Origin of the sequence: Helicobacter cynogastricus, from assembly GCF_900197855.1 — a bacterium.
Lineage (GTDB): Bacteria > Campylobacterota > Campylobacteria > Campylobacterales > Helicobacteraceae > Helicobacter > Helicobacter cynogastricus.
This window is the reverse complement of sequence record NZ_FZMQ01000017.1, coordinates 56,670-114,035: the sequence shown is the minus strand read 5'-3', so window position 1 is coordinate 114,035 and position 57,366 is coordinate 56,670. Positions and strand designations below refer to the sequence as shown.

At 44.0% G+C, this 57,366-nt stretch carries 58 protein-coding genes and 1 pseudogene (2 of these 59 running past the window's edge); 31 read left to right on the top strand and 28 right to left on the bottom strand.

Annotation, left to right across the window (positions count from 1 at the left end; all coding sequences use genetic code 11):
• The 3 genes in view from rfaE1 to gmhA are tightly spaced (at most 37 nt apart) and all read left to right on the top strand, a layout consistent with a single transcriptional unit that may run on beyond the window.
• Nucleotides 1-1,366: the 3' portion of a D-glycero-beta-D-manno-heptose-7-phosphate kinase gene (gene rfaE1, locus C6H00_RS08365; RefSeq protein ID WP_104750525.1), read on the top strand. The gene continues 62 nt to the left of window position 1, outside the view; the window shows 1,366 of its 1,428 coding nt (coding positions 63-1,428); the start codon falls outside the window, past its left edge; it ends in the stop codon at nucleotides 1,364-1,366.
• Nucleotide 1,367: 1 nt separating this feature from the next.
• Nucleotides 1,368-3,014, top strand: a complete 1,647-nt coding sequence (locus tag C6H00_RS08360) for a phosphoethanolamine transferase (RefSeq protein ID WP_233704506.1) — start codon at nucleotides 1,368-1,370, stop codon at nucleotides 3,012-3,014.
• Between the two features lie 37 nt (nucleotides 3,015-3,051).
• On the top strand, nucleotides 3,052-3,618 hold the full coding sequence (gene gmhA, locus C6H00_RS08355) for a D-sedoheptulose 7-phosphate isomerase (protein WP_104750524.1): 567 nt from the start codon (nucleotides 3,052-3,054) through the stop codon (nucleotides 3,616-3,618).
• A 1-nt stretch (nucleotide 3,619) separates the two neighbouring features.
• On the opposite strand, the gene C6H00_RS08350 is transcribed toward gmhA, so the two are convergent.
• From C6H00_RS08350 to C6H00_RS08325, 6 genes are read right to left on the bottom strand one after another with little or no spacing between them, the layout of a single operon-like run.
• Nucleotides 3,620-4,426: a shikimate dehydrogenase gene (locus tag C6H00_RS08350; protein ID WP_104750523.1), complete on the bottom strand. Its 807-nt coding sequence runs from the start codon at nucleotides 4,424-4,426 to the stop codon at nucleotides 3,620-3,622.
• Nucleotides 4,423-4,953, bottom strand: coding sequence for an SH3 domain-containing protein (locus C6H00_RS09030; protein ID WP_104750522.1), 531 nt, complete (start codon nucleotides 4,951-4,953; stop codon nucleotides 4,423-4,425). The genes C6H00_RS08350 and C6H00_RS09030 overlap by 4 nt, the downstream gene beginning before the upstream one ends.
• Nucleotides 4,954-4,961: 8 nt before the next feature.
• A complete protein-coding gene (locus tag C6H00_RS08340) occupies nucleotides 4,962-6,026 on the bottom strand; it encodes a microcin C ABC transporter permease YejB (protein ID WP_104750521.1) in 1,065 nt (354 codons plus the stop codon).
• On the bottom strand, nucleotides 6,027-7,823 hold the full coding sequence (locus C6H00_RS08335; RefSeq protein WP_199769224.1) for an extracellular solute-binding protein: 1,797 nt from the start codon (nucleotides 7,821-7,823) through the stop codon (nucleotides 6,027-6,029). It abuts the gene before it with no gap.
• Entirely contained in the window at nucleotides 7,820-8,800 is a 981-nt protein-coding gene (gene trpS, locus C6H00_RS08330; protein WP_104750520.1) for a tryptophan--tRNA ligase, read from the bottom strand. The genes C6H00_RS08335 and trpS overlap by 4 nt, the downstream gene beginning before the upstream one ends.
• The gene (locus tag C6H00_RS08325; protein WP_104750519.1) at nucleotides 8,797-9,516 is read right to left on the bottom strand and encodes a methyltransferase domain-containing protein; all 720 of its coding nucleotides are present in this window, start codon (nucleotides 9,514-9,516) and stop codon (nucleotides 8,797-8,799) included. Before C6H00_RS08325 ends, trpS begins: the two co-directional genes overlap by 4 nt.
• Nucleotides 9,517-9,571: 55 nt before the next feature.
• Between C6H00_RS08325 and secG the strand changes: the two are divergent.
• The 10 genes and pseudogenes from secG to C6H00_RS08275 all read left to right on the top strand — a co-directional run.
• A pseudogene (gene secG, locus C6H00_RS08320) lies at nucleotides 9,572-9,940 on the top strand (preprotein translocase subunit SecG); the annotation flags it as partial.
• An 11-nt stretch (nucleotides 9,941-9,951) separates the two neighbouring features.
• Nucleotides 9,952-10,509: a ribosome recycling factor gene (gene frr / locus C6H00_RS08315; protein WP_199769223.1), complete on the top strand. Its 558-nt coding sequence runs from the start codon at nucleotides 9,952-9,954 to the stop codon at nucleotides 10,507-10,509.
• A 1-nt stretch (nucleotide 10,510) separates the two neighbouring features.
• Nucleotides 10,511-11,122, top strand: a complete 612-nt coding sequence (gene pyrE, locus C6H00_RS08310) for an orotate phosphoribosyltransferase (protein ID WP_104750516.1) — start codon at nucleotides 10,511-10,513, stop codon at nucleotides 11,120-11,122.
• Nucleotides 11,112-11,531, top strand: a complete 420-nt coding sequence (locus C6H00_RS08305) for an RDD family protein (RefSeq protein ID WP_104750515.1) — start codon at nucleotides 11,112-11,114, stop codon at nucleotides 11,529-11,531. Before pyrE ends, C6H00_RS08305 begins: the two co-directional genes overlap by 11 nt.
• Nucleotides 11,532-11,579: 48 nt before the next feature.
• Entirely contained in the window at nucleotides 11,580-12,917 is a 1,338-nt protein-coding gene (gene fliK / locus C6H00_RS08300) for a flagellar hook-length control protein FliK (protein ID WP_104750514.1), read from the top strand.
• A 46-nt stretch (nucleotides 12,918-12,963) separates the two neighbouring features.
• The gene (gene flgD / locus C6H00_RS08295; RefSeq protein WP_104750513.1) at nucleotides 12,964-14,091 is read left to right on the top strand and encodes a flagellar hook assembly protein FlgD; all 1,128 of its coding nucleotides are present in this window, start codon (nucleotides 12,964-12,966) and stop codon (nucleotides 14,089-14,091) included.
• Nucleotides 14,088-15,893: a flagellar hook-basal body complex protein gene (locus C6H00_RS08290; protein ID WP_104750512.1), complete on the top strand. Its 1,806-nt coding sequence runs from the start codon at nucleotides 14,088-14,090 to the stop codon at nucleotides 15,891-15,893. Before flgD ends, C6H00_RS08290 begins: the two co-directional genes overlap by 4 nt.
• Before the next feature lie 3 nt (nucleotides 15,894-15,896).
• Complete coding sequence (locus tag C6H00_RS08285) at nucleotides 15,897-17,552, top strand: GmrSD restriction endonuclease domain-containing protein (RefSeq protein ID WP_104750511.1); 1,656 nt, start codon at nucleotides 15,897-15,899, stop codon at nucleotides 17,550-17,552.
• A gap of 53 nt (nucleotides 17,553-17,605) precedes the next feature.
• A complete protein-coding gene (locus tag C6H00_RS08280) occupies nucleotides 17,606-18,154 on the top strand; it encodes a hypothetical protein (protein WP_104750510.1) in 549 nt (182 codons plus the stop codon).
• Between the two features lie 26 nt (nucleotides 18,155-18,180).
• Entirely contained in the window at nucleotides 18,181-18,726 is a 546-nt protein-coding gene (locus C6H00_RS08275) for a hypothetical protein (RefSeq protein WP_104750509.1), read from the top strand.
• A gap of 22 nt (nucleotides 18,727-18,748) precedes the next feature.
• On the opposite strand, the gene C6H00_RS08270 is transcribed toward C6H00_RS08275, so the two are convergent.
• On the bottom strand, nucleotides 18,749-20,443 hold the full coding sequence (locus C6H00_RS08270; protein ID WP_104750508.1) for an MBL fold metallo-hydrolase: 1,695 nt from the start codon (nucleotides 20,441-20,443) through the stop codon (nucleotides 18,749-18,751).
• 79 nt (nucleotides 20,444-20,522) lie between these two features.
• On the opposite strand from C6H00_RS08270, the gene thrC reads away from it, so the two are divergent.
• Complete coding sequence (thrC, locus tag C6H00_RS08265; protein WP_104750507.1) at nucleotides 20,523-21,965, top strand: threonine synthase; 1,443 nt, start codon at nucleotides 20,523-20,525, stop codon at nucleotides 21,963-21,965.
• 29 nt (nucleotides 21,966-21,994) lie between these two features.
• Here the strand turns inward: thrC and C6H00_RS08260 are convergent, their stop codons facing one another.
• From C6H00_RS08260 to petA, 3 genes are read right to left on the bottom strand one after another with little or no spacing between them, the layout of a single operon-like run.
• A complete protein-coding gene (locus tag C6H00_RS08260; RefSeq protein WP_104750506.1) occupies nucleotides 21,995-22,852 on the bottom strand; it encodes a c-type cytochrome in 858 nt (285 codons plus the stop codon).
• Entirely contained in the window at nucleotides 22,852-24,081 is a 1,230-nt protein-coding gene (locus C6H00_RS08255; protein ID WP_104750505.1) for a cytochrome b, read from the bottom strand. Before C6H00_RS08255 ends, C6H00_RS08260 begins: the two co-directional genes overlap by 1 nt.
• 10 nt (nucleotides 24,082-24,091) lie before the next feature.
• Complete coding sequence (gene petA, locus C6H00_RS08250) at nucleotides 24,092-24,595, bottom strand: ubiquinol-cytochrome c reductase iron-sulfur subunit (RefSeq protein ID WP_104750504.1); 504 nt, start codon at nucleotides 24,593-24,595, stop codon at nucleotides 24,092-24,094.
• A gap of 104 nt (nucleotides 24,596-24,699) precedes the next feature.
• Between petA and C6H00_RS08245 the strand changes: the two genes are divergently transcribed.
• The 3 genes from C6H00_RS08245 to C6H00_RS08235 are packed head-to-tail and all read left to right on the top strand — an operon-like array spanning nucleotide 24,700 to nucleotide 26,897.
• Nucleotides 24,700-25,227: a hypothetical protein gene (locus tag C6H00_RS08245; RefSeq protein ID WP_104750503.1), complete on the top strand. Its 528-nt coding sequence runs from the start codon at nucleotides 24,700-24,702 to the stop codon at nucleotides 25,225-25,227.
• On the top strand, nucleotides 25,228-25,974 hold the full coding sequence (nadE, locus tag C6H00_RS08240; RefSeq protein WP_104750502.1) for an NAD(+) synthase: 747 nt from the start codon (nucleotides 25,228-25,230) through the stop codon (nucleotides 25,972-25,974). It abuts the gene before it with no gap.
• On the top strand, nucleotides 25,971-26,897 hold the full coding sequence (locus C6H00_RS08235; protein ID WP_104750501.1) for a tetraacyldisaccharide 4'-kinase: 927 nt from the start codon (nucleotides 25,971-25,973) through the stop codon (nucleotides 26,895-26,897). Before nadE ends, C6H00_RS08235 begins: the two co-directional genes overlap by 4 nt.
• On the opposite strand, the gene speA is transcribed toward C6H00_RS08235, so the two are convergent.
• Nucleotides 26,855-28,735: an arginine decarboxylase gene (gene speA / locus C6H00_RS08230; RefSeq protein WP_104750500.1), complete on the bottom strand. Its 1,881-nt coding sequence runs from the start codon at nucleotides 28,733-28,735 to the stop codon at nucleotides 26,855-26,857. The two genes, C6H00_RS08235 and speA, sit on opposite strands and share 43 nt — an antisense overlap.
• A gap of 97 nt (nucleotides 28,736-28,832) precedes the next feature.
• On the opposite strand from speA, the gene C6H00_RS08225 reads away from it, so the two are divergent.
• From C6H00_RS08225 to C6H00_RS08220, 3 genes are read left to right on the top strand one after another with little or no spacing between them, the layout of a single operon-like run.
• A complete protein-coding gene (locus C6H00_RS08225; protein ID WP_233704505.1) occupies nucleotides 28,833-30,377 on the top strand; it encodes a DUF262 domain-containing protein in 1,545 nt (514 codons plus the stop codon).
• On the top strand, nucleotides 30,344-30,538 hold the full coding sequence (locus C6H00_RS08910) for a hypothetical protein (RefSeq protein WP_233704504.1): 195 nt from the start codon (nucleotides 30,344-30,346) through the stop codon (nucleotides 30,536-30,538). Before C6H00_RS08225 ends, C6H00_RS08910 begins: the two co-directional genes overlap by 34 nt.
• Entirely contained in the window at nucleotides 30,538-32,721 is a 2,184-nt protein-coding gene (locus tag C6H00_RS08220; protein WP_104750499.1) for a DUF262 domain-containing protein, read from the top strand. The genes C6H00_RS08910 and C6H00_RS08220 overlap by 1 nt, the downstream gene beginning before the upstream one ends.
• A gap of 57 nt (nucleotides 32,722-32,778) precedes the next feature.
• Here the strand turns inward: C6H00_RS08220 and C6H00_RS08215 are convergent, their stop codons facing one another.
• The 17 genes from C6H00_RS08215 to C6H00_RS08135 form a co-directional block, all read right to left on the bottom strand.
• Nucleotides 32,779-33,339: a restriction endonuclease subunit S gene (locus C6H00_RS08215; RefSeq protein WP_104750498.1), complete on the bottom strand. Its 561-nt coding sequence runs from the start codon at nucleotides 33,337-33,339 to the stop codon at nucleotides 32,779-32,781.
• A 146-nt stretch (nucleotides 33,340-33,485) separates the two neighbouring features.
• Nucleotides 33,486-34,211: a restriction endonuclease subunit S gene (locus C6H00_RS08210; protein ID WP_233704503.1), complete on the bottom strand. Its 726-nt coding sequence runs from the start codon at nucleotides 34,209-34,211 to the stop codon at nucleotides 33,486-33,488.
• The gene (locus tag C6H00_RS08205) at nucleotides 34,178-37,567 is read right to left on the bottom strand and encodes an N-6 DNA methylase (protein ID WP_104750497.1); all 3,390 of its coding nucleotides are present in this window, start codon (nucleotides 37,565-37,567) and stop codon (nucleotides 34,178-34,180) included. Before C6H00_RS08205 ends, C6H00_RS08210 begins: the two co-directional genes overlap by 34 nt.
• Nucleotides 37,568-38,330: 763 nt before the next feature.
• Nucleotides 38,331-39,638, bottom strand: a complete 1,308-nt coding sequence (locus C6H00_RS08200) for an outer membrane protein (RefSeq protein WP_104750496.1) — start codon at nucleotides 39,636-39,638, stop codon at nucleotides 38,331-38,333.
• 327 nt (nucleotides 39,639-39,965) lie between these two features.
• On the bottom strand, nucleotides 39,966-40,148 hold the full coding sequence (locus C6H00_RS08195) for a glycine zipper domain-containing protein (RefSeq protein WP_104750495.1): 183 nt from the start codon (nucleotides 40,146-40,148) through the stop codon (nucleotides 39,966-39,968).
• Nucleotides 40,141-40,362, bottom strand: a complete 222-nt coding sequence (locus C6H00_RS08190) for a hypothetical protein (protein ID WP_104750494.1) — start codon at nucleotides 40,360-40,362, stop codon at nucleotides 40,141-40,143. The genes C6H00_RS08195 and C6H00_RS08190 overlap by 8 nt, the downstream gene beginning before the upstream one ends.
• An 8-nt stretch (nucleotides 40,363-40,370) precedes the next feature.
• Nucleotides 40,371-40,691, bottom strand: a complete 321-nt coding sequence (locus C6H00_RS08185) for a tellurite resistance TerB family protein (RefSeq protein ID WP_233704502.1) — start codon at nucleotides 40,689-40,691, stop codon at nucleotides 40,371-40,373.
• 130 nt (nucleotides 40,692-40,821) lie between these two features.
• On the bottom strand, nucleotides 40,822-41,415 hold the full coding sequence (locus C6H00_RS08180) for a lecithin retinol acyltransferase family protein (RefSeq protein WP_233704501.1): 594 nt from the start codon (nucleotides 41,413-41,415) through the stop codon (nucleotides 40,822-40,824).
• A gap of 12 nt (nucleotides 41,416-41,427) precedes the next feature.
• The gene (locus C6H00_RS08175; RefSeq protein WP_104750492.1) at nucleotides 41,428-42,258 is read right to left on the bottom strand and encodes a hypothetical protein; all 831 of its coding nucleotides are present in this window, start codon (nucleotides 42,256-42,258) and stop codon (nucleotides 41,428-41,430) included.
• On the bottom strand, nucleotides 42,258-42,680 hold the full coding sequence (locus C6H00_RS08170; protein ID WP_104750491.1) for a hypothetical protein: 423 nt from the start codon (nucleotides 42,678-42,680) through the stop codon (nucleotides 42,258-42,260). The genes C6H00_RS08175 and C6H00_RS08170 overlap by 1 nt, the downstream gene beginning before the upstream one ends.
• A complete protein-coding gene (locus C6H00_RS08165) occupies nucleotides 42,677-43,288 on the bottom strand; it encodes a GTPase domain-containing protein (RefSeq protein ID WP_104750490.1) in 612 nt (203 codons plus the stop codon). The genes C6H00_RS08170 and C6H00_RS08165 overlap by 4 nt, the downstream gene beginning before the upstream one ends.
• 216 nt (nucleotides 43,289-43,504) lie before the next feature.
• Nucleotides 43,505-44,065, bottom strand: a complete 561-nt coding sequence (locus C6H00_RS08160) for a hypothetical protein (protein ID WP_233704500.1) — start codon at nucleotides 44,063-44,065, stop codon at nucleotides 43,505-43,507.
• Between the two features lie 10 nt (nucleotides 44,066-44,075).
• A complete protein-coding gene (locus C6H00_RS08155) occupies nucleotides 44,076-44,567 on the bottom strand; it encodes a flavodoxin (protein WP_104750488.1) in 492 nt (163 codons plus the stop codon).
• A gap of 70 nt (nucleotides 44,568-44,637) precedes the next feature.
• Entirely contained in the window at nucleotides 44,638-45,207 is a 570-nt protein-coding gene (locus C6H00_RS08150; RefSeq protein ID WP_104750487.1) for a hypothetical protein, read from the bottom strand.
• Between the two features lie 41 nt (nucleotides 45,208-45,248).
• Nucleotides 45,249-45,773, bottom strand: a complete 525-nt coding sequence (locus C6H00_RS08145; RefSeq protein ID WP_104750486.1) for a DUF2393 family protein — start codon at nucleotides 45,771-45,773, stop codon at nucleotides 45,249-45,251.
• A 6-nt stretch (nucleotides 45,774-45,779) separates the two neighbouring features.
• Complete coding sequence (locus C6H00_RS08140; protein ID WP_104750485.1) at nucleotides 45,780-46,874, bottom strand: prohibitin family protein; 1,095 nt, start codon at nucleotides 46,872-46,874, stop codon at nucleotides 45,780-45,782.
• Nucleotides 46,875-46,879: 5 nt separating this feature from the next.
• Entirely contained in the window at nucleotides 46,880-48,289 is a 1,410-nt protein-coding gene (locus C6H00_RS08135; protein ID WP_104750484.1) for a DEAD/DEAH box helicase, read from the bottom strand.
• Nucleotides 48,290-48,375: 86 nt separating this feature from the next.
• On the opposite strand from C6H00_RS08135, the gene C6H00_RS08130 reads away from it, so the two are divergent.
• The 11 genes in view from C6H00_RS08130 to C6H00_RS08080 are tightly spaced (at most 42 nt apart) and all read left to right on the top strand, a layout consistent with a single transcriptional unit that may run on beyond the window.
• Nucleotides 48,376-49,101, top strand: coding sequence for a cytochrome c biogenesis protein CcdA (locus C6H00_RS08130; RefSeq protein ID WP_104750483.1), 726 nt, complete (start codon nucleotides 48,376-48,378; stop codon nucleotides 49,099-49,101).
• 8 nt (nucleotides 49,102-49,109) lie between these two features.
• Complete coding sequence (locus C6H00_RS08125; protein WP_104750482.1) at nucleotides 49,110-50,369, top strand: amidohydrolase family protein; 1,260 nt, start codon at nucleotides 49,110-49,112, stop codon at nucleotides 50,367-50,369.
• Complete coding sequence (gene mqnF, locus C6H00_RS08120) at nucleotides 50,362-51,603, top strand: aminofutalosine deaminase family hydrolase (protein ID WP_104750481.1); 1,242 nt, start codon at nucleotides 50,362-50,364, stop codon at nucleotides 51,601-51,603. Before C6H00_RS08125 ends, mqnF begins: the two co-directional genes overlap by 8 nt.
• 42 nt (nucleotides 51,604-51,645) lie before the next feature.
• Nucleotides 51,646-51,894, top strand: coding sequence for an HP0268 family nuclease (locus C6H00_RS08115; RefSeq protein WP_104578238.1), 249 nt, complete (start codon nucleotides 51,646-51,648; stop codon nucleotides 51,892-51,894).
• An 8-nt stretch (nucleotides 51,895-51,902) separates the two neighbouring features.
• Nucleotides 51,903-53,207, top strand: coding sequence for a tRNA (N6-isopentenyl adenosine(37)-C2)-methylthiotransferase MiaB (miaB, locus tag C6H00_RS08110; protein WP_104750480.1), 1,305 nt, complete (start codon nucleotides 51,903-51,905; stop codon nucleotides 53,205-53,207).
• A 27-nt stretch (nucleotides 53,208-53,234) separates the two neighbouring features.
• Entirely contained in the window at nucleotides 53,235-53,849 is a 615-nt protein-coding gene (locus tag C6H00_RS08105) for a lysophospholipid acyltransferase family protein (protein WP_199769226.1), read from the top strand.
• Complete coding sequence (locus C6H00_RS08100; protein WP_104750478.1) at nucleotides 53,834-54,838, top strand: hypothetical protein; 1,005 nt, start codon at nucleotides 53,834-53,836, stop codon at nucleotides 54,836-54,838. The genes C6H00_RS08105 and C6H00_RS08100 overlap by 16 nt, the downstream gene beginning before the upstream one ends.
• Nucleotides 54,828-55,352, top strand: a complete 525-nt coding sequence (locus C6H00_RS08095; protein ID WP_104750477.1) for a hypothetical protein — start codon at nucleotides 54,828-54,830, stop codon at nucleotides 55,350-55,352. Before C6H00_RS08100 ends, C6H00_RS08095 begins: the two co-directional genes overlap by 11 nt.
• On the top strand, nucleotides 55,352-55,921 hold the full coding sequence (locus tag C6H00_RS08090) for a hypothetical protein (protein WP_104750476.1): 570 nt from the start codon (nucleotides 55,352-55,354) through the stop codon (nucleotides 55,919-55,921). Before C6H00_RS08095 ends, C6H00_RS08090 begins: the two co-directional genes overlap by 1 nt.
• Entirely contained in the window at nucleotides 55,918-56,268 is a 351-nt protein-coding gene (locus C6H00_RS08085; RefSeq protein WP_104750475.1) for a YkgJ family cysteine cluster protein, read from the top strand. Before C6H00_RS08090 ends, C6H00_RS08085 begins: the two co-directional genes overlap by 4 nt.
• Nucleotide 56,269: 1 nt before the next feature.
• Nucleotides 56,270-57,366, top strand: partial view of a tetratricopeptide repeat protein gene (locus C6H00_RS08080; protein WP_104750474.1) — the 5' portion only. Its footprint extends 193 nt past the window's final position; only the first 1,097 of its 1,290 coding nucleotides appear in the window; its start codon is at nucleotides 56,270-56,272; its stop codon lies beyond the right edge, outside the window.

The window sequence follows — 57,366 nt, the reverse complement described above, 5'->3', positions numbered from 1 at the left end:
CTTAGATCACTACATTTGGGGAATGAGTGATCGCCTCTCCCCTGAAGCCCCTGTGCAGGTGGTGGAAGTACAAAGGGAGAGCTACAAACTGGGGGGGGCGGGGAATGTGGTGGATAATTTAGTAGCCCTAGGGGCGCAAGTGAGCTTATGTGGCGTGGTGGGTGAAGATGAGAGCAAAACGCGCGTTCTTGAAAATCTACAAAGTTTAGGCGTGGATACACAAGGCGTTTTAAGCGACACCCAACGGCCTACATGCCAAAAAAGCCGGGTGATGATTTCAAGACAACAGGTTTTGCGCGTGGATAGAGAAAAGCGCACCTCTATTTGTGAAAACCTGCGCGCGCGCCTGCTAGAAATAGCCCAAAATCTCTTACAGAATGCCGATATTTTAATTCTGTCTGATTATCAAAAAGGGGTTTTAGACAAAGAGTTTTGCCAAAACTTAATCCACAACGCTAAAGCACAAAATAAACTTGTGTTATGCGACCCCAAAGGAAAAGATTATTCTAAATACGCCCACGCGACCCTCATCACGCCCAATAAAAAAGAAGCCCAAATGGCTACGGGCATTGAGATTACAGACGATGCGAGCTTAAAAGAAGCGTTATTATTTTTTAAAGACCATTTGCATATTTCTATCCCTCTGATCACCTTGAGCGAAGCGGGTATGGCTTTTTTGCAGGGGGATCGCTTGCTCAAAATCCCCACTATTGCCAAAGAGGTTTACGATGTGAGCGGGGCGGGGGACACCGTCATTGCGGCTTTGGCCTTTGGACTGAGTGTGGGTGTGTCTATCTTACAAGCCTGCACCTTTGCCAATGCAGCAGCAGCGGTGGTGGTGGGCAAGGTGGGGAGTGCGCGCGCCTCTTATGCAGAAGTGCTGGACTTTTTGCACTCTTATCACCATCAAGGCCAAAAAATCTTAGACAAGCTCAGTGCTAGCCACCTCTTACACGCCATGCGCTCTAAAAAAATTGTCTTCACTAATGGCTGTTTTGATCTCTTGCACCGCGGGCATGTGCAGTATTTACAAGAGGCTAAAAAATTAGGGGATATTCTCATTGTGGGGCTGAATAGCGATGCTTCGGTGCGCCGCTTAAAGGGGGAGAGTCGCCCTATTTGTGATCAAGACGCGCGCGCGGTGGTGCTGGCTGGCTTAGAATGTGTGGATTTTGTGGTGATCTTTGAGGAGGACACCCCCTATGAGCTCATTAAAGCCCTCAAGCCTCATATTTTAGTCAAGGGGGCAGACTATAAAGACAAAGAAGTCATAGGGCGGGATTTGGTCGATCAAGTGGTCTTGATCGATTTTGTCAAAGGTTATTCCACCACGCAAACCATTGCTAAGATCACCGGTAAAAATTAGCGTGGTTGTCTTAGATACGCGCTTTTTTCTTTGCGTGTTTAGCTTCGCGCTGGCGGGCGGGTTTTCTCCAGATATCCATCTAAGCTACTCGCTCAAGGCGATCGCCAAGAATGGCTTTTATAGCGCGGTGTTTTTCTATGTGGCTTACACTCTGCTAAGTTTCTTGCCCATGCGCGCTAGAGAGTGGAGCAAAAATATTTTACTGGTTTTGAGTTTGGCTAGCGCATTTGTGCGCTTTTTTATGGGGTATTATTTCAATATGGACATCAACCAAGCTCTCATGGAGACTTTGCAAGATACCAATGTCCATGAAAGTCTAGCGTTTTTAAAAGCGCATGTATTGCCCCATAGCGCGCTGTTTTTAGCCCTGCTAGCATTCTGTGCGCTGTTTTTGTATTTTGTGCGTTTTAAATGGGAATTGAGTAGGCGCGTGCATTTAATTTTGTTGGTATTCATGAGCTTGGGCGTGGGCGCGCACATGGGACGCACCGCTTATCTATTTGCCCAAAGAGGGATGGCAGGTTGGAGTCCTCCAGAAGTTTGGGAAACTCTACCCCTCATCAAAGAGGCTAGAGCCCTGTATTTTAGTCTGCGTTATAGCACTCAAGTAGCGCGCCAAAGCTTGGATCGCCCCTTTGCTAAAGACTATCTGCGCGTGGACAAAGAGAGTGTGCCTGATGTGGTTTTAATTGTGGGCGAGAGTGTGTCTAGGAATTTCATGGGAGTTTATGGCTACGCTCTGCCCAACACGCCTTTTTTAAGTGGCTTAAAGAGAGAGAGAGAGAGATCGCAAAATTTATTTGTCTTTAAAGATGTGATCTCTGCCTTTGCAAACACCGCCCCTGTGTTGCAGACTTTGCTCAATTACAGCGATGTAGAAAATCGCCACACTCCATGGTATTTTCAAAGAAGTTTGGGGGATATTTTTAAATTAGCGGGCTATCAAACCTTTTGGCTGACAAATCAAAATCCTGCCCAAGCCAATAATGCCTATAAACTTCTACCTAAACGCTTTGAGAGTTTTTATAGAACTTCCTCTTTAGACACCAGCGATCAAGCTTTGTTAGATTTGTTTGAGCAAAAGGTTAAACCCCAGCTTGGGGCTAAAAATGCCATTGTTTTTCACCTCATCGGTAGTCATATCCTCTATCACGAACGCTTCCCTAAAAGTTTTGCTAAATTTAGTCCCGCGCAAATCCCCACTCAAGGCTTGCATATTAAAGACAAGGCGCAGTTACAAACCCTAGCCGATTATGTCAACTCCATTTACTACACCGATAGTGTCTTGCGACAAATCTTTAAGCTGTTTGAAAAAAAAGACGCGCTCATTCTCTACCTCTCCGATCACGCCCAAGATATGTTTGAGAGCGGCAACACTTATGGGCATCGTTGCTCAATTTATGGCGTGCAAATCCCCTTTATCATTTATGTAACCGATCTCTTTAAGCAAAAACGCCCTAGTAAAGTGCAACAACTCGCCCAAGCGGTGCACAAACCCTTCATGAGCGATGATTTGATCCACACTCTTTTGCCCTTAGTGGGTATCCACACTAAAGATCATTTAGAGAATAAAAATTTACTAAGCCCCAAGTTTGATGAAAAGCGCAAGAGAATCTATTGTGATGATAAAGTGTATCCGCACCCCTAGCGTGCTATAATCTGCCCATCTTTTCTAAAGGATTAGAATGCAAGAGTTGATTTATGCCGAATTTAAAGATCACCTAGAAGTTGCCCAACAAACCTTACAAAATTTAGCCATAGAGATAGAAAAAGTCGCCTCAAAGCTAGTTTCTGTGTTGCAAAATAGGCATAAGATTTTAATTTGTGGGAATGGAGGAAGTGCTGCTGATGCACAACATTTTGCTGCCGAGCTGACCGGTCGCTATAAAAGAGAGAGGCGCGGACTTCCAGCAGTAGCTCTGAGCACAGACACCTCGGCATTAACCGCCATTGGTAACGATTATGGCTATGCCCATGTTTTTGCGCGCCAAGTAGAGGCTTTAGGGCAAAAGGGGGATTGTTTGGTAGGGATTTCTACCAGTGGCAACTCTGAGAATGTGCTCTTAGCCCTGCAAAGGGGGCAGGAGCTGGGCTTGGGCTCTCTAGGGCTTAGTGGAAGAGATGGGGGCAAAATGCGCGCTCTATGCGATCATAACCTCATTATCCCTAGCCACGACACCCCGCGCATCCAAGAGATGCATATTTTGGTGATCCATTTGCTTTGTGAGCAAATTGAGCGGGCTTTTGTCTAGGTTAAAAGACCTCTTGCATGCTCTTTAAAATCTCTGCATAGGGGATTTTTTGGGCGCAAAAATAACCAAAACTCAAAGCCGCTTGGGCGATGAGCATCGCGCGCCCATCTAAAACCTCCACACCCATATCTTTAGCTAATTTTAAAAACGGGGTTTGCACGCTGTAAATCAAATCATAAGCCATGTGCGCTTTAGCTAAAAGGGATTTAAGGATGTCCAAATCAAGCGGATAAGTTGCCCCGTCCATCCCCGCGCTCGTGGTGTTTACCAATAAATCATAGCTCTCTAAAGGGAAGTGCGGGGGGTGAAAACATGTTAAGCCCTGTGCGTAAAAAGTTTCAAGCCTCTGAGGGCTACGATTAAAAACATGCACCTTTACCCCCTGCGCACACAACCCGGCCACCACCGCCTGAGCACTCCCCCCAGCTCCTAACACTAAGGCTTTTTTGGGCTTGAAGTTTCTCTCATTAAGCGGGGCATAAAACCCCTCAATATCTGTTGTGCGCCCCACTATGCGCCCTTTTTCATAAACCCAAGTATTAAGGGCTTGGATAGCTTGGGCCTGCCCTTCTTGCACATCGCTTAGATGATAAGCGTCTTCTTTAAAGGGGGCGGTGATGTTCGCCCCGCTTAAATTTAATTTTAAAAATGTCTCTTTAAGACTACTACCCTCTTCTAATAAAATGGCTTGGTAATGCCCCCTAAAGCCTAGTTCTTTTTGAAAGTCTTTGAAGGCTTTATTGTGTAAAAGAGGGGATTTAGAATGAGCGATCGGGTTGCCAAAAACTCCAAAAAATTTCTCTTTCATGGCACTCTTTCCAAGAAATCTAAAAATACCCAACCTCTCTTGGTGCGCCCCCAACCATCTTTGATCTCCAACACTTGCACTTTTTGGGCATGCATTAACTGCTGAGTAACCCGGGCATGAATATTGGGCAGGGCGCGCACATTTAAGACATTCACAACCACAATGTAGGTTTTAAACTTGGGTATTTCCGGTTTTATAGGTTTGATTTGAGGCGTTACAACGGGCTGAGGAGCAGGGGTTGTTGGTGTGGGAGGTGTGGAGGGTGTTGGGGGGGGAGGTGTTTGTGGGGGGACTTTGGGAGGTGCAGATTCTACCGCAGGGGGTTTTTGCTCCAAAGGTTTAGGAGGAGGTGGAGGTGTCTGTGTCTTAGCTTGAGCGGGGGGCGTGGAGGGCTTTATCTCAATGGGGGTGATAGGGGGGTTTGTAGCTAGGCGTGTTTGAAAAAATATACCTACATACACTCCAAGCAAGCCAGCTACCCACAAACCTGCCAAGCCATAAAGTCTCAATACCTTAAGATTATTCACACCAACTCCTATCGTTTATCAAAATCAATCCGTGGATCTACAAAGCTATAGGTCAGATCGCTAATCAAATTCACCACCAAGCCTAGCAAGGTAAAAATATACAAGGAAGCAAACACGACCGGGTAATCGCGATTGACAATGCTCTCAAAACCTAACAAGCCTAGCCCATCTAGGCTAAAAATTACCTCAATTAATAAACTCCCGCTAAAAAACACGCCCAAAAATGCGCTAGGAAACCCGGCAATGACTAAGAGCATCGCGTTTCTAAAAACATGTCCATAAAGAATACGCCCCTCAGAGCACCCCTTAGCGCGCGCACATAAAATATAAAGCTTGCCCATTTCATCTAGAAAAGAGTTTTTAACTAAGAGTGTCAGGCTTGCAAACCCCCCAATGCTCATACAAATCACAGGCAAAGTGATATGCCATAGATAATCTTTGATCTTAGCTAAAGTGCTCAAACTCTCAAAATCCTCGCTCACCAAGCCCTTTAGAGGGAAGATCTGCCAATAAGTCCCCGAGGCAAAGAGCACAATTAAGACAATGGCAAAGAGGAAGGCAGGAATGGCATTGGCAATGACAATCACCACGCTACTGGCCACATCTAGGCTAGAATTATTGCGTCTAGCTTTGTAAATGCCTAGAGGAATGGAAATTAGATAAATAAGCAAGGTGCTAAAAAAGCCTAGAGAAATTGAAACGGGAAGTTTTTCTTTAATGAGATCGATCACACTAATTTGGCGGTAAAAACTCTGTCCAAAATCAAACACGAGGTATTTTTTAAGCATGTCCACATAGCGCGCCCAAATGGGCTTATCAAAACCATAAAGTTTATTGAGTTCAGCATACAGCGCGCTATCCATACCCTCCGCGCCCTTGTAACGGCTTGCTTGAAATTGTCTCTCCTTCATAGAGCTGTTATTAGTCTCTTGATTATTCGCTCCGCTAAGCTTAGCCATCATCTGCTCCACAGGTCCCCCGGGCGCGCTTTGGATAATAAAGAAATTGATGGTAATAATGCCTAGCAAAGTGGGGATGATGAGCCAAAGTCTTTTGAGAACGTAGCGCGCCATTTAATGCTCCTTTTGCAAAGTCTTATCCCACCAGAGCGTGGGCGAAAAACCATAAGGGGGTGAAATCTTTGGCATACCAATTTTATCCCAAAAGGCAATTCTAAAGGTAGAGCCATAAAATTGGGGCACGACATAAAACCCCCAAAGCAAGACTCGATCAAGCGCGCGCACAAAATTAATCTGACTCTCCCTATTTGGGGCACTAATGAGAGATTCGATCAAGGCATCAATGACTGGGTTAGCAATTCCAGCATAATTGCGACTCCCTGCTTGCTTTGCGCTGCTACTGCCCCAATAATAGCGTTGCTCATTGCCCGGAAATAAAGACTGCCCGATGACTCCTACAATCATATCATAGTCAAATTTTTTAAGCCGATTGGTGTATTGGCTCAAATCCACTCTTTGCACATGCATTTTAATCCCTAGAATCTTAAGATTGCGTGCATAAGCTAGAGCTAGGCGCTCTAGCCCTTGACTCTTGAGCAAGAGTGTGAACTCAAAGGGCGCGCGGGTTTTAGCATTGATGAGTTGGTTATGTTCCACAATATAGCCGGCATCGTGCAGAAGTTTTTGGGCGTATTTGAGATTTTCACGCAGATTTTCCCCCACTTTGCGCGCACCATCTGTGCGCGGAATGGTGTAGGCTTGGGTGAAGATTCTAGGGTTATAGGCTTCTAGCTGTGGGCGGTAGCGATCTAAAATTTTAAGCTCTGCGCCTTGTGGAAGGCCCTCAGAGGCAAAAACAGAGTTAGCAAAATAACTATTGGTGCGCTTATACTGAGAAAAAAAGAGGTTTTTATTCGCCCATTCAAAATCAAAGGCGTAAAACAAGGCTTCACGCACCTTGATATTTTTAAAAAGGGGCTTGCGGGTGTTCATAAAAAACCCCTGCATTCCAGCGGGCAAAGAATGCTCAAAACTTTTCATGTGAATCTTGCCCTGTTTAATAGCCTTGCCCACATAGCCCCTTGCCCACACTTTTGCCGTGCTCTCAAAACGCCAATCATAAGCCCCACTTAAAAAGGCTTGCAGGGCCACTGAGTCGTCCTTGTAGTATTCGTAAGTAATGCGATCAAAGTTATATTGCCCCTTGATGGTGGGCAAATCGCGCGCCCAATAATTTTTGTTGCGCGTGTAGGTGATTTGCTTGCCCACTTTAAAAGAACTGACTACATAAGGTCCGCTAGAAACCGGAATAAGCAGGGGATCGTTTTCAAAACTATGTTTTTCAAAAAAATGTTTAGGAATGACTTGTAATTGTCCTAAGATCAAAGGGAGTTCGGCATTAGTCTTGTCTTTAAAAACAAATTTGATATGGTGGGGATCAAGTACAATTGCCTCTTGCACATCGCTATAGTATTGTCTAAAAACCGGACTCCCCTTTTGCATGAGAGTATCAAAACTGAACTTGACATCTGTGGCTAAAATGGGCACGCCATCGCTAAATCTGGCCCGCTTGTCGATCCCAAAGATCACATAGCTATGATCCTTAGCCACTTCAATATCATCAGCAATGAGAGGGTATTCTGCATAGGGCTCATCTAAACTTTGGACCAATAAGGTGTCATAGACCAATTCTAAACCGCTAGCTTTTGTGCCCTTGAGCAAAAAAGGGTTAAGGCTATCAAAGGTCCCTAGCGCATAATTTCTTAAAGTGCCCCCTTTGGGCGCGTTGGGATTAGTATAATCAAAGTGAGTGAAGTGGTTCTTGTATTTGGATTCTTGACCTAGCGCGATGTAGGGAGCAGTTTGCAGACTAGAAAAAGTTAGGGCAAGCAGAATAAAGAGTATTTTCACAACAAACCCATTAAAGTTTTAGCCCGCTGGTAAGTTTCTGTAGCGATGGGCTGCACAGCCTCTAAACCCTCTTGGAGCACTTGCAAGACATGATCTTGAGCTTGAGATAATTGATCATAAGCCTCTCTAATGGGTTTAAAATGCTCGACCACCACCTCAATTAGGGCTTGTTTAAACGCGCCATAGCCCATCCCCTCAAAGGCTTGTTCTACTTGCTCTGGGGTTTGTTGGCTCAAAATGGCGTAAATATGCAATAAATTATAAATGCCCGGGCGCTTGGGATCAAAGCGCAACACGCCTAGTGAATCGGTGGCTGCTTTTTTGATCTTTTTGGCAATGAGGCTAGGATCGTCTAGCAAAAAGAGGGCGTGCAGATTGCCCGGGTGCGACTTGCTCATCTTAACTAGAGGATCATCAAGTCCCATCACCCGCGCTCCAGTAGGTGCGATGAGAGCCTTAGGAATTTTAAAACAAGTGCCAAAGTTTTTATTAAAGCGCATGGCAATATCGCGCGTGAGCTCTAAGTGCTGTTGTTGATCCTCGCCCACAGGCACGCAATCACTCTGATAGAGTAAAATATCTGCAGCCATCAAAACCGGGTAATTAAAAAGCCCAGCTAGAGGGCTCTTACTCTTCAAACTCTTATCTTTGAATTGAGTCATGCGACTCAAATCTCCCATAGAAACCCCACAATTAAGCAACCAGCACAGAGCCCCATGCAAATCCACTTGGCTTTGTATAAAAAGCTTGGATTTCTTAGGATCAATCCCACATGCCAGCAGTAAGGTCGCCATTTGTAAAGTCTGTTCATGGAGAATCTTAGGGTCTTTGGGGGTGGTGATGGCGTGCGCATTCACCACGCAAAAAATGCTCTCATAGCGATCTTGCCACTCCACCCATTGCTTAATCGCGCCTAGATAATTGCCCAAATGTATCCCCCCTGTGGGCTGTATGCCTGAAAATACCCGCTCTCTCATTTATCTCCTTTCTTTAATTGTCCTACTAACATCACCACCTCATAACTTAGCAAAATGTAGGGAGCATGCAATCTTAAAGCTTTGGCGCGCCTAAAATCCAAGCCCCCCCCTAATAGCCCCGTATGCTTGAGGTGGGCTAAAAACTCTGCACGCGTGTTAAAATTTTCTTGAAAATGCTGTATCCATATTTTGGATTGAAAACCTACAAAATGTGTTTGGAGGATTTTTAAAATCTCTGCCTTGCCTCTAAGTGGGGAGGGCGTGCCTAAAAATTCATGAATCTCTTTTAAACTCGCGTTGGTGTGGAGTGCAAGGGCAATATGATCGCACTGCCCAGCTAACTGCGCGCAAAGTTTTTCAAGATTTTGTGCCCATTGCAAGGAAGAGGAGGCAATACAAAGGCTAGCACTCAAATCTACTTGCTCAAAATCTGCATGCACCAAGCGCACGCGACACGCCCCCACACCCTCGCGTGGGTGTTCTAGCAACATCTCTAAGGCTTTATCCACCCCGATAAACTCCGCTGTGCTGATCTTAAAGTTTTCCAACTCCCTTAAAACCCCCCCCTCTCCACACCCCAAATCAAGAATACGCTCATAAAATCCCGGAGTGCATTCTTTTAAGAGGTGCTCAATCACGCGCTGTTGCACGCGGGCATAACGGGCGTAAGTTTTGGCAACTTTGTTAAAAGAATGGCGGGTGGTTTTAACTTGCATGAGCGTATTTTAGTAAAAATTTGCTAAGATCGGTGTTTATTTCTATGGAGAGCTTATGAGTAGTGTTTTATTGGTTTTGCAAATCATCTTAGCCCTGTTAATTGTAGTTGTGGTGCTTTTGCAAAAGAGCGCGAGCATTGGTTTAGGGGCTTATAGTGGGAGTAATGAATCTCTCTTTGGAGCTAAGGGACCCGCTAGCTTTTTGGCAAAATTGACCATGTTTTTAGGCTTTTTATTTTTAGCAAATACGATCTCGCTAGGTTACTTTTATAATAAAGAATATAACACCAGTGTTTTAGATAACACCAAAGTTGCCCCCCTTATCCCCTCTGTGCCTTCTGTGCCTCAAAGCCCCTTAGTCAACCCTTTGGGCAACCCCCTTTTACAAAACGCTCCCAAAACCAACCCCCTAAAAACCACCCCTTAAGGATTACAATGTTAGATGATATTTATAAGCAGACTCAAGATCAAATGCACAAGAGTTTAGAGGCGTTACTCAGAGATTTCACCACTTTGCGCAGTGGCAAGGTTTCCATTAGTTTGGTGGAAAATGTGCGCGTGGATTATTATGGCACGCCCACTCCGCTTAATCAAGTGGGCTCAGTGATTGCTAGTGATGCGAGCACTTTGAGCATCACCCCTTGGGAGAAAAACTTGCTCAAAGATATTGAGCGCGCATTGCAAGAGGCAAATTTAGGGGCTAATCCTAATAATGATGGGGAGAGCGTGAAACTCTTTTTCCCCCCTATGACCTCTGAACAGCGCAAAGAAATCGCTAAAGAGGCTAAAGGAATGGGCGAAAAGGCTAAGGTCGCCGTGCGCAATATCCGCCAAGACGCTAATAACCAAATTAAAAAGCTAGAAAAAGATAAGGCCATTAGCGAAGATCAAGGCAAGAAGGCTTTAGCTGAGGTGCAAAAGATCACTGACACCGCCATTAAAAAAATTGAGGAAGCTCTCAAGCACAAAGAAGAAGAGATTTTAAAGATTTGACATGGACATTCAAAGCATTTATAAAAGTTGTGGCGCGCTCTTAGAGGGGCATTTTCTCTTAAGCAGTGGCAATCATTCTAATTTTTATCTACAATCAGCTAAGGTGCTTGAAGATCCCAAATTAGCCCAGCAACTCGCCCAAGCCCTCGCTAAGGAAATTTTAAAAGCGGGAGTCTGCGTAAATAGTATTTGCTCTCCGGCTTTGGGGGGGATTTTAGCAGGTTATGAACTGGCGCGCGCGCTGGGTGTGCGCTTTATTTTCACCGAGCGCGTGAATGGAGAAATGACCTTAAGACGGGGTTTTGAGGTCAGTGCACAAGAGCGTATTCTTATTTGTGAGGACATCATCACCACTGGGGGTTCAGCACTAGAGGCCATGCAGTGCGTGGAATCTTTAGGAGCGCAAGTGATCGCCTTTGCAAGTTTGGCTAATCGGGGAATTTGTGCGCGCTATGGAACACAAAACACTTCTAAGGCCACCTGCAAACTCCCTGCGCATTTGCCCCTCTTCACTCTAGCAGATTTTGATTTTGCCATGTATGCTCCTACTCACTGCCCTCTGTGTGCAACTAGCAAGCCTATTAAGCCGGGTAGTCGCGGGAATGAAAAGTAGGTTTTTACAGACCTACCGCGCTTTGTATGCCCTGCCTCGCCTCAAGGCTTTGTTAGTGGATATTTTTATGCTCTACACACCTTTGCTTTATTTTGTAACCTATGTGATCTTAGGGTCAGCGCAGAGTTTTAGAGAACATCAAGGTGCGATTTTAGCCTGCGTGGGGATTTATGGCTTGATCAGCGCGTTGTTTGTGCGTGTGAGCGGACAAACCCCTGGATGGCGTTATGTGGGTTTGATCCTTGTAGATAAACATGGGAATAAAATAGGTTTTTGGCGCGCTTTGGCGCGTTTTTGGCTGTGGCTAGTGGTGGCGGGCTCGCTTGCTGGACTCTTCACCCCTCTTTTTATGCGTGATAAACGCCTTTTACATGATATTTTGAGCGGAGCGAGTCCAAAACGCGCTTAAAATGGCACTATCTTTGCTTGCCCTCCTTTAAAAAAGCAAAGGATTGGCGTGGCACTCAACCCTCTAGCCTTAGAGGCAAGCAAAGCCTCCTCTAAACATAGTAAAACACATGTAGGAGACAAGGATGCGCTTGCAGATAAAAGTTTGTTTAAAACTCTTTTGGAGGGCAAAAAAGCGCATGTAAAGCCTCTCCACGCCCTAGAAACTCCCCATGACCTTAAGAGTGCTAAAAATAAAAAAAAGCACGATAAAGAAGTGTTCGATCCTAATCTGCTCGCCCTTGCAGATACTAAAAAAACTTCCTTGCCAGAATTGAGCAAGAAAACCCACACAGAAACCAAAGAGGTCAAAAAAGATACTAAGAATTTAAAAGAGAATCTTGAAAAACCCACGCTAGGAGACATCAAAAAGCTAGAGAACGCCAAAAAGCTCAAACTCAGTGCCCTCAAACACGAAAAAAGCGCGCCTAAAACAGAAGCGCAAACAGAAAAACCCCCTCTCTCTACCCAAAACTTGCTCAACATGAAAGCTCTCAAAAACAAAAAGTCCGCCTCAACTAAAACTAAAGAGACCAAAGCCCCCAAAGAACACACCACAGATCAAAAAACCCAAGCGCATAAGCAAGTTAATTTGAAGAACACACCCTTAAGCCAATTGCTCGCACAACACATGTCTAAAACCAAGACAGATTCCAAACACGAAATGCACAAACCACTAAACCCACACTTTAAAGATAACGCCACTAACGATCGCGAAATCAAACAGGCGTTTAAAGAAGCCTTTGAGAAATTCCCCCCAACTCCCCTCACTACCGCTCTCACACATCTGCAAGGACCTATGGCCAATAAACCCACACAAGAGGGGGAAAAAGAAGAATCTAAAATCGCCATCAAAGAGAGCTCCAGCCACGCACATGTCCAACATTCTAATCATACAGATAAGGAAACCCCCAAAGCTCCCCAGATTAAAGAAACTCTAAAGAATTTTGCTACCGAGCTCAAACAAGAGTTGCAAAATTTTAAGCCCCCCATCAATAAGCTCTCTATGGAGCTCCACCCAGATAAATTAGGCAAGGTGGAGGTGGTAATCCAACAAGTGGGTAAAAATATCCAAGTGAGCGTAGCCTCTAGCGCGCCTGTGAGCGCGTTGCTCTCTGCACATAATGCCGAATTGCGCCAAAACCTCTCCCAAATGGGTTTTAATAATGTGGATGTAAGCTTTATAACCCAAGATGGGCAGGGTTTTAGCAACAACCCCCAGCAACAACAAAGCCAACAAGATCATGCAAATCAAGGGACTTCTACCCCCACACAATCCCCTAACAAAGAAGAGAGCCCCCCACCCTCCACTTCAGAACCTCCAAAAAGTGCAGGTCTCTACGCTTAGTTTAATTGGGTATAATGTCCCTCTATACTATCAAGGGAGATGAGGCATGCCCATTGATTTAGCAGAAGTAACCGGGGCAAAAGCGGCGATGGAGAAAAAGAAACACGAGCCTAAAATCGCCAATGGTTTAGATAAAGACGCGTTTATGAAGTTGTTCTTAGAGCAACTCAAAAACCAAGACCCTACCGCGCCTATGGAAACGGACAAAATTATCACGCAAACCGCGCAGCTCACCCAAGTAGAAATGCAAGAAGAAAGTAAGAAGACCATGAAAGAGGTTGCTGATGCGATGCAATCAAGCAAAGAAACTAACCAATCGCTCAAAGACTTTCAAGGCAAGCTTAAGGACACTTTAGAACACCTAGATAAGGGCATGGATAACAGCCTTAAGGCTAGCGCGTTGTTAGCTGAGGCTTCTGGGCGCAATAGTGTTACGATGATTGGTAAAATTGTAGAAACCGATGTCAAGGGGATCAATGTGGGCAAGGGTAAGGTTACTTTTACGCTTTACTTTGATCAGCCCATCAAAGCCTCTGAGGGCAATCCGGGGATACAAATCTTTGATCAAAACAAACAACTTGTGCGCACCCTCTCTTTGAAAGACAAGAATGGCAAACAGGGGTATGTGAATTTTGAGTGGGATGGCTTGAATCAAGAGGGTAAACCGGTCAAGCCGGGCGCTTATGAGATCATGGCCGAATACAATTTGGACCCTAGTAGCAATAAATATCTGCACACGCGCATTGGCAGGGGTGAGGTGCAAAGCGTGGTTTTTAACAAGGGTAAACCGATGTTGCGCATGGGAGAGATGGTCTTGCCTATGGATAGCGCACTAGAATTTTACGACAAACCTAATTCACGCCATGAACAAGAACAACATGAGAGTTTAGCCCACCTCGTGCAGGCTAAACTCCAAGAAAAACCCACCATGCCACCCAAAGAGAACAAACCTACCCCAATCGCCTCTTCTAGTGCTAATCCACCCACACCGCACCCCAAAGCCCCTAACCCCCACCCTTTAGAGCAAACCCCCAAACCCCTAGCCTCCAAAATTTCTCCACCTACACCCCAAAAAGCCAATGTATTGCCCAAATCTGCCCCACACACTCCCAACCCGCTTTTAAATGCCTCTAAAGCACCTAAGCCCAACCCACAAGAGAAGAGTTTGACATGAATGACACCATTCTTAACGCCTATTCAGGGATCAAAACCCACCAATTTGGAATCGATAGCGTTTCTAATAACATCGCTAATATTAACACCGTGGGCTATCGCCGCAACGACCCGGAGTTTAAATCCCTCTTTGCCTCACATCTAAACACACTAGGGGGCAACACGGTTACAGCAAACGATCGCAACTACGGGGCTGCAGCAGGAGGAAACGCCATTTCTAACAAGGATGGGGAGTATATGCCCAGTGACTCGGATTTTAATATGGCTTATCAGGGGAGCGGGTGGTTCATTGTAGGGCCTAATAAAAATGGAAGCATGCAAATTAACAAAGATGGCTACCAGCAGGCTCAAGAGAATTTTTACACCCGCGATGGCAATTTTTTACGCGATGCGGATGGTTACATTGTCAACTCACATGGTTATTATGTTTATGGGGTGGATTTGCATAAAATCAAAAATGGAGTGTTGACAGCGGGCAATAAGGAAGAGGAAGAAAAGGCCCTTAAGAGTGGCAAATTGAGCACACTCTACCTCCCCAAAGACATCCAATACCAACCCGTGCAAACCACAAAGCTAAATATTAGCCTGAATTTGAATGCCAAAAACCATGTGCGCCCCGCTGAGGAATATTTTTTAGATGATAATGGGGAGTTGATCACGGACCGCTTTTTAAATCAGGATGCCAACGCTTTGGCTAATGATGATAATGAGCCTTTGGATTTAGCCATGCACAGAGAGTTAGAAATTATGATCGTCAAGGGCGATTTGGCTCAAGATACGACCTTTAGATATGGCACAGGTGGACCTGAAAAAAACGAATTCCGCACTTTGGGCGATTTAAAAAACCTGCTTAAAAGTAAGCTCAATTTGGATTTAACCATTGGCAAAAGCGACCCTTCTGAAGTGAAATCTACCCTGTTCTTACAAATAAAAAACCCTAGTGATCCTACTGCCACTTTAGCCATTCGTGGACCTATGGCTGAAAAACTGGGTTGGACAGCTAATGGGATGTTTCTTAAAAAGAACGAAACCCGGGATTCTGTGGGGATTCGTATCCCCTTTTATAGCACTACTGCTGAGATTTATGACAAGGGGGGGCAAAAATACCTGCTCAAGAGCGATTTTTTTATGAATAGTGCTAAAGACCCTGCCGATCCCAAAACACAGGAAAAATGGGATGTAGAGAGTTCTATTATTGAGGCGCGCGATAAAAGCCCTATCACCACAAAACCAGTCAGGCAGAGCGTAACCTTTGATAAAGAGGGCAAAATGCACGCCAACCCAGTAACCCTAGATTTTAAAGGATCGCCACTGACTTACTCTATTGACAAGAGCGATGATTACACTTCTAGTGATGTGCCCTATGATGATTCTAAAATCTATCAAATCTCTCAAGATGGCAAGCCTAAGGGGCTTTTAGCCAATATGCGCATTGATGATGATGGAATTATCCATCTCATTTTCACCAATGGGGCGTTAGAAACAATGGGGCGTGTGGGGATCGCGACCTTTATCAATGATCAAGGGCTTAAAAAAGTGGGGAGCAATCTCTTTGATATTCAAAACGCCACGGTGAATGGGCGCGCTGCTCCTTTGAGTGGCAACCCGATTATTGGCTGGGATCGCGATGATGGCAAGCTCAAATTTGGCAAGGTGATGCACAAATACCTAGAAACCAGTAATGTCAATGCCGGGCACTCTCTAACTAACTTGATTTTAATGCAACGGGGCTACTCTATGAACGCCAAAGCCTTCACCACAGGAGATGATCTCATCAAAGAGGCGATCAATTTAAAAAGGTAGAACATGCCCTGTAGCTATGTAGAGAAAAAATTCAGAGAGATTGTTTCTCTCTTGCACAAGGGAGAATACCAAATCCCGCGTTTCCAACGCGATTTTGTGTGGAAAAAAGAACAGGTCGCCGGTTTTATCGATAGCATTTTACGGGGCTTTCCTACTGGAAGTTTTGTTTTATGGAAAACCAAAGAAAAGCTACAGGCATGCCGTGAGATTGAGAGTTGCGCGCTCATTGAGCCCGATCCCAATGAATCCGTGCATTATATCCTCGATGGTCAGCAACGCATGACCGCTCTCTTTTTAGTCTATCAGGGTTTGCAGGTGCGCAAAAGTGCTAAGATTGTTGAGAATTATCAAGATATTTTACTAAGCATAGAACCTAATGAAAACGGGGAGTATTGCTTTGCTAAAAATCCTAAAGAAGAAATCACCGCGCAGGTCGTGCGTGTCTATGATTTGTTCAACCAAAGCATTCTGGATATTCAAGAAACATACCAATTAAGCATCGAAGCCGCGCGCCAATTTGATAAATTTAAACAAAAGATTGAGGATTACCGCTTCCCCATTATTGAGATCACAGACACCCCCCTAGAAGAGATCATTGAAATCTTTTCGCGCATCAATACGGGAGGCACAAAACTAAGCAGTTTTGAGGTTCTGTGCGCTAAATTCTACATGCCTCCAGAAGCCGACTCCACCCAAACTTTTATTGTGGAAAAAGGCTTTGATTTAGAGGAAAAGTTCCAAAATCTCAACGAAGAGTTAGAACACTTAGATTACGGATTTGATAAAAAACAATCCGTAGTGATTTTACAACTTCTCTCTTATTTAGTGCGTTATAAAGCATCTGGTAATCTCACAGAAAAGATTTCCATCCCCACTCTCTTAAAACTAGACCCAAAGGTGGTGCAAGAGCAGTGGGACTTTGTCGCCCCCTGTTTTAAGAACGCTGCCCAGTTTTTAAAACACGATCTTAAAATCCCCTCCTTTGACTTTTTGCCTTCTGTGGGATCTTTAATGCTTATAGCGTATTTCTTTGCCCTCAGTGAGCATAAAAGTCCCAATGCGAATCAAATCGCTAATTTAAGACGGCTTTTCTTTAGGGGCGCGTTTTTTAGTAGCAAGATAGTAGGCGATACCCTGCTTAAGCAATTAGGCTTGGTTGAACACATTTATCAAGAAAATCGCATCAATTTTAAAGAAGAACTCCCTTTCTACACCATCACTAAAGAGTTTTTAACAGAGGAAAAGCTCAATGTCAAAAGTGGATTACAAAGAGGGGTTTTGTGCGTGTTAGCCACCTTAGAGCCTAAAAATTTTGATAACAATAGCAAAGTGGTTTTAGACAATCTCTTTATACAGATCAGGCAAAAAAGAAACCTGCACCACTTCTTCCCTAAAAATCACCTCAAACATATTGGTTTTAAGGACAACACGGATGTGATCGCCAATATGACCCTCATTGACGCGCGCCTAAATCAAGCTATTAAAGACACACCCCCTAAGCAATATATTCAAAAATATCAGCAAAACAACCCCCATTTAGAGCAAACCCTAGCCACCCATTTAATAGATTTAAACGATCTGCATGTGCTAGAAAATTATGACGCGTTCTTGCAAATGCGCGCGCAGAAAATCTTAGAAGCGATTAAAAAACTCACTTGATCTAAAGGTTAAGATTCTATAACAAGTGTTTCAAATGCATTGAGGATATGGAGATGAAAAACTTCTTAGGTGTGTTGGTGCTGTTGGGTCTATTGCACGCTGCAGATACACAATCAAACATGCGCAATCTAAAAATACAAATTCAAGACCTTCTCTCTTTTAATGTCAAAGGCGATCGTTACAGCTTTAGCAAAGAGACAACTTATGACAAATCTTTGGACATTCCCCTCAAAATTTGCATGTTAATTCGGCACAATCAAGTCCTTTTGTCCCAGTTGTGCGCAAGCGCGGGCACGCAAATAGATGTGGTCTACAAATTTCCCTATCTGACCATCGAGTCGGGCGGGTATGAAAGAGATGGTATTTATTACACCTACTACACCACACTTAAATTAGTGGACAAGACTTTTTATCTGCACCAGTTTAGCCAACAAAGCTTTAGGTCTAAAGGAGATAAACACCCCACGCGCACATGGATTTTTTACCGCCAACCCCGTGATGATCCCAAAAAACGCCATCTTATGACTCTAAAGGATCTCAAAGATGGTTTTTATAATAGGTTAGAAGCGCAGTGTCGTCGCAATGGTTATTGTATAGACTGATGGTTTGGTTTTCTAAGGAGTGAAGGATGAAAAAGTTTTTAGGGTGGGTGTTTTTGGGCCTATTGCATGCTGCAAATACACAACAGACGCATAATTTAAAAAAGCAAACCCAAGACCTTTTGTCCTTTGATGTGGGCAACAAGCATTACAACTTTAGTAAAGAGATTTTTTATAAAAACACCCCTGATAAGCCAGATATTGTTTGTGTGCGTTTCCAGCGCAACCAACAACGCTTACCCGCCCTATGCGCTGTTAGCAAGGGCAAAGATGTTAAGATGGATTTAGCGTATAAATTTCCCTACTTAACCATCGAACAGGGCTACTATGCAAATGACTTTTATTATAAAACCTACTTCACTTTTAGGTTATTGCAAGAAAATTTTTACCTACACCAATTTAGCGAGCAAGTTTTTAACTCCAAAGGGGACAAACACCCTGTACGCACATGGATTTTTTACCGCCAACCTCGCGATGATCCTCAAAAACGCCATCCTAGCATCCTAGGCGATCCTACTATAAGTTTTGATGAGCTAAAAAAGCGGTGCTATCAAAATGGCTATTGCAAAAATTGATGGAGTGTCTTCTAGCTAAATCTTATCCTAAAGTTACGCTATAAGCCTTGGGGGAGCTGTAAAGATGGCTAAAATGATACCAAAAATTGGCTTCGTAAGCGTTAGGGTTGCGCTTGATACGGCAATGAAAACCTCGTAGCATCTCCTCAAAGGGGAGGTGATTTTCTATAATACAGGCTAAAATTTCTTTGCGCACGCGCAGTTGCATTACACGATACCCTTGTGCGGACTCAATGAGCGCACTTTTGGGAATGACCTTAAAGCTTTGGGTAGCAAAATTAGCTTCTACAATGGGGGCAACAACCTGTTCAAAATTTTCATTAGTAGGGATAAAACTCACAATTTGATTAGCCTTATAAGCAGAAAGCTTAAGAAAACCCATTAATTTTTGAGGCTCGTAGGTAAAAGTTTTGGCGTAGAATTGGGCATATTTGGCGGGGACTTCTTTTTTAAGGATGTGGGTATCCTCTTTCCACTGCACTATATCAGCGACTTTAAACTCTAAAGTGAGATCATCGGTGGGGGTCAAACATTTTACAGGAGTTTCGCGGTGCGTGCGGCTGTAGAGATCGCAAATCTTTTTACACTCTTGCACATCATTAAAGGTATTGCTAACTTTTAGAGCGGGTTCGCGCTCGTGAATATAGGGTGTTGCAATGGGCAAAACATAAGCAGGTTGAGTGATATTGATGAGATTCTCTAGTTGCTGTTTAAGCCCTTCTAAATGCGCGTTATGTAGAGCCTTTTTTTCTTGATCGCTATAATTATCGATACAAAAGGGGAAGCCAGAGGTTTCTCCAAAAAAAGCGGTGCAGAGCAAGGTTAATCCACTGGGCAAATTAAAGCGGTTGATGTAATTAGAATAAGGGTTGATGAGCACATCATGCCCACAAAGACACAAGTACAGCCCGCATTCCTCAGAACCATCCCCAGCTCTAAATACACTAAACTGAAAGGAAGAGTTAAACTCATAAATTTCTTGAAATTCCAAAGGAAAGATATTAGAAAAACCTAAGTTTTTGAGCGCGCGCACCACACTCTTAGAGGGAAAATTGCCCACAATAAAAGGCTTACTTTTAGACACGAAAGCCAAAGTTTGGGGGTGCAAACAACTAGAACGATTAGAAGAGATAAAGATAAAATCGGCCTGCACCAAGCAGTGTACTGCTTCTTTGCAACTCGCCTTTTCTAAATAACCCGCCCCTAAAAAGGCAGGACCTAGAAGCCATGGATCGGTGATGAATTTAACTCCGCCTGCTTCAATATACAAACAGGCATGGTTAAGATAGCGGATTTTAAAATCTCCCTTAAAGCTAGATTGGTAGGGATTGGCTAAATCTGTAGAGGTTTCTATTTGGAGGGTGCGCCCCTCTAGGCGATATTTGAGGGGTTGTTTTTTGCGTCCATTGTCGTAGCTTAGGGTGTTAAGATGGAGATTCCATGCGCAATGCGGGCATGAGGCGATGCCACTTTTGTGCAAGAGTTTATCCCCTCTGTGATCGCAAATGGTGTCAATGATCCAATTCACCTCTGGCTTTTCGCCCATTTTGACATGTTTTTTCATATTGACAATGAAATTTCCCATGTCATTAACGCCTTCTAGCAAACCCCTTACAGAGAGACTCTGAGTATTGGTAGCTGTTTCAAAAAGCCCCACACGGCGCAATTTGATTGCTGCGGGCGCAGAAGAAGCTTTTTTAGGCGGCAAAGCGGACATAGACACTCCATAGGCTGAAAATAAAGGGCTATTATACTAAAGTTATTGCCAAATTACCCCCACGCATAAAGGAAAAAACATGGCACACATGATAGATACACGAGATGCCCATTCTCTAGGTAGCTTTACAGGTTCTCTACTCAATCCGGCTCAAAGTAGCGGGCTTTGTGCCCCTCAAAGTCTACCTCAAATAGACTTTTCAGGCTATATAAACTTAAATTACAGCCAGTTAGCGCGTGCTCTCTTTCAGGTCTTAAAACTTGATCTTGATTCTGCTCTCTTAGATAATGCCTTAGAGCGTTACCGACAATTTAAATCCCTCGCTCCCCTGCGCTCACTCAAACCTAACTTATATGTTCAAGAACTTTTTCATGGCCCTACTTTGGCTTTTAAAGACATGGCGCTCCAGCCCTTTGGGGTGCTTCTCTCAGGATTGGCCCAAGCGCGCGATGAAAAGTATCTCATTATGGTGGCCACTAGCGGGGATACAGGTCCAGCCACTCTAGCTAGCTTTGCCAATCTGCCTAATACCTATGTCTTTTGTTTGTATCCAGCTGAGGGTACAAGCCTAATCCAAGCTTTGCAAATGCAGAGCATGGACGCGCCCAATCTCAAGGTAGTCGGGCTAGAGGGAAATTTTGACGACGCCCAAAGCGCGCTTAAAGCCCTTTTAGCCGATGAATCTTTTCAAGCACATTTAGCTCAAAAAGACTTGCATTTGAGCGTAGCCAATTCGATCAACTTTGGGCGCATCATCTTCCAGATGGTCTATCACATTTGGGGATATTTGGAGTTGGTGCGCCAAAGGACGATTACCTATGGCGATCCTATTAAAATTCTCATTCCTAGCGGGAATTTTGGCAACGCTCTAGGCGCATTTTATGCTAAAGCGATGGGCTTACCCCTAGAAAAAATTGTCGTGGTGTCTAATGCTAATGATGTGCTCAGCGAGTTTTTTAATACAGGGGTTTATGATCTGCGCACCCGTAGTTTGCTCAAAACTCCCTCCCCAGCGATGGACATTCTCAAAAGTTCCAATGTGGAACGCTTACTTTTTGCCCTCTTTGGTTCTACACGCACTAAGGAGTGCATGCGCCAACTCCAAGATCACAAATATTACGCCCTCACTTCCAGCGAGCTAAAAAGTTTGCGCGCGCATTTTGAGGCATTTAGCTGTGATGACGCGCATTGTTTAAACACCATCGCACGCATTTATCACGATCACCACTACCTAGCAGACCCCCACACCGCTACCGCGCTTTATGCCTACGCGCAACTCCAAGATCATACCCCAAGCCTTGTGGTTTCTACCGCATCTTGGAGCAAATTTGCCCACACCACCGCCCTAGCTCTAGGCAAACAAGCCAAAGACGATCAAGAAGCTTTACAAGTTTTAGCCAAAGAGGGGATCACCCCCCCAGCCAGCGTGCAAGAGCTCTTAAGTAAGCCCCTCGTGCACAAGGATCGTGTGGGTGTGAGCGATCTACAACATTACATTAAAACATGGTTAAAAAATTTCTAGCGCGCGTTGCGCGCTAACCTCCCTTTGTTTTAATGCACTTCGCGCCACACCTTTTGTTTCCACACATAGGCAAGCAAGGTCATCACAGCGAAGAACACCATGATTTTAATGCCTAGCGCGTCTCTTTGGTGTTTCTTGCTATCCCCTACCTTTTCTAAGTAATTGACAATCTGCTCTTGAGACTCTTTATTCAAGCCCACTCTAGGCATGGCTGTCCCGGGTAAGAGTTTTTGAGGATCATTAATAAAGACCTCGAGTTTTTCGCGCCCGAGCGAGCGAATCATCATAGAGAGATCGGGGACCTCTGCGCCCAAATAGCGGTGTAAGTCTTTAGGATCGCTGAGCGCGTGCTCTTTGTCGTATGCAATGCTATGGCAACGCTGGCAGGCTTGAGCAAAGACTTCTTTGTCCTCTAGCTTCTTAGGCGCGATAGAAGTTAGATACGCCACGATGTCGGCCAAATCTTGATCGCTAAATTGCGCAAAAGTGGGCATAGGATAGGGGTTATCGTCCTTGTATTTGTGGGTGAGTTTAGCTGCTTTGGTGGGGTCTTTGATAAAATGGGCTAAGAATTGAGGGTTGAGCACAGCACCCACATGGGAGAGATCCGGGGGCACAACTCCAAAGCTTGCCCCAGCGCTCGCATGGTCCATAGGAGCGGGGATTTTTTGACTCTCAATGCTATGACAAGCCACGCAGTTTTGCGCGACTAAATCCTTACCCTTAGCCGCATCGCCCTTACTCAAATCAATAGGCTGTAAATCCTTAAAGGCAAAATCAGCCGGGGGCATTTTGGGCTCCATCACGCTATGCGCGTAGGGCTCCACACCCCAATAGAGCGCGCCAATCACCACGATCAAAATGGCTAAGATCTTCAATTCTTTCATTACGCCCCCCTTTTCTTTTCAGCGCGCGCAATGAGCGGCAAGACCACAAAGAAGAGAGCCAAGAAGATAATGGAAGCCACAAAGCCCACATACTTATTATTGCCCACGGGAGGGAGTTTGCCATAAATGGTTAGCACTACCATGTCAATCACTAGCACCCAAAACCAAATTTGAAACGCTTTGCGTTGGTGGGCGGGCTTGACCACAGGGCTATTATCCAAGAAAGGCAAGAGGAAGAAGATCACTTGCGCCACACCAAAAGCGACCAGTCCTAAATTTCCATTAAAGAAGAAGCCCCGTAAGACCTCATAACTCCACAAGAAATACCACTCAGGGTAAATATGGTGCGGGGTTTTAAGGCTATTGGCGCGCTCGAAGTTGATAGGATCCATCGCAAACTCGTAGTGATAGCACACCAAGTAAAAGAAGAAAACCATGAATGCACAGACTACAAAAATATCCTTGGAGAGGAATACAGGCCAAAAGGGAATAACCTTAGATTCTTTCTTTTTACCCTCTTTGAATTTCTTCTCTTCGGCTTCAAAATCCAGCACTTCGCCCTCTTGGTTATTAACATGGGGGATGCGCAAGGAATAAAAGTGCATGCCCACAATGGCCAAAATTATCACTGGTAATAAGAACACATGCAACATAAAAAAACGTGTGAGAGTCGCATCGGCTACGACATAGTTCCCTCTAATCCACACGAGCAAGTCAGGGCCAATCACGGGGATTTTGCCAAATAATTCAGTAATAACGGATGCTGCCCAATAGCTCATCTGCCCCCAGGGCAACATATAGCCACTAAAGGCTTCCGCGCTAAAGATCACAAATAAGAGCATACCACTAATCCAAATCATCTCACGACCCTTTTTATAAGAGCCATAGTAGATCGCTACAAACATGTGGATATAGAGGATCACAAAGATCATGCTCGCCGCTGTGGCGTGGATGTGCCGCCATAGCCATCCATAGGCGACCTCTTGCATGATGGTAAAATTCACGCTGTCATAGGCGAGTTTGGCATCGGGCTTATAATACATTAAAAGGAAAATGCCCGAGATGACCAACAAGCCAAAGAGGGTGAGCAAGATCACCCCCATCGCCCATAAAAAGTTAATGTTTTTGGGAATCCAATATTCTGTTGCCAACACTTTGGTAAGTTTCTTCACCCCTAAGCGTTGATCTAGCCAATCCACAACTCCCGTTGCCTTCTTGATTTCTGCCATGTTTTGTCCTTTACGCGTGCGCGACCATATTTTTATACTCTGGCCCCACCTCGCCAAAGGTGATCTTAGAGCCTTCCAATTTAAAAGGAGGGATTTCAAAGGGGCGAGGAGGTGGGGTACCCGGGATATTCACCCCATTGCTAGTAAAACGCCCGCCATGACAGGGGCATAAAAAGCCTTGTTTATTGGATTCAAAATTAGGGATACAGCCTAAATGTGTGCAAATTTGAATCCCCACGGTGAAAACTCCGTCCTGAATTTTAAAGTCGCGCTTGGGATCAAAGGCATCTTGAGGGGTTTTTTTGATGATATACACCGGTTTGCCCCGCCACTCCACGCTAGAAAACTCCCCATCTTTCATATTGCTCACATCCACGCTTGTAAAACCTGCCGATACCACGCTAGGCAAGGGGTCCCAAGTCTTTTTCATGGCAACCAAGCTAGCGATCGCGCCTGCGCCCGCTACCCCAGCCAAAGCCATGCTTAAAAAATCGCGCCGATTCATCTCCGCCATCATCACTCCTACACTTTTTAATTGCAAAATGAGATTTTACATGAAAAAGTCTAATACTATCCTTTTAGGTGCATGTGTTAAAATGGGGGGTTAGGGAGTAGAACATGGGTATTAAAATTCAAGGATTGGTAGGGTTTTCATGTTGCATCGTGGCACTTGGGTCTGTGCTCCATGCCCTAGATTCAGCTCGAGTTAAAGAGTGTTATAAGGTTTTGGGAGAGGAGTGCGGGCTATGGACAAAGGGCTTTGATCAGATTCAAAAGATCGTGATTCATCCGGTAAAAATAGACCTCACCCAAGAGCAAATTAAGGCAATACAGGGAAGCGAAGAGATTAAGGGATGTTTAGCGTGGCACTTTAACCCCAAGAGCTTAAAAAAGTTTTTTAAGAGAAGTGAAACCTATGAGAGCTCACCCTATATAGACTACGAGCAATTCCCCTGCTACATCACGGGGAGTTTTGTCTTAGAGGGGCAGAAATACATCTTTGACATTGATGGGGGCGGGAGTTTTACCATCCAAGATCGCAAGGGCAAGGTTTATTACTTGGGTTGTAGTCCCCTATTGTATGGCGCAGTCTCTGGAGACACCACCCCCAATCCCAAATGCGCTAAATTTTTGCCGGATTTTTAGATGAACAACATCCTAGATCAACTTTTCTTGTTTTTGCAAACCCAGAGCGCGCAAAGGGGTTTTAAGCGTTTTGTCGTGGGGATGAGCGGGGGGGTGGATAGCGCGTTGGTGGGGGTGTTGTGCCAAAGAGTCCTACCCACTCACGCGCTGATCATGCCCGCTACCCACTCCTCTAGCGCAACAGAGGATGCGATTTTGCTCTGCGAGAGTTTTAATATCCCGCACACCACGCGCCCTATCGCGCCTTATGAGGCGTTATTTAAAGAGCAAAACCCTCATGTGAGTTTAGGACGGCTGAGTAATTTCTGTGCGCGCATGCGCATGAACTTACTCTATGATTTTTCGATGGAGATTGGCGCGTTGGTGGTGGGCACGAGCAATAAGAGCGAGATCATGCTAGGCTATGGCACGCTTTTTGGGGATTTGGCATGGCTAATTAACCCCATCGCTCACCTCTTTAAAAGCCAAGTCTATAGCCTAGCTCAAGAGCTAGACATTCCTAAAAATATCTTAAACAAAGCCCCCAGCGCGGACCTTTTCAGCGGACAGAGCGATGAGGCAGATTTAGGCTTTAGTTACGCGCTCATTGACCCCCTCTTGCAAGAAATCAGCGCGCGTTGGGAAAACCCCGCACACATTGATAGTCATTTGCTCTGTGATCTAGGTTTTACGCCCGACTTGGTGGCAAGCATTGTAGCTAGGGTGCAGAAAAACGCCTTTAAAAGCCAACCCCCTAGTTTCCTATGACCTGGATTGAACGCTATTTTTATACTCCCAGCAAAGGGCAGAAACTCTTAGCTTACGCGCTCTTGCCCGTGTCATTTATTTATGGGAGTGTTGCGCGCCTCAAGCGCGCCCTAGCTCCCTATGAAGATTTAGGAATCCCCATTATTAGCATAGGTAATTTAGTGGTGGGGGGGAGTGGCAAAACCCCCTTTATTTTAGAACTGGGCAAAATTTTAGAACCCTTGCATGTGGGGGTGGTTAGTCGGGGCTATGGACGCGCTTCTAAGGGGCTTGTAGTGGTGAGTGAGCGGGGGGAAATTTTAGTGAGCCCCAAAGAGGCAGGCGATGAGGCGTTTTTGTGTGCGAGTCGCTTAAAGGCTAGCGTGGTGGTGAGCGTGGATCGCAGGGCGGGGATTTTAAAAGCTAAAGAATTGGGCGCGCAGGTGATTTTATTAGATGATGGGTTTCGCTTTAACTATAAGAAATTAAATATCGTGCTCAAGCCAGAACGCGCGCCTTATTTTGATTTCGTGTTGCCCAGCGGGGCGTATCGGGAGTTTTTGGGGGGCTACAAAGAAGCAGATTTGCTATTGCAAGAGGGGCAAGATTATACCCGTCAAGTGTGGGTAAATAACCCAACTCCTAGAATGCTCTTAGTAACCGCCATTGCTAACCCTAGCCGTTTAGACCCTTACTTGCCCGCAGTAGTGGGCAAACTCTATTTTAAAGACCATGCCTATTTTGATCAAACCCTCTTACAAAAAGCCTTTGAGCAACACGGAGCGACTTCCCTGTTAGTTACTACTAAAGACGCAGTCAAACTGCTAGAGTGCCCCCTGCCTTTGAGTGTGCTAGAACTCTCTTTAAATATCTCTAAAACCCATCTTGAAACGATTTGTCATTACGCTAATATTTGCTCCTGCGGGGCGAGTGTGCGCAAATAGCCATTTTCACTGAGCATCACATAGAGTCGCCCAAGTATTTCTTGTTTATCCTCCAAATCTAAAAGCGCGCTCTCTTCGATCTTTTGCTTTAAGAGCCGCTCGATCTCTTTAGTGTCGTAGTCCAAATCCTCCAACGCGTCTAAGATTGTCTGAGCCTGCATGATGTTTTCAATAGAATAAGGTTCTTTTTCACCCACCTCATGCACATACACACAGCATTCAGTAGGGTGAGTGAAGAGATTATGACGCATGCCTAGCACCTCTTGGTAAGCACCCACTAGAAAGAAGCCTAAAAAATACTCCTCCTGGCGCACATTCACATCGTGCAAAAAGAGGGGTTTATTTTTATTAAAACTGATCTCTCCATCGCTATCACAAGTAATATCCCACAGGCTCGCGCTTCGTGTAGGTGCGCTCTCTAGTTTGTGCAAAGGCATCACAGGGAAACTCTGCTTCAAGCCCCAATAATCGGGCAAACTTTGGAAAAAAGAGCAGTTGAGCAAATAGCGTTCTTGCACCTGCTCTTGAATGCGGATAATGTCGTTATGATCCTTGTGGCGCAAAAACCCGATAGCTTTTTTAATGATGAGGTGTCCTAAAACCTCTGCATTACTGCGATCTTGCAAATCAATATAACCCAAATCAAAAAGTGTAAAGAGTGATTCCATATGCTCTAAGCTGTCATGCAAGTACTCAATGGCGTTTTTGGCGTTGATATTATGATAAAGATCTTCCATTTCGGCCACTAGGGGGGGGTTGTGCTCCTTGAGGTGTAAAATGCTTTCATCATAATCTTGAGAAAAAAGCTCTAATACAGGAGCGACCAACACGGCATGCGTAGCGCTGATAAAACGCCCCGATTCGATAAAAATATTAGGTTCTAACTCCTGCTTGTGCTTGACAATTTCTTTAAGCAAAAACACCACATCCCCGGCAAATTCCTCTAGGGTGTAGTTGCGCTCACACTGGTGCTTGTGTTGGGCGTACTCAATGGCCAAGCCACCCCCAATATTCACGCTATCCAAATTAAACGCCCCCATTTTGCGCAGTTCGGCATAAATATTGCCCGCCTCCTTAAGGGCTTTTTTTAGTGGGGTGATGTCGCTAATCTGGCTTCCGATGTGGAAGTGAATCATGCGCAACTGCGCAGTGAGGCCATGATCTTCTAACAAGCGCATCGCCTCTAATAGCTCCGTGCTGGCTAGCCCAAACTTAGCATGGATACCCGTGCTCTTGGCCCACATCCCCACTCCAGAGCTGTGCAAGCGCACGCGAATTCCAATTTTAGGGCAGAGCTTACTGCTCCCAATCCCACGCGCGCGCGCCACCTCTAAGATAGTCTTAAGTTCGTTGAGCCCTTCAATGGTTAGAGTGATGTCTGCGCCCATGCTAGCAGCAATAAAGCCCAACTCGATCATCTCACGATCTTTAAAGCCATTGACCGTGATGGGCGCGCCTTCTTGGACATAGCTCATCGCTAAAATCAACTCGGCTTTACTGCCCGCCTCTAAACCATAACAACCCTTAAAGCGTTTGGAAATTTCCACTAAGGGCAACACAAAATGGGGCATGTGGTTTACCTTGAGGGGGAAAACCGCTTTAAACGCCCCGCTATAGTGGTATTGCTCGATGGCTTGAGAAAACATGTTAAAGAGTTTGTTAACCTGCTTGCTAATCAGATGGGGGAAGCGTAATAGCAAAGGCCCCTTAAAGCCCTGTTCGCGCATGTCTTGCACAATGTCTATAAGGCTTGGGCGCGCCCCCGCATTCACCTTTACCAAACCCTCATCAATGCAAAAATCCTCTCTACCCCAATAATCCAAGCCATAAGTTTGCATACACACCCCTTAAAAAAAGGGGCAGTATAGCAGAAATGGGGAGTTATGTTGGATTCCTTAAGATATAACTCATAGCGATTTAGTTGAAGGATATTTGATGGAAGAAGTGAAGAGTTTGCGCACGCTCAAAGAACTTGAAAATTTTGATTTTTTTGTGCCCAGTTACCAGAGGGGGTATCGCTGGAGGGATCAGGAGGTGGGGGATCTCTTAGGTGATATTTGGGATTTCAGACAAAATTCTAAAGGGGCGGAGTTTTATTGTTTGCAACCCGTAGTGGTGCAAAAAGAGGGGGATAGGTATCGTGTGATCGATGGGCAACAACGCCTAACCACGATCTTTTTGATCATTAAGTTTTTGGAAGGTCAAAGCCATTTTAAAATCGCCTACCAAACCCGCCCGCAGAGTGCGGGATTTTTAGAAGACATCGCCAACCGCCTGGAAAGTCCGGAGCAAGAAACCAACATTGATTTTTACCATTTTGTCAAGGCTTACCAGACTATTCAAGAGTTCTTTAAGGCTAAAGAACACGATAAACAGGCCTTCCTAAGAACTTTGCTTGATGATTGCAAGGTGCTTTGGTATGAAACACAGGATGAGGAAAATGAGGTTTTTAGACGACTTAACAGTGGTAAAATCCCTTTAGAAGAAGCCGAGATCATCAAAGCCTTATTTTTTAATAAAGATCTCAAAGATGATGAGGATACGCTAAAAGAGCGATCGAATTTTTGGTATGACCATGAGAAGAAAGCCCGTGCTGAACGCGATTTTATCTATTGTGTCTTAAGCCCTATCCATGAAAAAGACATCTTGGGGGAGGGGGTTTTGCGTGATGATATCCAAAGAGTGGAGATTTATTTAAAAGCCATTGTGAAACCAACGGGCAAAGATCGCTATCTATTTGAACATTTTTACCACATCTACCAAGAAAAAGGTCAAGAAGGGATGGAAGAGGAGTGGGAAAAACTCAAAGAAGCCATAGACACCCTCTCTGGTTTTGCCTCTAAGGAGCATCCACATCGCGAAATTTTTCATTATTTGGGTTTTTTGACTTTAGAGGGGATGGAGATTTACAAAATATACCAAGCATGGTTAAATGTCAAAAATAACGACCAATTTGCTGTGTTTTTGTCTGCGGAAGTGGCAAAGAAAGCCCGTGCATGTTTGCAAAATAGAAAGGAAAAAATAAAAATAGAAGACCTGCAATACCCTAAAGACAATAACGCGTTGCAGACATTGCTCTTGCTCTTTAACCTCGAGTTCCTAATCGATCAAAAGATCTCAGATTGCTTTAAATTTAACCGCTTTGTGCTGGAAAAATGGAGTTTAGAGCACATTTATGCGCAAAACTCCCAAAGCATTACTGAAAATATTGCCAAAGGGCAAACCGATCAAGTCAAAAAATGGCTTCAAGAGGTGTCGCAGCATATCGAGAATGCCGAACTGAACAAAGCAATTCAAGAAACTTTGAAACGGCTTGAGAATGTCTCTTTAAAAGATTTAGAAGCGTTGTTTGAGCGTATCGATCAAAATTTCAAAGATGATGAGAATATGCACCGCATTTCTAACCTCACCCTATTAGACAAACGCACCAATAGTAAAATCAAAAATTGGATTTTACCCGTAAGCGATCAGAAATCCTAGAGCTACAAAAACAAGATAGACTCATCCCCATCACGACTCAAAAGGTTTTTAACAAAGAATTTTCCACCAAAAAAGACTGCGCTGATGTTTTTACCAGCACCGATCGAGAAGATTATCTTAAGGAAATTAAGAAATATCTAAAAAAATACTTGGAGGCCTGATGCAAGTTTTTTCTTTTAAACAGTTTTTAGAAAACTACCAAGCGATCAAAATCCCCATGTTGCAAAGAGACTATGCACAAGGACGCAATAGTCAAGAGAGTACGGCTAAAGGCTTTTTAGAGGTTTTGTTCTATACCCTAAAAACGGGGCAGAACCTGCATTTGGATTTTATTTATGGCTATCAAGAAAATCATAGCTTTATCCCCATTGATGGGCAACAACGCCTAACCACGCTTTGGCTCTTGTATTTTTATGGCTACAAGAGAGCCAATCAGCTAGATGAGGTGCGCGCCTTGCTTAAGAAATTTACCTACGCTACCCGTGCTAGCTCCAAAAATTTTTGCCAAAATCTGATCAAAAAGGATTTTGATTTGGACGGACAAACCCCCAGCAAAGCCATTAAGAGTATGGGGGGAACTTTTGGGGGGCAAGATGACTTAAATAACGATCCCACCATCAAAGCCATGTTGCACATGCTAGATTTAATCCATGCACAATATGAAAAATGCCCCAACATCACCCTAGAACACTTGGAGCGCATCACTTTTAATGTCTTTGACATGGAAGAATTTAAGCTAGGCGAAGAACTTTACATTAAGATGAACGCTAGAGGCAAGCAACTTAGCCCCTATGAAAACCTAAAGGCCTTTATGGAAACCAAAGAGGGCATACCCGCTAGCCTATTAGAAAGCATAGACAATAAATGGAGCGATTACTTTTTTGGAGGAGACCCCAAAAATTTGGATAGTAGGGGCCTATGTTTTTTGCATTATGCCAATATCTTTTTTTGTTTGGATAGCGAAATGACCAAAGGGGATATTAGCGAAGCCATTGATCCTAACAAGCCCATCAATGAGTTTTATGCGCCCTTGCAAGAGTTGCCACATATCCAAACCTTAGATCATGCCATGGATTTACTGGTAGTGCACAGTGCCCAAGACTTTTTCAATATCAAGGCTAGTTTTTTCCATTTAGAAACAGAGAAAGAAAAGTATAAGAGTTTGGAGTATAAAAAGATTTGCTATTTTTTTGCCCTCTTAGCTCTAGCCCAACATTATCCAAAGCCTAGCCAAGAAGCCTTTCAAGATTATTGGCGGGTGTGTAAGCACTTCATTGAAAACCACCGCTTAGGCGACCCCACAAGCCTTAAGAGTTTTGGGCAATTATTCAATTTTATTGCCCCGGGTGCACAGGATATTTACCGCTTCTTAGACCAACACCCCACCCATAGTTTCCATTCTGAAATTTACGCTCTTGAAGTGCGCAAAGCCCGCTTGATTTTACAAGATCGCCAAACCAAGCAGGGGTGGGAGGCAATCCTCAATGAAACTAGCAATCATAAGTTTTTGTGTGGTTGGGTGGATTTTTTGCTCAATTTTAGCGATACACACTTTGATGAACAGACCCCATTTAGCAAAAACTCCAACTACAACTCTCCCAACCTAGAGAAGTTCCAAAAATATGCCACCCTCACCACACAAATTTATAGTGCGGATTTTTTAGACCAACACTTTTGCCTATTCCAAAGGGCGTTTTTATGCGTGGGGAATTATAGCTTTTATTACACCAATTACTTTTATGGCAACAACCCCACCCAGCACTTCTTAGATCGCGATGCGCTCCATGATCTTTTAGAGGGGCGATTTAATACGGGACTCCCCTACTTTAAAACATTCTTGGATAGGTTAAGCGGAGCGGGAGACCTAGAAAAGGACATGCATAATTTTTGGGCAGACTACACCAACAGCAACGCATTTTTACAAAGGGAGTGGTGGGATCAACTCTTGATTAAACAAAAAGGGTTATTTGAATTTGTAAATGCCAAAAAAGACATTGCCCCAAGAAGCCGTCGCATTGCTTTTGAATGGCACGATAGCGTGGTGATCAGGGTATTGCTTTGCAATGGGACAAAGCTTTTTTACAGCACAGCTCTTGATCTATTGGGGTATGGCTTTTATCTTTATTGCCAAGAAAAAAATGCTGCCGGGCTTAGTCCCTACATTAATGATAATAAAGAAAAAGACTATCCCAAAAGCACCCACTTTAAAATCCATAACAAACGCGTTTGTGCGGATAGCCAAAATAAAAAGATTCACATTGGCAAAGAGAGTTATCCTATTGACCTAGGCGATGTATTTAACTCTTTTGATCGGGTGTTAAAAGAGGCTTTAGGAATATGTTAATGAGAAGTTTTGACCACCATTAACTTAAATTCATAAGTTTTAACATGTTGAATATTCTCATTCTGCAAAGTGTAAATGTTTGTTTAAAATGCTTTGTGTGGCTATGCTGCGATCTTGAATTTGGATTTGTAGGGTGTCTATTTGGGTTTGCAAACTCTCTACAATCCGCACAATCTGCTCTTGCACTTGCAAGGGTGGAAGGGGGATTTTAAGGGCGTTAAAGTCCTCTGTATTGAGGCTTGGGTAAGAGGCTTTAGGCATGCGCTCCTCCATTTGGCGCATTAAATCTGCTGAAAACATGAATAAGAGATACAAGAATTTAGAGTTTAGACTCTCTTTGCCCTGCAAAATCGCAAAGCCTGTAGAAAATAGGGTATTTGGCATGCTTGCCTCAATGTAGGCAAAGCCCTTTAGGTAGGGGCGCACGCTAGAGATAGCGACACTATCAGCAGGGGCTAGACGGCGCGCCCTTGTGGGGAGTTGGTTGCCCGCTATGGGAGGGTTTAGGCGGATTTTGCCCGTGCCTTTTTCTATGCAGTCAATATCGATGTAGCGGTATTCTTGGCTCTCAAGGCTGGGGTTGTGGCTGTGTTGGTTAATGAGACAATGTGCCCCCAATTTGACACAATCCCACCCGCTGGCGGGGGGTGTGGGTAAATTGTCTAAAAGCGTGGCTAGGGTGGGTTTTAGCCCCGCTTTTTCTAGGGCGTGGGTGAGAAGGGCGAGGCAAGACTCTTTGAGGGCTTTGGCGCGCTCTAGTTTTTCTAAGATTGTTTTAAGTTTTTGCGATCTCTCTCTCTCTCTCTCTCTTCTGCGCCTAAAAACTCTTTTAAAATCTCTTGTTCTTGTCCCTCAAGAGTGGCGATTTGGCGATCTAGGCGCTCAATTTCTTGCTCAATTTGGCTTAGGACACTTGCGATCTGCTCTTGGGCTGCTAGGGGTGGGAGGGGGATTTTAAGGTCTTTCACTCTTTGGAGTGAGGCGCGTAAGTTGCGGCAAAAGCCTTGTTCTTGCCCGACTTGGTGCAGGGCGTGGCACAAAACCCTAGCCTTAATGTTGGGATCAAGGGGGCGTAAAACTCCGCAATGGTCGGTCGGGTAAAAGGGGGTTTCTTTTGGTATGTAGGCGGTCATCCAATCCCCGTCAATGCCCCACAGCACACAATCGCTATTGTAATCCTCTAGCAACTCATGGCTGATATAGCCGAAAGGTTTAGTAACATTGGCGCTATAAACGGGGATTTTGCCCTGTGGGTTTAGCTCGCTGTCTAAAACCCGTTTGCCTATGCTTAAATGGAATTGCTCGGGGTTGCTAAGGCGCACCATTTCCCACCCCTCAGCTGGTGGGTTAGGTAAATCTTGGACTAAGCTTTTGAGCTCCTCTAACTTGGGGTCTGTGGGCTGTGTTGCCTCTAGGTTTAGGGTGGCTAGGGTCTCTAGGATTTTAAGGGCACTTTCTACCCCCCCCCCCCCCCATTTTTCGCACCGCACACTCCGCACGCCTCTAGCACGGCTAAAATCAAGGCCTTATACTGCTCCACACTCATACGCACCTGCTCGTAGCGTTTTTCTACTTGGGCGCACTTAGCGATGATTTGCTCTTGCACTTCTAAAGGGGGCAAGGGGATTTTAAGGGCTTTAAAGTCCCCTTTTTGCAAATGCTTAAGCCCCATGCCCTTAAATAAATGGGTGTTGATATAGTCCGTTTGCATGTTAAGCACATAAAAAAGGTATTTTGTTTTCAAACGGGTGGGGTCGTTGCTGGCGATGACATAAGTATCCGTAGAGTAAGCGCTTTCCCCCTCGTAAAATTGCACGAGCGCATTCCCTCCCGTTGATAAATAGATGTTCTCCCCCTCTATCAATGCCTCATCGTAGCGGTAGATGTTAAGCCCACTGGTGTAAAAGGGATATGCGCCCTCCTTATTGTCTTTAGCCTGATTGACTTGAATTTTAGATTTTGCTCTCTCTAGGATGAGTTCCCCCAATTTCACTAGCCTCCATTTGCCCCCCTCAAAGGGATTTATCGCCTCTTGTTTGGGATTTAGACTAATCGCCTTGTCTAGCACGCTTTTAGAAAAGTCGATGAGCTCACTTAAGGGCGTGCTAAAAAGCTGATAGCCATCAGGGTTTGGGTTAATATAGCGCGGCAAATTTGGGTGGGGGGTGTTTTCTAGCATGGAGCGCATAAAGCTTTTAAGCGCATGGGCTAATTTGCTGGGGTCGCTGGGGTCGCTGGGATTATAAAGGGGGGTTTGGATGTGTTTAATAGAGGCGATGTTGCTTAAAACTTCGTGATCTAGGTCCTGCGCGCTGGCTTGATCGCTCAGATACTTAATGCCCTCATCCCCCTTACGATTGCTCCAGTCATAGCCCAAAAACGCTACAATCTGGGCCTTATTGCTCTTGTTATCGCTCTTTTTATCGGGGGGACTTTTGAGTATCAGCACTTCTTCCTCCTTGCTCAAGGCAAACGCGCGCATCTTGTCCAACTCTAAAGTATAGATGTCCTCATAAAATTGTTCGTTTTGCCACCTCTCTAAGCGTTCTTGATATTCTGGGCTTTTCAAATAAGTGTTTTGTTTTCTCTTGTCCTGTGCGCTGGTAAGCCATGTTTTTTTAAGCCCCTCACTGGGTTGTTTTCTCTTAAAGACTTTGGGCTCTTTGGCCTTGAAGTCATTGTGATATTCGCTAAAAATCGCGTGGGCTTGCAGGGCGGGGCTTAGGGCGCGTTGTGATAAAAAAGCCTTAAAGTCTTCTAGGGGATAGTGCATAAAGGCGCAATATTCTTTTAAAAACGCGGTTTGCTTGAAGTCGCCCACGAGCTCTTTTTCTTCAAAATTGGCTTTAACAAGCGCATTTAGGAGATCGGTGTTGTATTTTTGCACTTTTTGGGCGAATAAAATAATGGTCTGTGTGCCCGTGCTCCCAAAGGTGCGCGAGTTGAGCTCGACAATGCACAAGAGGCGGAAACGCTCCAAGAGTAAGCTACGCGTCTTTTCGTAAATCCCGCCTTTTTGTAAAATGCTCACGGGTAAGATGAGCGCAAAAATCCCGCCTTTTTTGAGGAAATGCCAAGCGCGCTCGATAAAAAAACATTCGATCGAACTATTGTTTTCATAACTCTTAGGATCAATGCTGCTCTTGAGACTAAAGGGATTGAGCGCGCTAGCCTCAAGCGTGCTTAAAAAGCCTTTGACGGAGTAGGGGGGGTTGGAGAGAATGCAATCAAAGCTTGCTAGCTCGAAGTTTTTAGCATACCGGGGGGCGATGAAGTCAAGCGCGTCTTGAAAAATCACTTGGCTTTGGCTGTTGGAGTTGTGGAAAATACAGGCGAGTTTGGCCACTTTGGAGAGGTCTTTGTTCTTTTCAATGCCATGCACTTGTGTGTCTGGGTAGCGCGCCATGATTTCAGTCAAGAAATGCCCCGCCCCACAAGCGAAATCTAAAACTTTGGGGTTGTTGGGCAGGGGAGGCAAAGAGTGGATGATGAAGTTCGTGATGGGCATGGGGGTGAAAAAACGCCCTTCAGTTTGGTGGATGGAGCGGTTTAAAAAGCCCTCAAAGAGATCGCCTAAAAATTGGTTATGTTCGCTTTTGCTGAGGTGTAGGTCTTGGATGAGCCCGGCCACTTGGACCAAAACCTTAAAGTTGAGGTAAAACTCTTCGGAGTTTTCGACCTCGATGAAGTTAAATTTTTTGATATTGAAGTATTTTTGTTGATCAAAGATGTCGTCTAGCTTTTCTTTAAACTTGCCCTCATAGCGTTGGGCTTCTTTGAAGAGATCGCCAATGGCACTTTTTTTCACATTGATGACCTTCTTATGAAAAAGTTCTTGAACGCCCATTTCATAGAGGTTTAAAAGCCTATCGCAATAGGCAAAGGGGTTATCGGCTACCACGCCTTTATAAGTGAATTGGAGGTCGTTAGGGTTTTTGATTTCATCGATGACCTTGCATAAGAAAAGATCGACCAAAATATAAAAGCTGTTTTCGTAGTTGCCAATGGAGTGGTGGCGTAAAATCGTGGCAAATTCGTGGTAAATGCCCGCGATCTGGCTTGCAGACACCACGCTTAAATCTTGCAAGCCGTATTTTTCTTTGCCAATGCGATAGGCTTGGATGTCCTCTTCAAAAAGCCCTTTTGTGGTGAAGGCGTTAGAGTAGGTCTGACTCCAGACCTCAAAATAACTTTTGGCGTTGGTGTTGCTTGGGTCTGCAAAGCCGCGTTTTTTGTCCTCCTGCTTGCAATCGCGGTTCAAACGCTCTAAATGTTTGGGGTTGTCTTGCATGGAAATTAAGCGCATGTCAGTTGCGTGTGCGTCTTTGAAAGTGAGCAAGCAGAGATAGGGGGTTTTGTGCACGGCGTAGTAGCTGAAGAGCTGATCGCCATTTTTGAGCGTGGCGTTCCAAGCCTTGCTAAACTCTGCGCCATAGGTTTTATTTTCAATGAGGGCTAGGGGGTTAAATTCTTGATCCAAGAGCAAGATGTCGCCATAAACCTGTTGGCCATGCCCGATCTTAAAAGTGGGCTCTAAAATGATGTGCTCGGGGGCGTAGCCTTTCTCTAAAAGCTTATGCACCGCGATCAAACATACAAAGTTTTCATTGGAGCTAAAATTAGTGGTGGTGTTGCGGTGGATGATAAAACCCGTGCTAGGGTGCTCAAGACTGGGGTATTGCCCTTCTTTAAAACGTGGATCTTGCGGGGTGTAGGCGATGCTTTTGGCGTTGAAATCTACGCAAATTTGGGCATTATTAGGATAGTTGCATTCAAAGACTTCGCCCTTGCGTATTTTAAAGCCCAGAGTGTTTAAGATGTCTTTTAGATTGTGTTCAGTAATCATGGAATCGGAATGCCTTTTGGGGTAAGCTCAGAAGTTCTCACCTATTTTAACACAACAGATGGGAGAGCAAGGAGAAAGGCCTAAAAGTCTAGATAATTTTAAAAGGCTTTTACGACATGGCTAAAAAGAGAAATAGTGATGAAGGAAAACAAGAGGCATGAGTTGTTGCTCTGCAAATTTGACTAAGTGCGCAAAGGTCTTTGAGCACATTATAACTTAAGGTGTTTTCACTTTGTGCTACCGCAGAAAAAGTAAGTTAATGGACATGTTATGGGCGCACAAAATTAATCTACATTTTCAAGTCTTCTTTTCCTAGGTTGCACCCCTCGTATTGTCCATCAAAAGGTTTACACGCCTATTAAATGTCAAATCCAAAAGCCTAGCAGACCTCCTAAGAGTTTAGAGATGTTAGAATATCTAAAAGAGTTATTGGCTTATACAAAGGAGTTAGAAAAGGATTTAGATTTTTGCACTAGAGAGCATCAACAATAAGACTCTATTAAGTCATGCTACATGCGTGAAAAGGTTTTTCTATTGGTTTATGCAAAGCTCTACAGCCCTTTTAAGTCCTGTAGTTTGTGCGCTTGCAAGTGGTGCTCTTTGTAAGATTATGCTATGTTTGTCTGCTAAAGACATACACTGGTTTTGTTAGAGGTTGTGCCCCTAGCCTTACGCCCCTAAGGTGTTTCTTGAAAGATTTTGATTGATTAAGTTTGGAGTTTGGACAGGATTATCAGGTCATATAGAATTCTATTTTAGGAAATTAGAAATTATACACATAGTTAGCATACACGGAAATATCGCGACGGAAACCAAATTCTTGTTTAAAAGCGCCCTGTGCTGTTTCTTGGGTAATTATGTTATGGGTAATAGGCAATAACGGAACGCGCAAGCCCACTTCAAAACCATTCTTGCCAAAATTGCTCCGATAGCCCATATTTAAGGGGAGTTGAAAATAAGTAGTGTTGGCACTGATTTTACAAGCACTGCTTTTAACACACTTGATCAAGGAATCTCCAGCGCTCCATGTACTTCCTGCTAGAATAAGTCCTAAAAAAAACCCTTGAGTGTGAGTGCCGCGCTCAAAGAAATTGTAAAGCCCATCTATGCCCGCTCCATAAACAACATTGTTAATCGTGTGTGTTTTGATTTTACCGCCGTTGTAGCTAAAACTCCCATAAGCACGCACACCCCAACGCTTTTTAGATCCAAAAAAGTATTTATAACCCACTTGGAGATTAACTCCACCAAAAGAAGCGCGGGTAGTAACACGATTTATTTTAGAATCGTAGGTAGTGAGGTTATGGGAGGAATAAATAGAATTTTGAAAAAGAGCCTTGCATGAACTAGATTGTTCGCATCCTTGAACGCTTTTTTGGAGTGCAGCAGTCGTGGCCTGCAGTTGAATTACATCGTCTTTAATCACTTGTGCCAACCCACTTCTATCATTTGGTACTTGGACACCCAAATCTCCCTGATGATTTACCTCTAATAATTGTTGTAGGGAGGATTCTCCTAAATTAGCAAGCGCAGTACTCATGTTCTGTAGCTGCGCATTGATGCCACTTAATGAAATGGGCGTGTCAGAACTAAAGGCTTGATAGAGCGGGTCAAAAGTATCATCATAAAAGGTTGTCAACTCGCTTTTGATAGGCTCTACAACTTGAGCTTGTTTGGGCTTGACATTTGTTTCTACCTGTTCGGTTAACATCTGAAACAGGCCTCCTAGTGTCTTTGTTTCGCTGTTCTGATTAGTGGTTTTAGCATCGCTGGCAATCCCATCTGCCCAAGTCTGAAGTGCTTGGTGATTCGCACTGATGGCGGCTTGAATTTTATCAATTGGTGGCTGTGGGGCTTTTCCATCCCACTTCTGCAACTCTTGGAGCTGTTGATCTACTTGTGTTACAGCATCGATAGTGTTAGTTTGCGGTGGATTTTTGGGTTTTTCACCCTCTGAACTAAAAATACTGCTTGCGGGTGCGCGATCGGTAATTTGCGAAGTTTGAATTGTGCTATTTGTTCGCGCATTTGCTCCATAAGATTGAGTTACACCTGAGTATTGGACACCCAATGAGCCAAAAAACCGCTATTCTCTGCTCCAAGTACGCAAAAGGTCGTGGCCAGTACTTTAAAAAAATGCACCTTATCACTCCTTGTGATGATTAATAATTCGAGCATAAAACACTGACGAATATTTTCGAATTTAAGCAGAAATACAAAAGCTTCAATTATATCAAAAATGCAATAGTTTGATAAAGAAATTATCTTTAAGATTTTTTATAATTGGTCGGCATAAGTCAGACGCAAGAACAATGTGCTCTGCCCTCCCACTATTCTGAAAAAAGTACCAAGCCCTAAAATATTGTCAAATAACTTTTGTTGAGTCAAACAGGTGCACTCAAGTGTTCTGAGTTTCATCCTCCTTTAAACTCAGACAAGCCCCTAGTGCTGCACCCACTCCTGCACCCACAAGAGTGCCCACTAAAGGCACCATTGAGCCTAGGAATCCACCCACCACAAAGCCTGCTACGGCTTTGGGTACCTTAGGACATGATGTGTCTTTTGAGGAATCCTTAGGCATCACTACCCTTAATTTTATCTTTAAGTTCCAAGCCAACTCCAGTAGCAACCGCTCCTAAAGTCACCACAGCCCCCACAACCGGCACCGTGGCTAGTAAAAATCCTACGCCTACACCTATTCCCACAGACGCTTTGGGTGCAATCTTAACGATCTTATCAAAGGCCTCTTGTGCCTTTTTACAATGTCGTTTTCGTTCTGATGTCAGACACAACATTCCATCTCCTACTCTAATAATTGCAAGGCTTCTTGATAAAGCGCAAAATTTCTAAGTACCCAATCTTTGAGCTGATCTACCTTTTGGGTAGAAATACCCATTTCTTTAGCATATGTGTAGATTGTATCGCGCTCTCTATCATGCCAACGGCTATCTGCTAGAGCCACAGAAACCAACTCTAGCAACACAGCATGCTTAGCTTGGTTGGTTGTAAACAACTTGCCTAGCTCGCTTAATGGTACTTCTTTCTCATGGACACCATGTTCGCATTGCTTCTTGATCACATCCAATGCGTTGAGTTGCAACTCATGCGACACCATCGGCTTCAATCACTTTCCTAGCTAGGTATAAAAACACCTGCTATTGTGCAACATTCAAAACTTGAATAAACATATGCGCCTTTCTGCGAATCTAACCCATGCACTATAACTAAAAAATTTAAGACTTAACTAAATAAAATTACGTTTTCCACGCCCGCCAACAATCCATCCCTAAGATTCTAGCAACCTCTTGGCTGGGCTTACGCGTATAAATTGCGCCCTCCATGCTCTGCCCTAAACATTCTACAATGAAGCCATGACAATTATTTTTAAACAAGTGATAATCTCTAGTCTGTCCTACTAAAGCCAATGCTCTTTTGGCTACCTCCAAATCTCCGATAGCTTTTGCGCCCAAACAAGAAACAAAGATAGTCTTACCTCCAGCAAATGCCTCAGAATTGCATAGCTCGATTTTGCTCCCATTGAGCTTACCTGTCAAATGCACGATCTGTCCCCCACCTACATAAATTCCGCTGTGTGAAAGCGTGTCCACTAAATCATGCCATAACACACTGCCAATAGCCGGCTCGCTCACTCCATCACCCTCGCGGTAAATAGGAAATTCTTCCAAATATTGCTCATAAAAATTTTGCGCCATCTGTTTTGTGGTAAGCAAAGTGTCTATATGTGTGCGGATTTTAGGGGGCAGGGCGTGTTTGGCAATCACTCCGGCTGTGGATAGGACAGATTCCACATCTAAGCCGTTTTTTAAACTTTTCCTAACTTCTGGCACTATTTCTCCTGCTTAAAATTTGGCTTTATAAAATAGGGCGTATTTTTCATAGCTCTCAGTTTGGGTTTTGCGCGCCCCAGAACCACCCACCTCTACGCCTAAGTTTAATCGAGATAATTTGGCTAAAAACCCTTTAGCAAAAAAGTTTTGCAAGCCCTTCTTCATACCAATCCGAGCTTGAAAGTCCGCTTGCTCATGGTTGGCTTCTTGGAAAATCTCTTCCACTTCATAAAACCTAGAAACAGATACACCCGCTTTAATTTTCCCCTCTCTTTTAAAGGCTTCTACAACGTCCGCTACACCTAATTTTTCTAAAGCGCGATCGCTAATTTTATTTTCATCTAGCCACGCTTGCAATTGCTCAGGGGTGCACTTACCTCCAAGATCACCGGATTTGTGTTTGAGTGTGGAAGATTGTTTTTTCTCTGTCTTTTGGGTATTTTGGAGCTGGGTCTGCGCAGAAGCTTCAAGCACAATAGCACCTGCATCCCCCTCCATGTGTATCTTCTCTTCTAACGCTTTAAATTCCTCTTGATTCCTGCTCATTTCGTAGCAAAAATCCGTTTTGCCCATTTTACTAAAGAGTGTCCCCAAAAAGTGTGCCAAATCTTTATGGTAATCTTCTTGATAGGTCTCTAGGGGGTAAAAATGCCCGGTCAAGATGTCTGATTCAACCACCACCAACGCGCCCTCTTTAGAGGGTTGAATCTCGCGCGTGCCACACACTAACGCGCCTTCTTTGATCTCATAACCTTCAAAAACTTTCATCTCCTGAGGGAAAAGGCTCTTAGCCGCGCTAAACTCCTGCGCTTGAGATTTGTCTAGTAAGATGACTTTATTCATTACCGTCCTTTTGGTTTTTCTGATTTTAAGAAGTTTATTTTTTTGACACACTCAATTTTTGAGTGCACCCAATATTTACAATAAAGCCATGACCACCACTTTAGTTTTTTAGCAACCTCTGCAACTTCAAAGCCCAAAGCCTGCGCGTTTGGGATGATTGTTTCTAAGTCTTGGTTTTTATCGCAGATAAAAAAAGCGTAACACACCCGCCCTAAGCGATCTAATTTGGGGTGTTTTAGATAGACTAGACGCTTATCTTCTACATCACAAATCATCTCTTTTTTAAGCTTGGTTGAAAGTGCTAAAAGGGTTTGATTGATGGTCTCTAGGGCTTGTTCTTGATTTTGCCCCGCTAAGATTTTGCCATCTTGCACCACTACGAGCTGTTGCTCCGCATTTTGCATATAAGCATAGACACTCATGAAATGCCTAAAAATCTTTCAATCTGTGAATAAGGACTCTCCTTGAGCTCAAAAATCCGCACAAGGGCTAAATTTTGCAATTCTTGGATAATGTGTCCATGTTCATCTTGACTAGGCACATAGCTTTTATGTTGCATGCTTGGGCTATGCGTGCCCAGCGCAAAAACTTTCTCTACACCTATACTTGGCATCATTTTTGTATAGATTCCAAGCCTATCTTTAATTTCTTGGGCTATCTCTGGTTCTTTGAGATATTGCGCCGCGCTAAAGACATAGACAACAAAGCATTCATCAAAGTCTTTAGTGTTTGTTTGAATAAACTCGTTATTGAGACTATGATTGGTCCCGGTGCAATCTATTAGCCCAAAATTCCCTCTTTCGTGCATATCGGGTTGCTGTGTTGTTGGAGGTGTGCCTTTAAATTCGCGATCAATTAAGACATTGCGCAGTTCTGTTTTGCCCGTTCCGCTAAGACCATAGAGCAAGTAGAGCTTTTTCTTTGGGGGTGGGGAGTCTTCTTTGCGGGAATCTTTTTCATCTTCTTTAAAAAATTCATCATAAACCCATTTTGCTCCAACGCCAATAGCCACTCCAGCAAGTAAGGGCACATGTTAAACTCCTTGTCGTGGGTTTAAGACGCGCACGCAACATAAGAGAAGATGAGAATTAAATCCTACAGGGGGGGGGGGGTAACATGAGACTCCTTTGTTTGTTAGATAACAAAGAGGTATTCAAGCGCAACCAAACTTAAAATTGCTTAAAAATCTAAACGATTAAGGTGTGGGGCTAAACTGAACGCGCCACGAGAGCTCAAAATAAGCACTCTACATGCTCTGAGGCACGCTTACATCATCGTAACTAAGGGCTTCCTCAAAAACCTTTTTGACACCTCGTAAGATATTATTGATTGTGGTGTTGTCTAAAACTTCAATGTCTTGGAGCAATTGCTTTAAACGAGTGGCGTTATAATCACTGACTCGCACTAGCATAAAAACCTCATGGTTATTAGGGTTGATATATTCTCCTAATTGCACTTCCTTATCTAAACTCGCTGCGATGGCTTGAGTGATTTCTGTAAAAATTGCCGTATCAAAAGGCTTTTGTTCTGCGTTCTGACTTGCCGTGTAAATGTCCTTGATCTTATTGGCAATATGAATTGCTACACGAAAACGCGCCCTTTCTCTAGCAATCCCCTCCGATCGTTCTACCTGCCCATTGATCACATGAGAGCTATCAATCCCTTGAGTTACATACATGCTTCGATCTTCCATCATCCAAGCAGGCATGTCCTGTAAAAAAACTTGTTTTTTAGGCTGAGTAGCACATCCAACCAAAAAAAGGGCAGTGGCAAGGGCTAAAGTAACTCTTCTTGCGCCAACTACCACTGATATACCTCTAGACAAGTTGGCCTTGGATTTCTTGTACCCAAGCTTGGATGCGCCCATCTGTCAAATCGTCTTGATTGTCCTCATCAAGCACAAGACCGACAAATTTACCACCTTGCACAGATTTAGAAGCCTCAAAAGTATAGCCATCTGTAGAAGTGAAGCCCACAACTTTGCCCGCCTTAGCTTTTTCATAGAGATGAAAAATCCCCTCTGCAAAAGTTTCTGAATAAGTGTCTTGATCCCCTAGACCTACGAGCGCAATAGTCTTATTAGAAAAATCTGCCTCACTCAAAGTGTTTAAGAAGTCCTCCCAATCACTTTGTAAATCACCCGCACCGGCTGTGGGAGCAACCAAAACAACTGAGCTAAAACCATCAAAATCAGCCTTACAAGCCTTAGCAACATCAAAAACCTTCGCGCCACCTAACTTCTCTGAGATTTTCTTGCTAATAGTTTCAGAATTCCCGCTATCTGTGCCATAAAAAATTCCAACTGCCATGTCCGTCCTTTATAAAATTTAGCATCAAGTGCTACCCAATTTTAGCCAAGTTTTGGCAAAATATCAAGCCCTAATGTCCGCCCCCCTCCTTAGTAAAATCATGCTGGGTTGCCGCATCTTTGGACAAGGCTACATCATTAAAAATCTTTTTTACTTGATCCATAATCTTTTTAATTGTGTCTGCATGGAGCGTATTAATATCAAGCAAGCGTCTTTCCAAGAGATCGCTACTATATCCGTCTACGCGCACTAGCATAAAGACCTCATGGTTATTAGGGTTGATATACTCTCCTAATTGCACTTCCTTATCTAAACTCGCTGCAATGGCGCGGGTAATTTCTTTAAAAATTTCTGCGTCAAAAGGCTTTTGTTCTGCGTTCTGACTTGCCGTGTAAATGTCCTTGATCTTATTGGCAATATGAATTGCTACACGAAAACGCGCCCTTTCTCTAGCAATCCCCTCCGATCGTTCTACCTGCCCATTGATCACATGAGAGCTATCAATCCCTTGAGTTACATACATGCTCCGATCCTCTATCATCCAAGCAGGCATGTTTTGTAAAAAAACTTGTTTTTTAGGCTGAGTAGCACACCCAACTAGAAAAAGGGTGGTAGCAAGGGCCAAAGCAACGCGCCTCATAATAAAGCTCCTTTAAATAATTTTAAAAAGTGTAGCGCATTTTAATAACAATTTGCCGTAAGTTTGAAAGCATGGTTGCGGTAAGGATAAGAATCAATGCTCCAGTTAAAACGCGCTTCCTCTTGGCGCGCTAAAGCAGTTTTAAAGGTTTTGACATAGGTTTTAGCCGAAATTACGCGAGAGAGAATCTCTTGAAATTTGTTGTGGAAAGATTGTTGTACATCCAAACGCAACACACATTTTCTTAGGGCAAGTCGGCCTTCATTTTTGATTTTGACTTGTGCAACAAAGGCGGGGGTGTAGACAAGTGCGGCAGCGTGCTCAATTGTGGCTTTAATCTTATAAAAATAGGCTTCTGTAGCATAATGCACCACAAAGGGGGCCCCAAATAACACAAGAAAAGAGAACACATAAAGAAAGGCAGAGATCACACCTCTAATCGCAATCCCCATGCAGAATAACAAAATAAAAAACGCATAATGCGCTCCAAAAATGCCTAAAGCTAAGGGGCTGGCTTGTTCCCAAAAACACTGAAGTATCTCAAGGATATGTTGCTTAATATCCATGATAGACTATTTTTTCTCTCCTAGTGTTGTAGCCTTTTGCTTACTTTTAGTATCTAGCCATACATTGGGGACAGCTCCTCCGGGCACTAAGAAAATTTGGGCATTTTGATTACTCTTGAGCGCTTCGTTGAATTGCCCTTGCACTTCAATTTGGCGCAAACTCAAGAGCTTATCGCTCAAACTCTGCCCAATGCTAGCATTAGCTGCTGATTTGGCTTTGGCTTCAATCACGATAGCATCGGCTACCCCTTGAGCCTTGATACGATTAGCATCCGCCTCGCCCTTAGCCAAAGCAGCGAGTTTTTGGGCTTCTTGTTTGGCTTTTTCCACCTCGTATTTCACCCGCTCAGATTCTTGACGGGCAATTTGCACTTTCTCGATCTGTTCTTTAATCTTCTGGGGTAAAACGATTTCTCTTAGTTGGATAGAGCTAAGTTCTACGGGCGCGTTGGGCAACTTAGAAACCTCTTTATTGATGTCTGTATTGATCAGAGCTGCAATCTCATTGCGTTTAATGGGCAAATCTTCAGCCGGATAACGCCCCACCACTGAGCGCACCACATCGCGCACAACTGGGTTAATAATTTTTTGTTCCCAACTCAAACCATAGGTAGCAATAGTTTGAGGGGTAGTTTGTGAGTTAAGGCGGTATTGTACCGTGAGTTCAATAGAAACCGTAAGCCCTCTAGAATCCATTACATTGATCGCGTCATTTCTAAAAATGCCCTGATTTTTCCCCACTATCCCCATGTCCTCTGTGCGTGAAAAATTAATAGTGCGCACGCGCGTATCGATCACTAAAATATCTTGCACAAGCGGGATGAAAAAATGGATTCCAGGTTGCAAGGGGAGAGGATCGTATTTCCCGGCTGTAACTTTGATCCCTATTTCACCAGATTGGATAATCATAAAGGGCTTGGCGATCAGCAAGATCACCACAATTAAAACCAAAATCACTAATGAAGTGAATCGTTTGGATTGAAAAAAGTTTGGAGGCATGGCAGGTTTAAAGGAAGATGGGGTCTTATCGGGCTCTTTGGGGACTTGGGGTTTTTGATTGCCCTGCTTATTTTTGAGATGTTCGTTAAGATCGATGGGCATACGCGCTACCTTTGTCTACTCTGTCGTGGAGTGTGGCGGGGTTTAGAATGCGAGGAGCGTTTGCGGAAAGTTTTGTGCTCAGATTTGGAGGGGCTTAGGAAGTCCTCTTTGCTAATTTTTTGACTTTTAAACTGCAAACTTAAAAGCTTTAAGGTCAGTTGCGCAGGTTCAAATTGCTCCATAAGTCGCTCATATAAACTCACAACTTCCTCATCAACTTCCACTTTGGAAAGCGAGCGCACTAGGCGATCCTCATTCATGTCTGGAATCTCATAAAGCTCGATAGTGGAGTCGATTTCCTTTTGCATGCGTTGTAATTCTTTATACTCCAAGGGGGTTACCAAAGTGATGGCTATGCCCTTTTTGCCTGCCCTACCCGTGCGCCCGATGCGATGGATATAGCTCTCTGTATTTAGGGGTAAATGATAGTTAAATACATGGCTCACATCGCTAATATCTAACCCGCGACTAGCCACATCGGTAGCGACCAGCACATCGGCGTGTTTAGACTTAAAAGCCTTAATGGACTCTTGGCGCGCGCGTTGTTCCATATCTCCATGCAGTGGCGTTGTCTTATAGCCTCTTTCCACTAAGAAATGGTGCAACTCATCAACTTCGCGCTTCATGCGCATAAAAATAATGCTCTTAGTGTGATTTTCTTTATCAAGCAAACGCATGATAGCTTCATTGCGTTCGTGTTCGTTGATCACATAAAAGCGTTGAGAAATGTCCGCGTTAGTGATGTTAGCTGGGGCGATGTGAATAGAAGCGGGATTTTGTAGGATTTTATTGGCTAGATCTTTGATAGGCGGGGGCATTGTGGCTGAGAAAAGTAGAATTTGTGCGTCATTGGGCAGATAATCAAAAATTTCCTCAATGTCGTCCAAAAAGCCCATGTCCAACATCTCATCGCTTTCATCTAAGACAACAACTTTAGGGTTAAAATGCTTGAGTCGCTTATTTTTGAGATGATCTAAAAGCCGTCCGGGAGTTGCGATCATTACTTGGGGATGTCTTTCCAACAATTCGCATTGTTTGCGGATACTCTGCCCTCCATAAATACAAATGGTGCGGGTGCGTGAGCTCTTACCCAATCTAAAAATCTCATCGCTGATTTGCATGGCTAGTTCCCTAGTGGGGGTGATGATAAGTGCTTCTACACTGCGATCGTTTTTAAGATTGTGGATAATGGGCAGAGCAAACGCGGCGGTTTTGCCCGTGCCTGTTTGGGCTTGGGCAATCACATCGCGCCCTTGCAAAATCACAGGAATTGCTTTTTCTTGAATGGGACTAGGCTGGACAAACCCGGCCTCAGCAATGGATTTTAAAATCCTAGGATGCAATCCTAAGTCTTTAAAACCCACAACAGAGGTTTCTTGTGGACTTAAATTTTCTACATTCTGCTGTGTTGGCATGGAGAAGACAACCTTTTATGGTGGTGTATGGGGGATTCCTTTAGAAAACTCGCGCTATTATAACACGAAATATCTTAGGATCGCCCATGCTAGAGAGTAATCTCCTATCTATTTTTGATCAAACCCCCCTTTTGGCCTCTTTTTTAGCGGGGGTGTTAGCTTTCTTAAGCCCCTGTGTGCTTCCCCTCATTCCTGCCTATCTCTCTTACATTTCTCAAAGGTCTCTTGAGGATATTAAAAGCGGATCGGTCAATCGTTTTGGAGTCTTGCTCAATGCGGGTTTTTTCGTGCTAGGCTTTGGTCTAGTCTTTTGGATTTTAGGGGCCTCTATGGCTAAAATCTTGCACAACTTCTTGGGGAATCTGTGGGTGCGCGTGGGGGCAGGGCTCATTGTGTTGCTCTTTGGTTTGCATTTTTTGGGAGTTTTACGCTGGAATTTTCTTTATTCCTCCAAAACTCTCAATCTTGCTCTTGCCCCCAAGAACCCCATTTTGCGCCATTGTTTGCCCTTTATCTTAGGCATGTGTTTTGCCTTGGGTTGGACTCCATGCATTGGACCTATCTTTACAAGCATTGTACTTTTGAGTGGCGCAGAACAAGCTTATGGTCTAACTCTTTTAGGAGTTTTTATTGTGGGTTTTGCAATCCCTTGGTTGCTTGTAGCTTTGATGTTAGAGAAGTCGCTAGGCTTGCTTAAAAATCTAAAAAAACATGGGCGCGCGGTGGAGGTTGTAGCCGGTGTGGTGTTGGTGGTGATGGGCGCGTTGATCTTAAGTGGGAAAATGCAAGATTTGAGCACATGGTTGTCTTAAGGGAATTAATGCTATTAAACAACGCTAGCTTGAATGCAGGGGAGCGGTCTTGTGTGCGCATAGAGAGGGGTGTTATTGTAGAAATAGCGCATCATCTCCAAGCAGGCGCAAGCGAAGAGGTGATTGATTGTAGGGGTAGGGCACTATTACCAAGTCTCATTGATTTAGGGGTTTTTTTGCACAGGCGCGATGCCACCACTTACACTCATCTTAAAAATCAAGCCTACAAGGGAGGTGTGGGGAGCTTAATGGCTATCCCTTTAACTCCTCTTTATTCTCTCAAAGAAGCGGACATGGAGCCCTTAAAGCTCGCACAGAGCGAAGACACGCCCTTAAGCCCGCTAGAATTTGGGGCGATGCAAGAGGCCATTAGACTTAAAGACATGATTTGTCTACACCCCCTTGATTCAGAGCAACGCCTAGAAAGCCTTGCTCTGCTATGTGCCAAGCTCCCCCCCCACACTCCAACTTGTCTTTACATTTACAATTTAGAGGGGCAAAAACTTCTCCCTGCGCTAGATTATGCGCGCATGTTAAATCTTAAGCTTGTTTGTGGCGTGCGGGGCTATGAAGGGCGTTTTAGTTTAGGCATCATGGATCAAACCCCCCTATCTTATCAACTAGGCTTGCCCAGCGTGAGCCCTCTCATTCAAATTAAAGAGGTGGGCAAATACGGCGCAATGGCACTACATACACAGCTTCCCCTCTTGCTAGATAGCGTGGTGGAGCTAGAAGCCTTTGAGATTCTCAAAGGCTTTAAAAATTTGGGAGCTCCCATTTGGGTACAAACCCCCTTGCACCATTTGATTTTAGATGAGAGCATTTATGCGCATTATGACACCCGCACTAAGATTCTCCCCCCCCTCAAACCCAAAGAACACCAAAATGCCCTGCGCGAGTTGCTTGAAGAGGGGATTGATATTCTCACTTCTTTACACTATACGCATTCTCCTAGCATGCATATTTTCGAGGATGCGCCTTTTGGCATGAATAGCATTGATGCCTTTTTCCCCTTGGCTTATACCCATTTGGTCAAAACCGGCTGTATTAGTTTGGAAAGATTGTTAGAACTGAGCGCACGCAATCCAGCGCAGTTTTTGGGCTTGGATTGTGGAGAGGTGGCATTGGGAAAACAAGCCCGCTTAATGCTAGTGGATTTAGAGGGTAAAACCCGTGTGGATAATCCGGCAAGCATTTACCATCATCAAGTTTTAGAGGGGCATGTGGACGCTGTGATTTCTTTAGATCGGATAATCTGGCATGGATAATCTTAAGATCATTGGGGCAAGCGCGCTAGTTAGTTGTGATAATGCCTTTAGCGTGTGGGAGAATGGCGCAGTGGCGCTAGCCTCTGGGCACATTGTGGACATAGGTAAATTAGAAACTCTGCGCCGCACCTATCCTAATGCTCCCTTAAAGTTTTACCGCCATTGTGCTTTGCTCCCTGCATTAGTCAATCCACATATTCATTTTGAGTTTTCCGGTCATAAGAACACTTTTAAATATGGGGGCGGGTTTGAGGGGTGGCTTACCAGTGTGATGCGCCATCGTGAGAGTGTGTTTAAGGGATTAGATAGACACATCCAACAAGCTATCCGCGTCCAGTTGCGCAGTGGAGTGGGGAGTGTGGGGGCTATTAGTAGTCATGGTTTAGAAAGAGAGACTTTAGCGCGCACGCCTTTAAGGGTGGTTTTCTTTGATGAGTTGATTGGGAGCACCCCTCACGCACTAGAGCAAAATTTAGCAGATTTTGAGCGCCGATGTGCCTTATCCAAACAACACGCAAGCGCGCATTTTATCCCGGCTATTGCCATCCACGCCCCCTATTCTGTGCATAAAACATTGGCCCAAAGAGTGCTCGATAAGATCGATCTTAAAACCCCCATTTCGGCGCATTTTTTGGAGTCCAAACCTGAATTAGAATGGTTGGAGAGTAAACAAGGTTGGTTTGGGCATTTTTTTTCTGACATCTTGCGCGTGCAACACCCTGTGTACTCTTATGAGAGTGCGCAGGATTTCTTAGATCTCTTTAGCAAAAGACATCTTTTATTAGTGCACGCCCTTTTTGCCCGCCCTGAGCATTTCCAACATGCCAAAAAGATCGCCGCACAAGTCCATGTGATCACCTGCCCTAGGTCTAATCGCCTCTTAAGCGGACAATTGCTTGATCTTACACTCTTGCGCACCGCACAAATCCCCTATGCCCTTGCTACAGATGGCAAAAGCTCCAACATGGATATCGATCTCTTAGAAGAGTTAGGTTATGCTCTTTTTACTCTGCCGGGTAATTTAGAAGACAACGCCTTAGAACTTTTACTAGGTTGCACAAGACATGCCAGTCAAGCTTTGGGCTTGAGTAATGGGAGTTTGGAAGTGGGCAAAGTGGCTGATCTGAGCGTTTTCCCTTTCACAAAGGTAAACACACCCCTAGAGATTGTTTTGGGCATGGTGAGGGCTAAAAAAGCGCGCGCCCTTTATATTCAGGGATGCCAAGTGTTTTAAGCCAATTTAAGCTAAAATAAAAATTTTCACAAGAGGTTTACCATGGAATTGCAATTAGCTAGACAGAGTTTAAAAGATGACGCAAAAAAGATGCCCAAGTTGCCCTTAGAGGACATTGTCAAAAAGCATGAACATGGGGAGTGTGTTTTTTACTTTTCTGGGAGTAATCCCCATAAAGACATGCTAGCTATGTTGGCTTCTTTGGAGAAAAAGGGCTATAGGGTCTGTCTTTTTGAGGTCAAAATCAGCACGGATGCTAAGGATTTCCTTTACGCCTTGCATTTCATTTAGGAGTTGCCATGAAAGGTGCTGCTAAAAAAGTTTATATTGAAACGATGGGTTGTGCGATGAACACCCGGGATAGCCAACATCTCTTAAGCGAGCTTCATAAAGTGGGTTATGAAGAGAGTGGCGATCCCAAAGAAGCGGATTTAATTTTGCTCAACACCTGCAGTGTGCGCGAAAAACCTGAGAGAAAGCTCTTTTCAGAGATCGGACACTTTGCCAAGATCAAAAAGGAGGGAGCTAAAATAGGGGTGTGTGGGTGTAGCGCAAGCCACATGGGAGCTCAAATTTTACAAAAAGCCCCAAGCGTGGATTTTGTGCTAGGTGCGCGCAATGTTTCTAAAATCAGCCAAATTATTCACCACCCTAAGGCTGTAGAAATTGCCCTTGATCATGATGAGAGTCATTATGTCTTTGGTCATAGCAAAAGCGCGCTCCAAGCCCTCATCAATATCTCTATTGGGTGCGATAAGCATTGTAGCTATTGTATTGTGCCCCACACGCGCGGAAAAGAGATTTCTATCCCCATGGATTTGATTTTGCAAGAGGCGCGCTATCGGGTAAAAAATGGGGCTAAAGAAATTATCCTCTTGGGGCAAAATGTTAATAATTATGGCGCACGCTTTAGCACAGATCATCCCAAAGCGACATTCACCACCCTTTTAGAGTCTCTTTGTCAAATTGAGGGGCTCAAGCGCATCCGCTTCACCTCCCCCCACCCCTTGCACATGGACGATGCCTTTTTAGAATGTTTTGCTAAACATCCTCAAATTTGCAAGAGCATTCATATCCCCTTGCAAAGCGGATCGAATGCAATTTTAAAGGCGATGAGGCGGGGTTACACCAAAGAGTGGTATTTAAACCGCATTGAAAAATTGCGCTCCCTTGTGCCTGATGTGGGCATTGGAACGGATATTATCGTAGGTTTTCCCGGGGAAAGTCAAGCAGATTTTGAGCACACGATGGATGTACTAGAGCAGGTGCGTTTTGACACGATGTATAGTTTTATCTACTCTCCGCGCCCGCTCACTCCAGCGGCTAATTGGGATGACCAAGTGCCCTATGAAATCGCCCAACAAAATTTGAGTCGTTTGCAACAAAGACACCAAGAGATTTTAGAGCAAAAGGCTAAAAATCAGCTAGGTAAGATTTATCAAGTCTTGGTAGAGAGCATTAAAGAAGGGCGTGCGCAGGGGCGTAGCGATCAAGGGCGTTTGCTCAGTTTTGAGGCTGGGGGTGTGCAGGTGGGGGATTTGGTAGAAGTGGCAGTAAGAGCGCACCATAGGGGGAGTTTACAAGGGCAGTGTTTAGGGGCTTGATTTGTGTTAAAGCGTTTGCGCAATGGAATGGTTTTAAAAGCACTCCCCGTGTTGCTTTATTGGGTCTTAAAAATTCTGTTTAAAACTTGCCGTAACCGCTTTTTCTTGGCTGAAAACCTCAAGCACACCTCTTTTATCGCCAGCTTTTGGCATGGAGAAATCGCGATGTTGCCCTTTGCCTATTTGCGGCTCAAAAAACAACCTAACTTGTATGTAGTGGCTAGCGAGCATTTTGATGGAAGTTTGGCCGTGGGGTTGTATCGGTGTTTTGGTTTTTATGCTATTAGGGGGTCGAGTAAAAAAGGGGGCGTGCGGGTTTTGGTCGAGGGGATGAAACACTTGCGCGCTGGAGCAGATGTGGGTTTAACTCCAGATGGTCCTAGGGGGCCTTATCATAGTATCGCTGATGGCGTGGTGGCTTTAGCACAAAAAACAGGCATGGGTGTGGTGGTGTGTCGCGTGATTTTTAAGAATGCTTTTACCTTTAAGACTTGGGATCGCTTCCAGCTCCCTAAGCCCTTTTCAGAGGTGCACTACTATATGCAAGAACCCTTTTTTATCCCCAAAGAGATGGAGATGAATCAAGCCAAACAGCTTATCGCAACGCGCATGGATGAGTGTGGACAATGTTTGGATTCTTAAAATCTATCTTTTATGATAGTATTCGGGAATTGTTTTTCTCTGATGTTTTTATCTCATTTAATTTGGATCATGAGATATTGACCGGGCGTGTGGAGCACCTCAAACGCGGGAAAGTTTTAGAAGTGATCAATAGGGCTTATGCTGTCAAAGATGGAGTTATCCCTGTTAAGGCACTCAAAGATGCACGCGATTTTATACGGACCTACCCCTTTTCGTATCTGTGTGGTATGGCCAAGAGCATAGATCAGGGGGTGTGTAAAAAGGAACATCTGGAAATTTACGCCCCTGTTCCCAAAAAAGAGCTTGTGGTCTTAGAAGTGGATAATCATTGTTTCTTTATCCCAAAGACTTCGCTTAAGCAAGATAGTAAGAATTTTCAAGTTGTCCTACAAAAGGTAGATTACCTTTTTTCGCCCTTTTTGTTGATGTATGGCTACATTCATCCCATGCGCGAAGAGGGAGCGATCCTCTATGCTATGCTCGAACACTCTAGGGTATGCGTGATTGTCATGCAACGCAAAGAAGTTTGTTATAGTAAATGCCATCATTTAGAAACTCATAAAAATTTGAGCACGGCCACCCATGAAACCCAAGAGGACTACGAACAAGAAGAAGCCCTTTTAAAATCATTCCTAAACTCTATGGAGGCCAATTTAGCGAGCATGGACACTATAGATGGCAACTCATCAACCAATTCGCAATCTGCACCAGATTTGCAAGACCCAAGAAGTCTAATAGAGGACATGGCTCATGTATCTGACATTGTGGAGATTTTGCAAGAGAGTCTCAAGATAGTTTATGAGCGTCCCCGCTACCCCCTAGAGGACTTTGTAGAGAAGGTTTGTATTTTAAACACCTACCAACTCAATCCACACATGGTGGAGATATTAAGAGATGAGCTAATGTTAGAGGTGGTCAGTATTCCTATTTCAATTACCGAGCAACTAAGCATCTTTGCTAAAAGAGAGCAATATAAACATGCGCTATAGTTATAGTAAGCCCGGCACCAAGCGTATGGTAAGTTTGCACACGAAAGTGTGGGTGTTTTACATGGTGCTAGCTATTTGTCTAAGTGCGTGGGCAGGGCATTTTCTTGAGCAAAACACCGAATCCTCCAATCAAGAAAGCGCGATTGCTCAAATGCAAAATAGTATCTATGGCCATGAAATCGACAGGCTTAAGATTCGGCAAGAAACTATTAAAAAACAACTTCAAGATGTGGCTTATCGCGTTGTGTATAATGCCAACATTAAAAGTGCTATCAAGGGAATTTTACAAATCATTCCAGATTCCATTACCATTCAATCCATCACTATAGATTACTCTTCTTTGGTGATCAAGGGAGTAGTTTCTTCCAAAGAGGCCTTTCAGCTTTCTTTGCAACAACGACTCAACTCTATTTTTGAAAACAATCAGGTAACTTTTTATCCTATTAGTAATGGTTGGCGTTTTGTCTCTAGCAGTTCTTCTAGTACATCTTTTATTGAAAAGAGAGGGGATTAATGGGGGGGGGTGTTGAGGCCAAAAAAGAGAGTCGCTATGAAAGAAGCCTAGCTTTTGAGCGGTTAGTTAAAAATTTTTTATTCACGATGATTTTTGGTGTGGTGACTGGTTTAGCTGTGCATTTTTTGGTGTGGGAACATATTGAGAAATTTCGAATCCAGCATGGAGATACAGAGCAAAAACATCTTATTGCTAGACATAGAGAAAAAATTTTTTTAGCCACGCTAAAAGAATACCGCTCTTTTAAGGATTCTAGCGTGCCTAAGCTCACGCATTTGAGCTATCAAGCGAGTGTAGGACAACTTAATCAGCTCTTGAATCGGCACTTCTACCGCTTGCAAATACAGGCTAAGCCCGAAGCACGCCGTCATGATGGGGGAGTGATTCATGAGATTTTAGCAATCAAGGCGCATGCGCGCTCTTTAGGCGATCTCTATGATTTTTTAGACGGAATGCGCAAGATTAATGCCTATATTCAAGTGAATCTCCCTATCACAATTAGTAAGGATAAACAGGCTTTTGCGTTAAGTTTTAGAATCCATGTTGAATATAAAAGTAGCGATCTATGAAACCTATTCGCTTTAATTCCCAAGCTTGCGCTTCTTGTGGGGCTCGCTGTTGTTTAGGTGAGGGCTATGTCTTTGTTAAACAAGCAGAGATAGAACAAATTGCTAAGTTTTTAGGAATGTCCCTAGGGGATTTTGCAATCCAATATTTACGGCGTGTAGAGGGGGCTTATAGCTTGTTAGAGAGCCCAGAGACTCACAAGGCTTGCGTGTTTTTAGATATAGAGAGTAGCCATTGTCGCATTTATCCAGTGCGCCCTAGGCAATGCCGTACTTATCCCTTTTGGGAATGGCTTAAAGAGGGTGATTTAACCCATTGTCCGGGAGTGGAATTTATCAAGGAGACATAAAATGAGAAAAACAATACATGGTTGGAAAAAGTTTATATGGATGGGAATTTTAGGAGGATTGCTTGTAGCGCATGGGTTGACAGAGGATGAACAAATTCTCATCACTTCAGATGCTTTCCATAGGGGAGATTTTGCTACAGCTAAAAAAGGTTATCTGAATCTTTATAGAGAAACAAATAATATTCTCTACGCCAAAGAAGCGGCTATTTCAGCAGCAAGCTTAGGGGATATTAATACGGCCGTTAGGTTGGCTATGCTCTACAAGAAACACACAAAGGATGATACGGACCTTTCGATCAATAAAATCCTAGTAGATGGCTACATTAAAACTGGCCAGACAGATAAAGCAATCGCGTTGCTAGAAGATATCCGTCGCGAAGATAAATCCTTAATGTTAGATCATGTGCTAGGTTCGTTGTATCTGAGTGAAAAACGCTATGATAAGGCCTTTCCTTTATTAAACAAGCTTTATAACCAGACTCATAATGAGGACAGCCTAGAAAAACTTGTTACAATCTACTTTATGCAAAACAGCCATCAAGAAGCAGTCAACTTACTAACTTCGCACATTAAGAATTATGGTTGTTCTCCCGATCTTTGCCAGCGGGCTTATAATACCTTTATCCAACTTCGTGAACTTGAAAGGGCTAAAGATGTCTTTGGTACTCTGTATGAGAAAAAACCTGTAGTTCAAAATGCCCAAATCTACATTGGTGTCTTAGTACTTCTTAAAGAATTTGATAAAGCCCAAGAGATTGCAGAGCATTACCCTTTTGATCGCCGACTTCTCTTAGACCTCTACACAGCCCAAAAAAAATTTGCCCTAGCGGCTAAACAAGCTGGTTTGATTTACAAAGAGAAAAAAGACCCAAGCTTCCTCGCTTTGGAAGCCATTTACACTTACGAACATCTCAACGCCACCCATCATCCCATTACTAAAGCTGAGGCAATCTCTATTACTAGAAAACTTGAGCAGGCTATCCGCGAACGCACGCTAAATTTACAAAAACACAAGGGAAGTTTAAATTTGCAGGATGCCTTCTTTTATAATTTTTTAGGCTATTCCCTCATCGATTACAATCTCAATATCAAAAAGGG

Bases quoted from the DNA above. Each gene is read 5' to 3' on its own strand.
- C6H00_RS08175 (WP_104750492.1), bottom strand. From the start codon at position 42,258: ATGAATAAAGTCATCTTACTAGACAAATCTCAAGCGCAGGAGTTTAGC.
- C6H00_RS08105 (WP_199769226.1), top strand. From the start codon at position 53,235: ATGGTTTTAAAAGCACTCCCCGTGTTGCTTTATTGGGTCTTAAAAATT.
- C6H00_RS08095 (WP_104750477.1), top strand. From the start codon at position 54,828: ATGCGCTATAGTTATAGTAAGCCCGGCACCAAGCGTATGGTAAGTTTG.
- C6H00_RS08270 (WP_104750508.1), bottom strand. From the start codon at position 20,443: ATGTCCGCTTTGCCGCCTAAAAAAGCTTCTTCTGCGCCCGCAGCAATC.
- C6H00_RS08170 (WP_104750491.1), bottom strand. From the start codon at position 42,680: ATGAGTGTCTATGCTTATATGCAAAATGCGGAGCAACAGCTCGTAGTG.
- C6H00_RS08340 (WP_104750521.1), bottom strand. From the start codon at position 6,026: ATGGCGCGCTACGTTCTCAAAAGACTTTGGCTCATCATCCCCACTTTG.
- C6H00_RS08245 (WP_104750503.1), top strand. From the start codon at position 24,700: ATGGGTATTAAAATTCAAGGATTGGTAGGGTTTTCATGTTGCATCGTG.
- petA (WP_104750504.1), bottom strand. From the start codon at position 24,595: ATGGCGGAGATGAATCGGCGCGATTTTTTAAGCATGGCTTTGGCTGGG.
- C6H00_RS08225 (WP_233704505.1), top strand. From the start codon at position 28,833: ATGGAAGAAGTGAAGAGTTTGCGCACGCTCAAAGAACTTGAAAATTTT.
- C6H00_RS08115 (WP_104578238.1), top strand. From the start codon at position 51,646: ATGGAATTGCAATTAGCTAGACAGAGTTTAAAAGATGACGCAAAAAAG.
- thrC (WP_104750507.1), top strand. From the start codon at position 20,523: ATGGCACACATGATAGATACACGAGATGCCCATTCTCTAGGTAGCTTT.
- C6H00_RS08290 (WP_104750512.1), top strand. From the start codon at position 14,088: ATGAATGACACCATTCTTAACGCCTATTCAGGGATCAAAACCCACCAA.
- trpS (WP_104750520.1), bottom strand. From the start codon at position 8,800: ATGAGAGAGCGGGTATTTTCAGGCATACAGCCCACAGGGGGGATACAT.
- C6H00_RS08195 (WP_104750495.1), bottom strand. From the start codon at position 40,148: ATGCCTAAGGATTCCTCAAAAGACACATCATGTCCTAAGGTACCCAAA.
- miaB (WP_104750480.1), top strand. From the start codon at position 51,903: ATGAAAGGTGCTGCTAAAAAAGTTTATATTGAAACGATGGGTTGTGCG.
- C6H00_RS08140 (WP_104750485.1), bottom strand. From the start codon at position 46,874: ATGCCCATCGATCTTAACGAACATCTCAAAAATAAGCAGGGCAATCAA.
- C6H00_RS08275 (WP_104750509.1), top strand. From the start codon at position 18,181: ATGAAAAAGTTTTTAGGGTGGGTGTTTTTGGGCCTATTGCATGCTGCA.
- C6H00_RS08145 (WP_104750486.1), bottom strand. From the start codon at position 45,773: ATGGATATTAAGCAACATATCCTTGAGATACTTCAGTGTTTTTGGGAA.
- C6H00_RS08350 (WP_104750523.1), bottom strand. From the start codon at position 4,426: ATGAAAGAGAAATTTTTTGGAGTTTTTGGCAACCCGATCGCTCATTCT.
- C6H00_RS08305 (WP_104750515.1), top strand. From the start codon at position 11,112: ATGAAAAGTAGGTTTTTACAGACCTACCGCGCTTTGTATGCCCTGCCT.
- C6H00_RS08155 (WP_104750488.1), bottom strand. From the start codon at position 44,567: ATGGCAGTTGGAATTTTTTATGGCACAGATAGCGGGAATTCTGAAACT.
- C6H00_RS08220 (WP_104750499.1), top strand. From the start codon at position 30,538: ATGCAAGTTTTTTCTTTTAAACAGTTTTTAGAAAACTACCAAGCGATC.
- C6H00_RS08235 (WP_104750501.1), top strand. From the start codon at position 25,971: ATGACCTGGATTGAACGCTATTTTTATACTCCCAGCAAAGGGCAGAAA.
- speA (WP_104750500.1), bottom strand. From the start codon at position 28,735: ATGCAAACTTATGGCTTGGATTATTGGGGTAGAGAGGATTTTTGCATT.
- C6H00_RS08280 (WP_104750510.1), top strand. From the start codon at position 17,606: ATGAAAAACTTCTTAGGTGTGTTGGTGCTGTTGGGTCTATTGCACGCT.
- C6H00_RS08285 (WP_104750511.1), top strand. From the start codon at position 15,897: ATGCCCTGTAGCTATGTAGAGAAAAAATTCAGAGAGATTGTTTCTCTC.
- gmhA (WP_104750524.1), top strand. From the start codon at position 3,052: ATGCAAGAGTTGATTTATGCCGAATTTAAAGATCACCTAGAAGTTGCC.
- C6H00_RS08150 (WP_104750487.1), bottom strand. From the start codon at position 45,207: ATGAGGCGCGTTGCTTTGGCCCTTGCTACCACCCTTTTTCTAGTTGGG.
- mqnF (WP_104750481.1), top strand. From the start codon at position 50,362: ATGGATAATCTTAAGATCATTGGGGCAAGCGCGCTAGTTAGTTGTGAT.
- C6H00_RS08255 (WP_104750505.1), bottom strand. From the start codon at position 24,081: ATGGCAGAAATCAAGAAGGCAACGGGAGTTGTGGATTGGCTAGATCAA.
- pyrE (WP_104750516.1), top strand. From the start codon at position 10,511: ATGGACATTCAAAGCATTTATAAAAGTTGTGGCGCGCTCTTAGAGGGG.
- frr (WP_199769223.1), top strand. From the start codon at position 9,952: ATGTTAGATGATATTTATAAGCAGACTCAAGATCAAATGCACAAGAGT.
- C6H00_RS08260 (WP_104750506.1), bottom strand. From the start codon at position 22,852: ATGAAAGAATTGAAGATCTTAGCCATTTTGATCGTGGTGATTGGCGCG.
- nadE (WP_104750502.1), top strand. From the start codon at position 25,228: ATGAACAACATCCTAGATCAACTTTTCTTGTTTTTGCAAACCCAGAGC.
- C6H00_RS08100 (WP_104750478.1), top strand. From the start codon at position 53,834: ATGTTTGGATTCTTAAAATCTATCTTTTATGATAGTATTCGGGAATTG.
- flgD (WP_104750513.1), top strand. From the start codon at position 12,964: ATGCCCATTGATTTAGCAGAAGTAACCGGGGCAAAAGCGGCGATGGAG.
- C6H00_RS08090 (WP_104750476.1), top strand. From the start codon at position 55,352: ATGGGGGGGGGTGTTGAGGCCAAAAAAGAGAGTCGCTATGAAAGAAGC.
- C6H00_RS08085 (WP_104750475.1), top strand. From the start codon at position 55,918: ATGAAACCTATTCGCTTTAATTCCCAAGCTTGCGCTTCTTGTGGGGCT.
- C6H00_RS08135 (WP_104750484.1), bottom strand. From the start codon at position 48,289: ATGCCAACACAGCAGAATGTAGAAAATTTAAGTCCACAAGAAACCTCT.
- C6H00_RS08205 (WP_104750497.1), bottom strand. From the start codon at position 37,567: ATGATTACTGAACACAATCTAAAAGACATCTTAAACACTCTGGGCTTT.
- C6H00_RS08125 (WP_104750482.1), top strand. From the start codon at position 49,110: ATGCTATTAAACAACGCTAGCTTGAATGCAGGGGAGCGGTCTTGTGTG.
- C6H00_RS08190 (WP_104750494.1), bottom strand. From the start codon at position 40,362: ATGTTGTGTCTGACATCAGAACGAAAACGACATTGTAAAAAGGCACAA.
- C6H00_RS08325 (WP_104750519.1), bottom strand. From the start codon at position 9,516: ATGCAAGTTAAAACCACCCGCCATTCTTTTAACAAAGTTGCCAAAACT.
- C6H00_RS08130 (WP_104750483.1), top strand. From the start codon at position 48,376: ATGCTAGAGAGTAATCTCCTATCTATTTTTGATCAAACCCCCCTTTTG.